At 60.7% G+C, this 57,072-nt stretch carries 51 protein-coding genes (2 of these 51 cut by a window edge); 27 read left to right on the top strand and 24 right to left on the bottom strand.

Annotation, left to right across the window (positions count from 1 at the left end; all coding sequences use genetic code 11):
- The 3 genes in view from ACP7C6_RS26385 to ACP7C6_RS26395 are tightly spaced (each overlapping or abutting the next) and all read right to left on the bottom strand, a layout consistent with a single transcriptional unit that may run on beyond the window.
- On the bottom strand, window positions 1–55 hold the start of the coding sequence (locus ACP7C6_RS26385) for a response regulator transcription factor (protein WP_028619570.1). 614 nt of this gene lie to the left of the window's left edge; 55 of the gene's 669 nt are visible here — the first part of the coding sequence; its start codon is at window positions 53–55; the stop codon falls past the left edge of the window.
- Window positions 55–366 carry a PepSY domain-containing protein gene (locus ACP7C6_RS26390; protein ID WP_028619569.1) on the bottom strand — a complete coding sequence of 104 codons (312 nt, stop codon included), beginning with the start codon at window positions 364–366 and terminating at the stop codon, window positions 55–57. The genes ACP7C6_RS26385 and ACP7C6_RS26390 overlap by 1 nt, the downstream gene beginning before the upstream one ends.
- A complete protein-coding gene (locus ACP7C6_RS26395; protein ID WP_028619568.1) occupies window positions 366–668 on the bottom strand; it encodes a PepSY domain-containing protein in 303 nt (100 codons plus the stop codon). The genes ACP7C6_RS26390 and ACP7C6_RS26395 overlap by 1 nt, the downstream gene beginning before the upstream one ends.
- Before the next feature lie 157 nt (window positions 669–825).
- On the opposite strand from ACP7C6_RS26395, the gene ACP7C6_RS26400 reads away from it, so the two are divergent.
- The 7 genes from ACP7C6_RS26400 to codA all read left to right on the top strand — a co-directional run bounded on the left by ACP7C6_RS26400 (window position 826) and on the right by codA (window position 7,942).
- The gene (locus tag ACP7C6_RS26400; protein WP_426109451.1) at window positions 826–1,905 is read left to right on the top strand and encodes a patatin-like phospholipase family protein; all 1,080 of its coding nucleotides are present in this window, start codon (window positions 826–828) and stop codon (window positions 1,903–1,905) included.
- Window positions 1,906–2,494: 589 nt separating this feature from the next.
- Complete coding sequence (gene queD / locus ACP7C6_RS26405) at window positions 2,495–2,851, top strand: 6-carboxytetrahydropterin synthase QueD (protein WP_003190259.1); 357 nt, start codon at window positions 2,495–2,497, stop codon at window positions 2,849–2,851.
- Between the two features lie 92 nt (window positions 2,852–2,943).
- Complete coding sequence (locus ACP7C6_RS26410; protein ID WP_426109452.1) at window positions 2,944–3,390, top strand: GNAT family N-acetyltransferase; 447 nt, start codon at window positions 2,944–2,946, stop codon at window positions 3,388–3,390.
- Window positions 3,391–3,393: 3 nt separating this feature from the next.
- Window positions 3,394–4,017 (top strand): NUDIX hydrolase, encoded by a 624-nt coding sequence (locus ACP7C6_RS26415; RefSeq protein WP_028619564.1) that lies wholly within the window; start codon window positions 3,394–3,396, stop codon window positions 4,015–4,017.
- A gap of 191 nt (window positions 4,018–4,208) precedes the next feature.
- Entirely contained in the window at window positions 4,209–5,477 is a 1,269-nt protein-coding gene (gene codB, locus ACP7C6_RS26420; RefSeq protein WP_028619563.1) for a cytosine permease, read from the top strand.
- A complete protein-coding gene (locus ACP7C6_RS26425) occupies window positions 5,474–6,679 on the top strand; it encodes a PucR family transcriptional regulator (protein WP_426109453.1) in 1,206 nt (401 codons plus the stop codon). The genes codB and ACP7C6_RS26425 overlap by 4 nt, the downstream gene beginning before the upstream one ends.
- A 27-nt stretch (window positions 6,680–6,706) precedes the next feature.
- The gene (codA, locus tag ACP7C6_RS26430) at window positions 6,707–7,942 is read left to right on the top strand and encodes a cytosine deaminase (RefSeq protein WP_305384539.1); all 1,236 of its coding nucleotides are present in this window, start codon (window positions 6,707–6,709) and stop codon (window positions 7,940–7,942) included.
- A gap of 9 nt (window positions 7,943–7,951) precedes the next feature.
- On the opposite strand, the gene ACP7C6_RS26435 is transcribed toward codA, so the two are convergent.
- From ACP7C6_RS26435 to ACP7C6_RS26455, 5 genes are all read right to left on the bottom strand, one after another.
- Entirely contained in the window at window positions 7,952–10,102 is a 2,151-nt protein-coding gene (locus ACP7C6_RS26435) for a lipase family protein (protein ID WP_426109454.1), read from the bottom strand.
- 14 nt (window positions 10,103–10,116) lie between these two features.
- Window positions 10,117–10,893: a hypothetical protein gene (locus ACP7C6_RS26440; RefSeq protein ID WP_068931747.1), complete on the bottom strand. Its 777-nt coding sequence runs from the start codon at window positions 10,891–10,893 to the stop codon at window positions 10,117–10,119.
- Window positions 10,886–11,722 (bottom strand): DUF4123 domain-containing protein, encoded by an 837-nt coding sequence (locus ACP7C6_RS26445; protein ID WP_426109455.1) that lies wholly within the window; start codon window positions 11,720–11,722, stop codon window positions 10,886–10,888. Before ACP7C6_RS26445 ends, ACP7C6_RS26440 begins: the two co-directional genes overlap by 8 nt.
- Complete coding sequence (tssI, locus tag ACP7C6_RS26450) at window positions 11,722–13,740, bottom strand: type VI secretion system tip protein TssI/VgrG (protein ID WP_426109456.1); 2,019 nt, start codon at window positions 13,738–13,740, stop codon at window positions 11,722–11,724. Before tssI ends, ACP7C6_RS26445 begins: the two co-directional genes overlap by 1 nt.
- 304 nt (window positions 13,741–14,044) lie before the next feature.
- Window positions 14,045–15,019: a diaminopimelate epimerase gene (locus ACP7C6_RS26455; RefSeq protein ID WP_426109457.1), complete on the bottom strand. Its 975-nt coding sequence runs from the start codon at window positions 15,017–15,019 to the stop codon at window positions 14,045–14,047.
- 522 nt (window positions 15,020–15,541) lie between these two features.
- On the opposite strand from ACP7C6_RS26455, the gene ACP7C6_RS26460 reads away from it, so the two are divergent.
- Entirely contained in the window at window positions 15,542–16,693 is a 1,152-nt protein-coding gene (locus ACP7C6_RS26460; protein ID WP_028619555.1) for an MFS transporter, read from the top strand.
- 58 nt (window positions 16,694–16,751) lie between these two features.
- Here the strand turns inward: ACP7C6_RS26460 and ACP7C6_RS26465 are convergent, their stop codons facing one another.
- The 14 genes from ACP7C6_RS26465 to ACP7C6_RS26530 all read right to left on the bottom strand — a co-directional run bounded on the left by ACP7C6_RS26465 (window position 16,752) and on the right by ACP7C6_RS26530 (window position 31,403).
- Entirely contained in the window at window positions 16,752–17,663 is a 912-nt protein-coding gene (locus ACP7C6_RS26465) for a hypothetical protein (RefSeq protein ID WP_323989967.1), read from the bottom strand.
- A 651-nt stretch (window positions 17,664–18,314) separates the two neighbouring features.
- Window positions 18,315–19,214, bottom strand: coding sequence for a hypothetical protein (locus ACP7C6_RS26470; protein WP_426109458.1), 900 nt, complete (start codon window positions 19,212–19,214; stop codon window positions 18,315–18,317).
- Window positions 19,215–19,438: 224 nt separating this feature from the next.
- On the bottom strand, window positions 19,439–21,844 hold the full coding sequence (locus ACP7C6_RS26475) for a TonB-dependent siderophore receptor (RefSeq protein ID WP_323989963.1): 2,406 nt from the start codon (window positions 21,842–21,844) through the stop codon (window positions 19,439–19,441).
- 97 nt (window positions 21,845–21,941) lie between these two features.
- Window positions 21,942–22,895 carry a FecR family protein gene (locus ACP7C6_RS26480; protein WP_323989961.1) on the bottom strand — a complete coding sequence of 318 codons (954 nt, stop codon included), beginning with the start codon at window positions 22,893–22,895 and terminating at the stop codon, window positions 21,942–21,944.
- A gap of 26 nt (window positions 22,896–22,921) precedes the next feature.
- Entirely contained in the window at window positions 22,922–23,422 is a 501-nt protein-coding gene (locus tag ACP7C6_RS26485) for a sigma-70 family RNA polymerase sigma factor (protein ID WP_068931740.1), read from the bottom strand.
- A gap of 83 nt (window positions 23,423–23,505) precedes the next feature.
- Complete coding sequence (locus ACP7C6_RS26490) at window positions 23,506–24,150, bottom strand: CGNR zinc finger domain-containing protein (RefSeq protein ID WP_028619550.1); 645 nt, start codon at window positions 24,148–24,150, stop codon at window positions 23,506–23,508.
- Window positions 24,151–24,246: 96 nt separating this feature from the next.
- Window positions 24,247–24,849 (bottom strand): adenylyl-sulfate kinase, encoded by a 603-nt coding sequence (cysC, locus tag ACP7C6_RS26495; protein WP_068931738.1) that lies wholly within the window; start codon window positions 24,847–24,849, stop codon window positions 24,247–24,249.
- Window positions 24,846–26,075 (bottom strand): MFS transporter, encoded by a 1,230-nt coding sequence (locus ACP7C6_RS26500; RefSeq protein ID WP_323989957.1) that lies wholly within the window; start codon window positions 26,073–26,075, stop codon window positions 24,846–24,848. The genes cysC and ACP7C6_RS26500 overlap by 4 nt, the downstream gene beginning before the upstream one ends.
- Before the next feature lie 10 nt (window positions 26,076–26,085).
- Window positions 26,086–26,856: a class I SAM-dependent methyltransferase gene (locus tag ACP7C6_RS26505; RefSeq protein ID WP_426109459.1), complete on the bottom strand. Its 771-nt coding sequence runs from the start codon at window positions 26,854–26,856 to the stop codon at window positions 26,086–26,088.
- A gap of 7 nt (window positions 26,857–26,863) precedes the next feature.
- On the bottom strand, window positions 26,864–28,000 hold the full coding sequence (locus ACP7C6_RS26510) for a hypothetical protein (protein WP_028619546.1): 1,137 nt from the start codon (window positions 27,998–28,000) through the stop codon (window positions 26,864–26,866).
- Window positions 27,997–28,722, bottom strand: a complete 726-nt coding sequence (locus ACP7C6_RS26515; RefSeq protein WP_028619545.1) for an SDR family oxidoreductase — start codon at window positions 28,720–28,722, stop codon at window positions 27,997–27,999. The genes ACP7C6_RS26510 and ACP7C6_RS26515 overlap by 4 nt, the downstream gene beginning before the upstream one ends.
- A gap of 10 nt (window positions 28,723–28,732) precedes the next feature.
- Window positions 28,733–29,461 (bottom strand): sulfotransferase family protein, encoded by a 729-nt coding sequence (locus ACP7C6_RS26520; protein ID WP_028619544.1) that lies wholly within the window; start codon window positions 29,459–29,461, stop codon window positions 28,733–28,735.
- Entirely contained in the window at window positions 29,458–30,681 is a 1,224-nt protein-coding gene (locus ACP7C6_RS26525; protein WP_028619543.1) for a transaldolase family protein, read from the bottom strand. Before ACP7C6_RS26525 ends, ACP7C6_RS26520 begins: the two co-directional genes overlap by 4 nt.
- 17 nt (window positions 30,682–30,698) lie before the next feature.
- Window positions 30,699–31,403 (bottom strand): HAD family hydrolase, encoded by a 705-nt coding sequence (locus tag ACP7C6_RS26530; protein WP_028619542.1) that lies wholly within the window; start codon window positions 31,401–31,403, stop codon window positions 30,699–30,701.
- 253 nt (window positions 31,404–31,656) lie between these two features.
- Here ACP7C6_RS26530 and ACP7C6_RS26535 point away from each other — a divergent pair, with 253 nt between their 5' ends.
- From ACP7C6_RS26535 to ACP7C6_RS26550, 4 genes are all read left to right on the top strand, one after another.
- On the top strand, window positions 31,657–32,457 hold the full coding sequence (locus ACP7C6_RS26535; protein WP_068931734.1) for a glucose 1-dehydrogenase: 801 nt from the start codon (window positions 31,657–31,659) through the stop codon (window positions 32,455–32,457).
- Window positions 32,450–34,276, top strand: coding sequence for a glycoside hydrolase family 15 protein (locus tag ACP7C6_RS26540; RefSeq protein ID WP_122684176.1), 1,827 nt, complete (start codon window positions 32,450–32,452; stop codon window positions 34,274–34,276). The genes ACP7C6_RS26535 and ACP7C6_RS26540 overlap by 8 nt, the downstream gene beginning before the upstream one ends.
- 48 nt (window positions 34,277–34,324) lie before the next feature.
- Complete coding sequence (locus ACP7C6_RS26545) at window positions 34,325–34,798, top strand: isochorismatase family protein (protein ID WP_426109460.1); 474 nt, start codon at window positions 34,325–34,327, stop codon at window positions 34,796–34,798.
- Window positions 34,799–34,872: 74 nt separating this feature from the next.
- On the top strand, window positions 34,873–35,787 hold the full coding sequence (locus ACP7C6_RS26550) for an alpha/beta fold hydrolase (protein WP_236318494.1): 915 nt from the start codon (window positions 34,873–34,875) through the stop codon (window positions 35,785–35,787).
- On the opposite strand, the gene ACP7C6_RS26555 is transcribed toward ACP7C6_RS26550, so the two are convergent.
- Window positions 35,721–36,725 (bottom strand): GlxA family transcriptional regulator, encoded by a 1,005-nt coding sequence (locus ACP7C6_RS26555; RefSeq protein ID WP_426109461.1) that lies wholly within the window; start codon window positions 36,723–36,725, stop codon window positions 35,721–35,723. The genes ACP7C6_RS26550 and ACP7C6_RS26555 overlap by 67 nt on opposite strands.
- Before the next feature lie 90 nt (window positions 36,726–36,815).
- On the opposite strand from ACP7C6_RS26555, the gene inhA reads away from it, so the two are divergent.
- Entirely contained in the window at window positions 36,816–37,496 is a 681-nt protein-coding gene (inhA, locus tag ACP7C6_RS26560) for an isonitrile hydratase (RefSeq protein WP_068931727.1), read from the top strand.
- A gap of 88 nt (window positions 37,497–37,584) precedes the next feature.
- Here the strand turns inward: inhA and ACP7C6_RS26565 are convergent, their stop codons facing one another.
- Complete coding sequence (locus tag ACP7C6_RS26565; RefSeq protein WP_426109462.1) at window positions 37,585–38,214, bottom strand: LysE family translocator; 630 nt, start codon at window positions 38,212–38,214, stop codon at window positions 37,585–37,587.
- Between the two features lie 159 nt (window positions 38,215–38,373).
- Here ACP7C6_RS26565 and ACP7C6_RS26570 point away from each other — a divergent pair, with 159 nt between their 5' ends.
- From ACP7C6_RS26570 to murJ, 14 genes are all read left to right on the top strand, one after another.
- Window positions 38,374–38,889 carry a sigma-70 family RNA polymerase sigma factor gene (locus ACP7C6_RS26570; protein ID WP_028619534.1) on the top strand — a complete coding sequence of 172 codons (516 nt, stop codon included), beginning with the start codon at window positions 38,374–38,376 and terminating at the stop codon, window positions 38,887–38,889.
- Window positions 38,876–39,826: a FecR domain-containing protein gene (locus ACP7C6_RS26575; protein WP_426109463.1), complete on the top strand. Its 951-nt coding sequence runs from the start codon at window positions 38,876–38,878 to the stop codon at window positions 39,824–39,826. The genes ACP7C6_RS26570 and ACP7C6_RS26575 overlap by 14 nt, the downstream gene beginning before the upstream one ends.
- A 106-nt stretch (window positions 39,827–39,932) precedes the next feature.
- Window positions 39,933–42,416 carry a TonB-dependent siderophore receptor gene (locus ACP7C6_RS26580; RefSeq protein WP_426109464.1) on the top strand — a complete coding sequence of 828 codons (2,484 nt, stop codon included), beginning with the start codon at window positions 39,933–39,935 and terminating at the stop codon, window positions 42,414–42,416.
- 432 nt (window positions 42,417–42,848) lie between these two features.
- The gene (locus ACP7C6_RS26585) at window positions 42,849–44,288 is read left to right on the top strand and encodes an undecaprenyl-phosphate glucose phosphotransferase (RefSeq protein WP_028619531.1); all 1,440 of its coding nucleotides are present in this window, start codon (window positions 42,849–42,851) and stop codon (window positions 44,286–44,288) included.
- The gene (locus tag ACP7C6_RS26590) at window positions 44,288–45,748 is read left to right on the top strand and encodes a mannose-1-phosphate guanylyltransferase/mannose-6-phosphate isomerase (protein ID WP_028619530.1); all 1,461 of its coding nucleotides are present in this window, start codon (window positions 44,288–44,290) and stop codon (window positions 45,746–45,748) included. The genes ACP7C6_RS26585 and ACP7C6_RS26590 overlap by 1 nt, the downstream gene beginning before the upstream one ends.
- A 1-nt stretch (window position 45,749) precedes the next feature.
- Window positions 45,750–46,661 carry a glycosyltransferase family 2 protein gene (locus tag ACP7C6_RS26595; protein WP_311895539.1) on the top strand — a complete coding sequence of 304 codons (912 nt, stop codon included), beginning with the start codon at window positions 45,750–45,752 and terminating at the stop codon, window positions 46,659–46,661.
- 29 nt (window positions 46,662–46,690) lie between these two features.
- A complete protein-coding gene (locus ACP7C6_RS26600) occupies window positions 46,691–47,467 on the top strand; it encodes a polysaccharide biosynthesis/export family protein (RefSeq protein WP_028619528.1) in 777 nt (258 codons plus the stop codon).
- A gap of 14 nt (window positions 47,468–47,481) precedes the next feature.
- Window positions 47,482–49,473, top strand: coding sequence for a GumC family protein (locus tag ACP7C6_RS26605; RefSeq protein ID WP_028619527.1), 1,992 nt, complete (start codon window positions 47,482–47,484; stop codon window positions 49,471–49,473).
- Window positions 49,473–50,663, top strand: coding sequence for a glycosyltransferase (locus tag ACP7C6_RS26610; protein ID WP_426109465.1), 1,191 nt, complete (start codon window positions 49,473–49,475; stop codon window positions 50,661–50,663). The genes ACP7C6_RS26605 and ACP7C6_RS26610 overlap by 1 nt, the downstream gene beginning before the upstream one ends.
- A complete protein-coding gene (locus tag ACP7C6_RS26615; RefSeq protein ID WP_311895536.1) occupies window positions 50,653–51,981 on the top strand; it encodes a GH39 family glycosyl hydrolase in 1,329 nt (442 codons plus the stop codon). The genes ACP7C6_RS26610 and ACP7C6_RS26615 overlap by 11 nt, the downstream gene beginning before the upstream one ends.
- Window positions 51,982–51,989: 8 nt before the next feature.
- Entirely contained in the window at window positions 51,990–53,207 is a 1,218-nt protein-coding gene (locus ACP7C6_RS26620) for a glycosyltransferase family 4 protein (RefSeq protein ID WP_028619524.1), read from the top strand.
- Window positions 53,198–54,301, top strand: coding sequence for a glycosyltransferase family 4 protein (locus ACP7C6_RS26625; protein ID WP_068931717.1), 1,104 nt, complete (start codon window positions 53,198–53,200; stop codon window positions 54,299–54,301). The genes ACP7C6_RS26620 and ACP7C6_RS26625 overlap by 10 nt, the downstream gene beginning before the upstream one ends.
- Window positions 54,302–54,303: 2 nt before the next feature.
- Window positions 54,304–55,731, top strand: a complete 1,428-nt coding sequence (locus ACP7C6_RS26630; protein WP_311895533.1) for an O-antigen ligase family protein — start codon at window positions 54,304–54,306, stop codon at window positions 55,729–55,731.
- Window positions 55,731–57,072: the 5' portion of a murein biosynthesis integral membrane protein MurJ gene (murJ, locus tag ACP7C6_RS26635; RefSeq protein WP_426109466.1), read on the top strand. The gene runs 68 nt beyond the window's last position; the window shows 1,342 of its 1,410 coding nt (coding positions 1–1,342); its start codon is at window positions 55,731–55,733; the stop codon falls past the right edge of the window. The genes ACP7C6_RS26630 and murJ overlap by 1 nt, the downstream gene beginning before the upstream one ends.

Raw genomic sequence — 57,072 nt, forward strand, 5'->3', positions numbered from 1 at the left:
CGGCCAGCAGTTCATCGACCAGAGGCACGTTGTCTTCTACCAACAGCAGGCGCATCAGTCTTCCTCGTCTTTGATCAGCACACCGGTGCTGGCGTCCAGCTTGATCTCGCGCACCACGCCTTCGGTGGTCACCAGCTCCACTTCATAGGCATATTGGCCGTGTTTCTTTTCCAGCTCAGCCTCCAGCAGGCGTGAGCCGGGGTAGCGCGCCATGGCCTGCTGCAACAGTTGCTCCAGCGGCAGGATCACCCCCTGCTGACGCAGCGCCAAGGCCTCATCCTGATTGAGGTCGCGGGCCGCCAGGCTGGAGCAGAATGCCATGAGCACCAGCGCGACACGACTGCTGGCGCATAGATTTACCTTCATTACGTATCCTGATGATTCTTGAGAACCCGCCCGGTGAGCGCGTCCAATTCAACGTCCCATTCGATGCCATGGGCATCTTCCAATTCGACCTCGTAGACGTACTTGCCGTAGGCCTCGTCCAGGTCGGTGTCCAGCAGTGTCGAACCGGGGTGCAGGGCCAGGGCCGTGGCTTCCAGTTGATCGAAGGCGACAATAGTAACAGTGGCCGGCACTTTCAGTGGCTTGTCGGGGTCCACGGCTTGGGCCTGGGTCGCCGTGAGGGCGATGATACCGGCAGCAAACAGCGCGGTGAGGCGCTTCATGATAAGTCTCCGTTACAGGATGTTTTCCTACGCCGGTCACCGTACGCGCTGCAACTTAACTGAAACTGAATTGCCACCATGGCAATTCCCTGCAAGGCCTTTTCACACATTCCGCGAGATTTTCTATAATGCCCCGCTCGCTCGAACAGAGACCGGTATGACAGCCATCCACATCAAGTTTCCCGCGCTGACGCTCAAGGCCGGCAAACGCGCCTTTGCCCGCATTCGCGAGCAAGGCCTCACGCCGGCCGACGTCGGCATCCTGCCCGGCGCAGCCGGCGGCCCCAAGGCACTGGGTATCCAGGGATTGGACCTGGCGCTGTTCGGCGACTGGTTACCCCGCTCGCCACGGGAGCGGGCATTGGTCGGTGCATCCATCGGCTCCTGGCGGTTTGCCAGCGCGTGCCTGCCCGACCCGGTGCAAGGCCTGCTGGACCTCGGTCGCCTGTACAATGAGCAACGCTTTGCCAAAGGCGTGACCATGGCCGAGGTCAGCCAGAGTTGCCAGCGCATGCTCGACGACCTGCTGGCCGGCCGCGATGCACGGGTGCTGGACAACCCGGACTACCGCCTCAATATCATGGTGGTCAAGAGTCATGGCCTGCTTGCCGATGACCACCGTGGACGCCTCGGGCTGGGCCTGTCGTCGGTGATCGCCGACAACCTGCGAGGCCGCGCGCGGCTGTCGCGGCATTTCGAACGCCTGATCATCCACGACCCGCGCCAGGCGCCGCCCGTGCATCCGTTAAAGGACTTCCCTTCACGCTTCCTGCCCCTGGCACTGGGCAACCTGCGCCAGGCACTGCTGGCGTCGGGCTCGATCCCCATGGTCATGCAAGGCGTGCGCGACCTGCCGGGCGCCGGTGCCGGTACCTACCGCGATGGCGGCCTGCTAGACTATCACCTTGATCTGCCCTACCACGGCGACGATATCGTGCTGTACCCGCACTTCACCGATAGGGTCATCCCCGGCTGGTTCGACAAGGGCCTGCCGTGGCGACGCAGCAACCCGCAGGGTTTGCAGGATGTGTTGCTGCTGGCGCCGTCCAAGGATTACCTCGCCCGCCTGCCCCACGGCAAACTGCCGGATCGCAGCGACTTCAAGCGTTTCATGGGCGATGACCCAAGCCGCAACAAGTACTGGCAGACTGCGATGAGCGAGAGTCAGCGGCTGGGAGACGAGTTCCTGGCATTGGCCGATAACGGCCAATTGGGCGAGCGCCTACAGCCCCTGTAGCCGCCACCTCCCCACTAACCACGATGCGAAGCGAGCCGCTCGTGATCTAGCTTTTGATCTTGATCTCGCTTTTGATCTCAGGCGCCCCGTCAAACACGCTGGCCGGAATTCGACAGGGATTTGGGGGGTAAACCGGCAGGGATGCCGGTTTAGCCGCCCCGCGCCATGGATGGCGCGTGGCGGCGGCCCCCCAAATACCTGTCGGATTACGGGCACACCGAGCCTAAGCGAGGTGCCGAGTGTTGGGGCAAGAGCCTTTTGCTTACTTTTGGGCTTTTCAAAAGTGAGCCGCCGTAAGGGCGGAACCCATAGCAGCCGTTACCTGAATAACGGATGTACCCGATCAGATCCAACATCCAGGTCGGCTGTCAGGCCGCTTTCGCAGGCAAGCCAGCTCCCACATTTTTGGACCGCGGAGTGACAGTTAGAGTGTGGTCGGCTGTCAAACCGCCAGCGGCAGCAAGCCCCCTCGCCACCTGCCATCAACATTTCACCCGCAAGCCGCCCCCTACAGAGGGACGGTATGCGCAGCAACGAATCAAGCTGTTAAACTCGCCGCCTGCCAGACATCGACCGAGCTGAAAACACTGTGGAAATCTTCAAAGAATTTACCTTCGAATCCGCCCACCGCCTGCCCCACGTACCGGAAGGCCACAAATGCGGGCGCCTGCATGGGCATTCGTTCAAGGTGGCGATCCACCTGAGCGGCGACCTGGACCCCCATACCGGCTGGATTCGCGACTTCTCGGAGATCAAGGCGATTTTCAAGCCGCTCTATGAACGTCTCGACCACAACTACCTCAATGACATCCCAGGCCTGGAAAACCCCACCAGCGAAGTGCTGGCCAAGTGGATCTGGAATGAATTGAAACCCCTGCTGCCTGAGCTCAGTGCGATTCGTATCCACGAGACCTGCACCAGCGGTTGCATCTATCGCGGCGAATAAGCCGGCGCGATGAAAAAACCACCCTTTCGGTGGTTTTTTTGTGCCTGGCTCCCTTACAGTCATGGCTCCCTACCCACAAGGAGCCCGCTGCAATGATGCGCCCCGCAACGAGTCATGATGTTGCTGCTATCGAGGCTATCGTCCAGGCAGCCTACGCGCCATACATCGAACGGATCGGCCGCAAGCCCGGGCCGATGCTGGAGGATTATCACCAGCAAGTGGAAGCCGGCGGCGTGCATGTGCTGGAGCATGCCGGGCGGGTCCGGGGGTTTATTGTCCTGCGGGACACAGACGGCGCGCTGTTGCTGGATAACCTCGCCGTCTCCCCGGACGCCCAGGGCCTGGGCTTCGGGCGGTTGCTGATGGATTTCGCCGAACAACAGGCGCTCGGCGCTAACTTCGCCGCCATCCGCCTGTACACCAACGAAGCCATGAACGAGAACATCACGCTGTACATCCGTCGGGGCTATGTCGAGACCCACCGGGCCGAAGAACATGGCCTGCGGCGTGTGTACATGACCAAGCAACTCCGGGAGTAACCCATGGAAAACACTTGGCTGGCCCAGGCCAAACGCTTGCAGGCGTTGGCGTCCACCGGGCTGCACTTTTGCACCGATGATTTCGAGCGCGAGCGCCTGGAAGAAATCGCCGAGATTGCCCACAACATGCTCGCGCAATTGGGCAATGTGCCCTTGGAGCGCATCACCGGGTTGGTCACGGATTTTGCCAAACGCTACTCGACGCCGATGATCGACGTGCGCGGGGCGGTCATCCAAGGCGAGCGGATTCTGCTGGTTCGTGAATTGACCGATGGCTGCTGGGCGTTACCGGGCGGTTATGCGGATATCGGTTTGTCGGCGGCGGAAAACATCGTCAAGGAGATTCGCGAGGAAGCCGGGCTGACGGTAACGGCGCGGGCCCTGTACAGCGTGACGCACAAGGCCAAGGGTCTGTATCGACCGGATGTGCGCGACTTCTACAAACTGTACTTCCTGTGTGAACCGGTGGATCAGTCGGCACCGATGGCGGGGTTCGAGACCACCGAAGTGGGCTTTTTCCGTCTGGACGAGCTGCCACCGCTGTCACGGGGGCGCACTATTGAAAGTGATCTGGAGGCCGCATTCGCCTTCCACCGTGGCGAGACCACCCAGACGCTGTTCGACTGATCCAATTTGTATCACTGCTGCACCGCTTTCGCGCCCAATTGGGCACGGCGAACATTCCTGCCTGCGTTGTCCCCCTGTTTAGCTATAAATACTGTGCACGGTGCACAGCACCCGTCGTGCGCTCGTCACTGCTGCCGGTTTGGCACGCGCGGTGCAATAGGCCTGCGTCACTCATTCAGGGAGCAAAGCACATGACGCAGCAAGAACCGGGCAACGATTACCCACTCAGCGAAGTCCCGATGCATGCGCGCAAAGGCCTGGCGTCTACCGCCATGGTGCTGCTGGGCTTTACCTTTTTTACCGCGACCATGTTTGCTGGCGGCAAGCTGGGGGTGGCGTTCAGCTTTACCGAGATGCTCGGCGTCGTGGCCCTGGGTAACCTGCTGCTGGGTATCTACGCCGCAGGCCTGGGTTACATCGCCTTCAAGAGCGGGCTGAATTCGGTGTTGATGGGGCGCTTCTGCTTTGGCGAAGTGGGCAGCAAGCTCAGTGACTTGATCCTCGGCTTCACCCAGATCGGCTGGTATGCCTGGGGCACCGCCACGGCCGCCGTGGTGCTGGGCAAGTATTTCGAACTGAACCAGGGCAGCGTGCTGGCGTTGATGGTGCTGTTCGGCCTGGTGTTCTGCGCCACGGCGTACGTTGGTTATCGCGGGCTGGAGATTCTGTCCTACATCGCAGTACCGGCGATGGGCATCCTGTTGTTTCTGTCGATGTGGGTGGCCACGGCCAAAGTCGGCGGGCTGGATGGGCTATTGGCGGTGGTGCCGACCGGTGAACTGGACTTGTCCACGGCGATCACCCTGGTGTTCGGCACCTTTGTCAGCGGTGCGACCCAGGCCACCAACTGGACACGTTTTTCGCGCTCGGCCAGGGTGGCGGTGCTGGCCAGCCTGATCGGTTTCTTTATCGGTAACGGCTTGATGGTGCTGATCGGCGCCTACGGTGCCATCGTCTATCAACAACCGGATGTGGTCGAAGTGTTGCTGCTGCAAGGTTTTGCCATGGCAGCAATGGCCATGTTGCTGCTCAACATCTGGAGCACCCAAGACAACACCATCTACAACTTCGCGGTGGCCGGCTGCAATCTGCTGCGCACCCAGCGTCGCAAGACCGTGACACTGGCAGGCGCGGTGATCGGCACGCTGCTGGCGTTGCTCGGCATGTACGACATGCTGGTGCCGTACTTGATTCTGCTGGGCACGGTGATCCCGCCAATTGGCGGGGTGATCATGGCGGACTTCTTCTATCGCTATCGCGGCCAGTACCCGCGCTTGGCAGATGCGCGTCTGCCGGCATTCAACTGGCCGGGGCTGGTGGCCTATGGGATGGGTACCGTGCTGGCGTTCAACTCGCCTTGGGTCGCACCGTTGGTGGGTATCGTCGCCGCGTCGTTGACCTACATCGTGCTTACCGCCGTACTACGCGTGCGTGCGCCTTTGGTTGACGTCCAGGCATGAGCCTGACTATTGCCGACGTGCTGGCGTTGCCGGGCCTCGAACCCATGCGCCTGCGCGCCGGCGCGGCCGGCCTGGATAATGCCGTGCGTTGGCCGTATGTGGCGGAAAACAGCGGGATCGCCGAATGGGTATTGGGCGGCGAACTGGTGTTCGTGACCGGGATCAATCACCCACGCGACGAGGCCAACCTGCTGCAACTACTAGAGGAAGCCTGCGAACGTCAGGTGGCCGGACTGGTGGTCCTGACGGGGCCCGCATATATCCAGGCGATTCCCCCGCGTTTGCTCGACGCCGCCGAAGCCGCGGGCATGCCGCTGATCGAACAGCCTTACTCACTGAAAATGGTGTTGGTGACCCAGGCCATTGGTTCAGCACTGATCCAGTCCGAGCAGATGGGGCGCTCGCGGCATGATGTAATGGAGCGATTGCTGACAGGCGATTACCAATCCCTGGATCTTTTGTTGCACCGGGCCTCACAACTGGGCATGGCAGTGGCCGGGCATTGGCAGGTGGTTCAATTGCAACTGGAAGGCAGTGAGTTGCTCTTTGCCCAAGGTGATGCGGCTTCTGTGGAGGCGCAGCTGGCTCGCCAACATGACAGAATCAGCCGTCGATTGCGTCAACTCTCGGCCGGTTTGCCGGTATTGGGCCGTGCCGGGCAATGGACGATGCTGCTCCCTGCTCCGGATGCTGTCGCAGCATTGGCTAACCGCCAGCAATTGGCCAACTGGCTCAAGCCGCTGAACCTGCGCCTGGCACCACTCAAACTGTTTATCGGCCTGAGCGCCGCCGCTCACCCACCGGCACACCTGGCCCAGGCGCAGGATGAAGCCCGCCAGGCGCTGGCCGCTGCGCGACGCTTCAGCGAGCGCGCCGGGTTGTGCGTGTACGACGAACTGGGCGTACTCAAGTTGCTCAGCGGCGTACGTGATCGCGCCCTGCTCGACCAGTTCCTCAATGAGCGCCTGGGCCCGCTACTGCGCCATGACCTGCACCATGGCCCCAGCCTGATGCCCACCCTGGAAGCCTGGTTTCACGAGAATGGTAACCTTGTGGCCGCCGCTCAGCGGCTGGCCGTGCACCGCAACACCCTGACGCACCGCGTCCAGCGCATCGAAGCCCTGTGCGGCCTGACGCTGGATAATGCTTATGATCGCCTGGACATCGGCATCGCGCTGATGATCTGGCGGCTGTCTGCCTGATTGTTTTTAGCCAAGAGGAACTTGCCCATGCACATCATCAACGCCCGCCTGCGCAACCGTGAAGGCCTGCATGATCTGCACCTGGAACATGGCCGGATCGCCAGTATCACGCGGCAATCGGGGACACCGACTGCGGCGGCCGACGACCTGGACGCCGCCGGCAACCTGGTAATTCCCCCCTTTGTCGAACCGCATATCCACCTCGACGCCACCCTGACGGCCGGCGAACCGCGCTGGAACATGAGCGGTACCCTGTTCGAAGGCATCGAGTGCTGGGGTGAGCGTAAAGCTACCATCACCCAGGAAGACACCAAGACCCGCGCCAAAAAGACAATCCAGGCCCTCGCTGCCCACGGGATCCAGCATGTGCGTACCCACGTCGACGTCACCGACCCGGACCTCACGGCGCTAAAGGCCATGTTGGAAGTGCGCCAGGAAAGCACACACCTGATCGACCTGCAGATCGTCGCTTTCCCCCAGGAAGGCATCGAGTCTTATCGCAATGGCCGCGAGTTGATGGAAGAAGCCATCCGCCTGGGCGCCGACGTGATCGGGGGTATCCCGCACTTTGAATACACCCGCGACCAGGGCGTGAGTTCGGTGAAGTTCCTCATGGACCTGGCTGAACGTACCGGCTGCCTGGTGGACGTACACTGCGACGAAACCGACGACCCGCACTCACGCTTTCTCGAAGTGCTGGCCGAAGAAGCCCGCAGCCGCGACATGGGTGCCCGCGTCACTGCCAGCCACACCACGGCCATGGGTTCCTACGACAACGCTTACTGCGCCAAGCTCTTCCGCCTGCTGGGGCACTCGGGAATCAGCTTCGTCTCTTGCCCAACCGAGAGTATCCACCTGCAAGGCCGCTTCGACAGCTTCCCGAAACGTCGCGGCGTCACCCGGGTCAATGAGCTGCTGGAGGCCGGCATGAACGTGTGTTTCGGCCAAGACTCCATCGTCGATCCCTGGTATCCCCTGGGCAACGGCAACATCCTGCGGGTACTGGAAGCGGGTTTGCACATTTGCCACATGCTCGGCTACCGCAACCTGCAAACCGCCCTGGACCTGGTCACTGACAACAGCGCCAAGGCGATGGCCCTCGGTGACCGCTACGGCCTGGAGCCCGGACGGCCAGCCAACGTGTTGATCCTTTCGGCGGACAGCGACTACGAGGTCATCCGCAGCCAAGGCTTGCCGCTTTACTCGATTCGCAACGGCAAGGTGTTGATGAAGCGCCAGCCGGCGCAGGTTGAGTTTGCGTGAACGCCTGGCTCAGACGATCGAATCGATATCCAGTGTTTGCGCCCTCCCCCATTCGTGATGAAGCACAGGAGGAATGCGGGCGACCTGCGACAGCTCATGGTTTTCACGGTGGCTGAACCAGCGCTTGAGGCTGGGTTGCAAGTGGGCGCTATGGGCTTGACTGCCGTAGACATCACGGGCCTCCAGGCGTCGCCAGCGCAGGGTCGCAAGGCGCTCTCGACTGATGTGCAAGCGGTCTATTTCGGTATTCAGAGCTTCGCTGTGTTCATAACTTCGGTCGTTGGCAGGCCTTAGACGCGCCAGTTCCCGGCGCTTGTTGCGCAGTTGCTGGCGCATGGTCTCAAGCGCCAGGTCGAGTAACTCGAACTCTCTTGGTGTGATCAGCGGGCCGTTGTTTTCCTGGGTTTGTTGCCAGCGACGCAGCGTCGCCCAGGCCGCCGGAATGTAGCTGGCGGTCATGAAGTGCTGGTTGGCCTGGAACAGCTGTTTCAGCAAGTTATCCCGCTCGGGCATGTCGCCATGGAGTTGCAAGGCTCGGTTGCAACCGGCCTCCTGGATGGACTCACAACCGGGCTTCCACAACACCGAAGACTGCGTGCCGTCCGGCAACATGATCGGCATGAAATGGTGTTGTTCGCCGTGGTGTCGGTAAGGGTTTCCACCCAAACGCACCAAACCGGCGGCGAACAACAGGCCGCCCGGCGCAGGGGCGCTGAACAGTGTGATGGCGCCAGGGATCCAGAGTTTGGCGGTGGTGTTCATCCACGGTGCCGGCACGCTGGGGACCGGGTCGTTGTGATTGACGATGCGGTGGTGGACCAGGGTTGAAGCGCCCTCAGTGAACTCGGCGTCGGCGGCGCGGGGGGCGCCGTAGGTGTAGAGGAGGATGTTGTAGTTGCCCTCGGGCGCTCGGCGTAAGCCTTCCGCCAGGAGCAGCGCGATTGCGCCGCCCAGGCTGTGGCCGCAGATGATAATTCGTTGGCCGGTGTGGAATTGGTCGAGGTAGCGCAGCACGAAATTGCGCATTGCGCAGTGCGCTTGGTAGAAGCCTTCATGTGCCTTGCCGACACCTTCCACAAAAGCTACCTGATGGGCGTTTGCATCACGCATCCCATCTGCGGCGCTGGCGGTGCCACGCACCGCGATCAGGATTACCTCATCGTGATGGGTGATAAACGCCTGGGTATCCGTACCAAATTTGTCATCATCGAAGAAATGCAGATTCGCCGGATGCTCCTGTTTCTCCCCCAGCTTGGGTTGGTTTTGTGGATACAGTTCAGGATCGAAGGGAAGGATCTCAAAGCGCTGGGAGTAAGGGACCTCTTCGTAAAGGGGGTAAAAACGCTGCACTTGTTCTGCATCGAAACGCCACGCCTCGTGGAAACCCGAAAGCTGTTCGGCGAACAGATGTCCGACGCTGGGATCAAGGGGGAACCGCACTTGGTCCTGGGGTTTTTTAGGTGGCTCTTGGCCGAAGTTGCAATAACTCAAGGTGGCCATCAATGCCAACTGATAAAGGTTCAAGGCGCAGAAACCGTCTTCGATTGAAAGCATCGGACGGAAGGCTCGCAGTGGCCGGACCTCCAAAGCAGTGTGGTTGTTGGGAAACAACACGATTCCTGCCAAGTTTGATTGGGGCGGTCCAAACCCCAAGTCGCCCATCATTTTTAATGCGTGCCGCTGGGGTTGATGACTCCGCTGCGCAATCGGTGGCAAGTGGGCGACATGACGGACCAAATCGCGCACTTCGACCTGATAGAACCGGTTGGCCTTTTGCTGAGCAGGATTACTTTCGAGGCGCCGCCCATCAGAGGCGGCAAACCGCGTCTGTTCAGCCCGAGCCTGAAGCTCGGTGATAGGGAGCTTGTAGGTGGAGCGCACCATCAGCCATTGGTATGTCTGCTCTGCGCCGGAATACAGATCATCAAAAACAAGTACCACGGGCCCACAATATATATCTTGCAGCTTGGCAAACCCTTCTCCATTGAGCCTGCCTTTGTATTGCTGCCCTGCACTATCGTAGACAGTATAAGGCAGGCCACCGTATGCCGTTCCCGCGCCCAGTTCATCGACCAGGCAAAAGCTCACCCAATGCCCGCGCAATGAACAGGCCGGCTTGCTATCACTGAAAAAAGACTGCTTCCTTGCATCCAGCTTCATGGCCTTGCTCCTTGTCATTTACACGACGGATAGACATCACAGACGCGACCATCCGGCATTTTTATAGGTTTAAAGTCGGAGGTGTTGCCGTTACAAAACGCATAAAGGTCTTCAAAGCTTTTACCTCTACAACGCTTCCAGCCGCCCGGAACGACTACCCAGTTATCACCAACAGCCGGTTCTTCCTTATCAGTGACGGTCAGCGTCAACCTGAGCGTTTTTCCCGCTAATTGATCACGGTGAGCAACACCACCCGCCACAGACTTCTGCAACTGTCCCTGTTCATTTATCGAGCGACATTGCAGAAGCTTCCTGATCGCATGAAACGGCCCCACCGTCCTGAACCGCCAATGACATTGCCCAACCATTTCCTGGACACCCGACTCAGGCATTCCAGATTGATCATCCCCGCTATCTCGTATGGCGATGCCTGCACGATCTCCACCTACGTCCGTATCACGCTTTCCCCACTTCGCATAAAACTCAAACTCCAGACTTCGCAGTACCGAAGGGCAGCCCTCGATTTTTTCGTTCAGCGGCAACTCATAACTCACCCGACTTGCCAGAGGTTTGTAGTCCGTAAAAAAGACTTTCCGCTCAGGCCTCTTTCCTCGACGTCGCGGCAAAGTGCAGAATTCACCCGTAGCGGGCAAATAATTTGCGGCCGTTTTAAGCTCAAACTCCGGCGGCAGATCCACCTCCAGCGTAAAGCTATCAACCGGCTTGCCCGCACACCCTGTCAGCCCCAGCATCCCCACCACACCCCACACACCTAGCCTTCGCCTACTCATCTTTTTTCCCCATCAGTCTCCACTGCTCCACTACCCGCTCAAAGTGATCCGCCGGTGCCTCCCCAGCCAGCGGTTGCCACCGAATAACACTCTCCCGTATGGCCTCCTCCAACCGTCGCACCACCAGAAACTCCAATCGCTCGGGCCCCCGCCATTGCCAGACACGCGCCTGCTCCAACACCTGGCTCAGCCAGATTCTCGGGTCTTGGAATTCCACCAATGCAACCAGGTCTTCGCTGTGTTCGGCCAACAGGTAACGCAGGATATTGGCGTGCAGGATGGCTTCGGCGTTTGGGTTGGGTGTGTTCAGCCAAGGGACCGGGTCGGGCAGCGAGTTCTCGCCAGGGGCCGGGTTGTCAGCGATGCGCCAGCGGTCTTGGTGCCAATAACAGACGCTGATCAACGGGCCGAGGAATGCCGGCCAGTGCTCTGCGGACATATAGGCCAGCGCACGCGCCAGGGTGCGGTTGTCGTGAAAGCGGTACAGCGAATGCGCGTCTTCCGGTCCCGTCAGCAAACGATCGCGCCAATGCCGAGTCACGGCCGTCAGGTCATCGCTCGGCAAGCTGCCCAGCCAACCCCAGTTATTCTCGGGCTGTTGCAGGAGGTCTCCTAATGCAGGCTCGTTCATCTGCTTCAGCCGCAGGATCACAGGGCCTTCCATCGCGAGTTCCGCCAGTACCGTCTCACCATAGACGCTGCAATAGTCCGACAAGCTGCGCACCGCCAGCAGCGGCGCGCGCGCGGCGCTCTGCCCGTCGAGAATCAAACACAGGTGCCGCCCGACCTGCTGTTGTTGGGCCATCCAGTGGCCTGGCATGTCCTGCATCAGGCAGCCCTCCCCGGCAAATCACACAGGCCTTCACGGCAGCGCTCGCACACCGGGCAGTAGTCCGCCCCCAATTGCCTGGCCAGGGTCATGATCGCGCCTTGTACCTTGGAGACCTCTGGCGCACCGGCCACACTCAAGGCGCTCGCCAATTGGGTCGCAGACGGTAAACCGCCAAGGGCGATGGGACGACTGCTGAAGATGCCTCCAGCCTGGATGACCAGATGCTCTCCACCTGCCTTGAGGCTCAGTTGCGCCCCGGCATCGATTACCAGGCTGGCACCGGATTTAAGGTGGAGTTGCAGCCCAGCCTCAATGACCAAGGTCTGCGCCACGTGGGTCCGGCTATCGCCCTGCACATCAAGGTAGTCGCTCGCCTTGAGCAGCACTTTGCGATCGCCGGTGACCTGACGATGCTCTTCGCTTTCCAAGTAAACCGTGCTTAGCCCATGGATGACTTCTCGCCGCTCCCCCACGACCTCCAACCGGCTGTCATGACCGACCCGTTGCTCAAGGTCCCGCTGCGCACGCAGGTAGACAAGCTCCTCGCCACGACGGTCTTCCAGGTACACCTCGTTGGCACCTTCACCACCACGGGAACTGCGGCTACGCAAAACGCTGCGGGTCTTGTGCTGCGGCAAGGAATAGGCCGGCCGGTGCAACGCATTCGGCAGGCAGCCGTTGATCAAAGGGCGGTCGGGGTCCCCGTCCAGGAAGGTCACCAGCACTTCCATACCGACCCGCGGGATCATCGTTGCACCAAACCCGTCACCGGCCCACCCGGACGCCACGCGCACCCAACAACTGCTTTTATCATCCGTGTTGTCCAGGCGGTCCCAGTGAAAGCGCACCTTCACCCGGCCATGGGCATCGCAATGCACGTCCTCACCGGCAGGCCCGGTCACGGTTGCGGTCTGGCTGCCATTGATGGTCGACTTGGGATGCCTGAGGGGCGGTCGATGCACAGCCTGCCAAGGCGTTGCGGTAAAACGATTGCGATAGCCCTGGAACAGGTCGGTTGTGGGCGTTGCTTCCTCCAGCACCTGGGGTTGATAACCCTCATGACGCACTGACGTAATCAACCACAGGTCGTTGCAGGATGGGTCGGGGTGGTCTCGTATCTCAAGGAAGTGCCCGCTGCGCAGAATTGGCTGATCACTCTTGCCCAATGCCCGATGCCGGTCGCGCTGGTGACGCTCCAGGCTCCGACATGCCAATTGCTTGCCACGGGTATGACCGGTGAATCCCGCGGGATACTGATAGTCCTCAAGGGGGAGTGTCGACGCTACACTCGCGCTGTCGTGCAGATGCAAGGAGGGATGTTCGAAGTCGTAATCACGACGCACCGTTTTTTGGCTGCGAATGCCCAGGCGTACGTCGAAACGCTGGATAACTGGCGCATCTGCTTGTGGCCCGCCAGGAGCGCTATAGCGTTGCACGGGTAAACGCCGAAACACGGTCTGGTCATCGCCAAACACCAGCAGATGAGTGTCCACGCTGTGACGAAAATGGTAGTGAATTCCCTCCTCTTCACACAACCGCTGGATGAAGTGAAGATCACTCTCTGCGTACTGCACACAGAACTCGCGCGGCGGATAAACCACGGGGCCAAGCTCGAAAACGTATGCGTCCGCCAGGATGCCATGTTGCTCAAGGACCTCTGCGATGATCTGTGGCACGCTGCGCTGCTGGAAAATCCTCTGGTCACGTCGGTGCGCAAGGTAAGCCAGCCGGGGTGCCAGGGTCAGGTGGTAGCGCGTGGTGCGCCGACCGGGGTCATCACGGCCAATGGCGTAGATCAACCCGTGCAGGCCCCCGTTTGTTTCGCCGAAATCCAGGTAGGCGGGTTGGTGGAGCAGCGCCTCCAGATCAAGACAAGGGTTTTCGCTGACCACCTGTATGTGGATGAAATACGGTTGATCGAGGGTTTCACAGCCTTTAAATGCCAGGACTTGCGAATCGATGTTGATGGGTGGAAGAACCAGATTGAAACGTGAAGAAAAAAACGCGTTAACCATCCGTTGTTACCCGTCGTTAATGAATGAAAACCCTGAGATATTCCCTCGTGCCAAATGTGAAATTAGTGGCCGAGAAAAATGCTGGAACGCCCCAAAGCTTAGTCATTTCAGACAGGAATCGGCCGCTTAAAAATAAAAAAGAAGTTTCGTACGGCGAAGTTGGAAGTATCTTTTACAAAATAATAAAACGAGCCAGTGTGCCATCCCTTAATAACAAGAAATGTCCTACACCAACTTACACCAGCATAACTAACTAACATAGAAACGGCCGACACTGATTTACAGCGTCAGCCGTTAAAGAACTTCATGCCTGCAGCTGCGCAGTGCCGAACAGACTGACGCTCAACAACGTCTCGCCCTGAGTGAGCAAGCGAACCGGCGCAATGCCACCTGGCATCACCACCGACACCGCGCCACTCTCGACCCAGCCCGCCCGCCAGGCGGCACACGCCACCGCACTGGCGCTGGTTCCGGAAGACGCGGTGGGCCCCTCTCCCCGCTCGAATACCCGTGCGATGACCCGATTGCCGGGCTGGCGCGCCGCCCATTGCAGGTTCACCCCTGCTGCACAGGGCCGGCCACTACCCGCAGGCGGCGCAAACGCAATGGCCTTCAAGGGTTCGAACAGGGCGGGTTGCTGCATCTGTGTGTTGTCCGGCAACGCCGACACCTGCTCGACCAGCGTCACGCAATGGGGGTTACCCACCCGCACAAATTGGCTGGTTGCCCACTGTGGGTCGATCGCCGCCAACTCGCTCATATGACTCAGTCCAGTTTCATCCACATCCCTCTGCGCGCCCACCGCCTCGGGCCGGAAACCCGGCCTCCCCAACTCAAGCCAGAACCCCGCGACCTGTTCAAGGATTGCCGGTTCAACCCGTGTCGACACGGGTGATGCCGCGTCCGATTTGTCGTGGTGCACCCGCAACTCACAGGCCTCACTCATCAGGGCCTGGTCGGTGAGTGCCTGGGCGAAAATCGTCAAGCCGTTGCCACTGCGTTCGGCCAGGGAGCCGTCGGTGTTGACGATCAGCAGGTCAAACGGCGGCTCGGCTTGGAACGGCCCGACCAGCAAGCCATCACAGCGATGAGCCTTGGCACCGGCCGGACGTGGTAGCGAGCCCCAACTGCATTCGGCGGCGATAGCCGACGATGTCCAGTTGCTGCGGGTACGCGCAGCCCGCGCAGCGCTCTCGGGTACAGCAATGCCCGCGTCTCTCAATGAGGCCGGGCTGACCACGCCGTAGATATTGCCGCGGGCATCGTAGAACAGTGCCATGAGGTCGTCCACCTGGGCATGTGCTGAAGGAGGAGCAGATTGTGTGGGATCTCGACGCTATACACCATCCTGCAAGCACTACACGCTCAGTTCCCCTCGATGGACGTTTCATCAGGCCGATGCCCGCAAACTCCTGCGCCATCCTCGCCGCGTGTCACTGCACGCCACAGCGGCGGATAGGGTAGTGCTCGAGAGTTACAAGGGTAGCGCCGAGGTGGTTGAGGTCAACGTCTATGGGCCAACGTCTGCCTGACCAAGTGCCGAAGGCGACCTGGAAGGTGGTAATCCACCGAGAGAACCCTGGGGTTCAAAAGCCCCCGCAGGGATTACGCACCTTCCAGACCGCCTCCTACACACTCGATACTGCTTGTGTGGCGGCGAGCCGTACTGACGTTCCAGATGTGTAAAAATAAAATTCCCGACCGCCGCAATCCCAAGGGAACCCGGCTCGCGTGCCACGGCCTGATGTGCAAGGATGTCACGCCGGACATCGTTCGTAGAACGCAAAACCAAGGATTTTTCATGACTGCCATCCCCACCTCAGCGCCCGTGGTTCCCGGACGGCTGGAGCAAATGTCGACCCGTATCGCTTTCTTCATTGCCGGATTCGGCATCGCAGCCTGGGCGCCGCTGGTGCCCTATGCCAAGGCCCGTGCGGATTTGAGCGAAGGCACACTGGGCCTGTTGTTGCTGTGCCTGGGTGTCGGCTCGATCATTGCCATGCCGGCCGCCGGTGCGTTGGCATCGCGTTTTGGCTGCCGTCGCGTGCTCAGCGCCGGGACGATCATGATCTGCCTGGCATTGCCGATGCTGGCGACGGTCAGCTCAATTCCGTTATTGATGGCGGGGCTGTTCCTGTTCGGTGCCGGCCTCGGCACCGTGGACTCCACGGTCAACCTGCAGGCGGTGATCGTCGAGAGAGCCAGCGGCAAGACCATGATGTCGGGCTTTCACGGGCTGTTCAGCCTGGGTGGGATTGTCGGTGCGGCGGGCGTTTCGGCGTTACTGGGGCTAGGACTGTCGCCACTGCAGGCGACCCTGGTAGTGATCGTCATCACGCTGGCGGCACTGCTCAAGGCCGCGCCGCACTTGCTGCCCTACGGCAGCGAGAGTTCGGGCCCGGCGTTTGCCGTGCCCCACGGCGTGGTGCTGTTCATCGGTTGCCTGTGTTTTATCGTGTTCCTGGCCGAGGGTGCGGTACTCGACTGGAGCGCAGTGTTCCTCAGTGCCGAACGCGGCGTGGACGAAGCCTATGCAGGTTTGGGTTACGCGGCCTTTGCCTTGACCATGACGGCCGGGCGATTGACCGGCGATGCCATCGTGCGCCGACTGGGCGCTACGCGGGTGATCGTAGCCGGCGGCGCACTGGCGGCGGCAGGTACATTCCTTGCCACATTGTCTCCGGCCTGGGAAATGGCCTTGCTGGGTTATGCACTGATAGGTGCCGGTTGCTCCAATATCGTGCCGGTGCTCTATACCGCTGTTGGCAAGCAGACCGTCATGCCAGAACATATCGCCGTGCCGGCCATCACCACCCTGGGCTATGCAGGGATATTGGCTGGGCCGGCGGTAATCGGATTCATCGCCCATGGCAGCAGCCTGGCCACCGCCTTCCTGTTAATTGGAGGGTTACTTGTGGCGGTGGCTGTCAGTGGAAAAGTCTTGCGGGTCTGAACGTAGGGCGGCATCGTCGGCTTGAGGCTTTCAAGCCGCAGATGCGCGCCTGCATACCTTACTTCCCCTTCTCTGCCTTGTCGTTCTCCAGCCAGCGGTCAATGCTGTAGTTCTTCAACCAACCATCGTCGTTATGACTGCCGAAGATGTTGTAGCCGTTGGCTTTATGACTGTCCAGAGAGGCTATCAATCCTGGTCGTTCCATCAAATTTTTGGCCAGGTAGACCTGTTGTTCGCTGTACATTTTCAAGGGAAACCCGGTGCGCACATCGCGTAAAGGCTCGCCGTTCTTATCAGTCTGGTTCGGATCCTTGCTGATCTCGATGAGTGTGTCTTTTTTGACGTACCGGTGTTTTTCGAAAAAGAATGTGCGGTCTTCGGACTTATCCCTGAAATCATCAAACATACCTCTGAATGCCTGGACGACCTGAGCGTCGGTTTTCGCATGGAACGGGTCCGCGCTTTGTGTATTGGGGTTGGTATTGCCGATCTGTGAGTCGCCAGCCTTGGTCAGGCTGTCATGAGTGATTTCGCCACCCTTGGCAGTAATCGCATCGTTCAATCGGGGCCGGTTAAGTATCTCTCGCGCCAACATAATGGTGCGCTCTGAGACCTTGCTGCTGCTGGGCTCCTCTTTGGCTATCTCTTGTAAGGAGTTCTGGGTCAGCCGGCCATCTTTCTTGAAGGCGTCCAGCAATGGCAGGTTGTTCTTCAAATCAGTCGCCAGCAGATGGTCATCCGAGCTGACGAAGGGGTTGCCAACTTTTGTCATGCCTCCATACATATTCTGGCCGTCGAAGTGCCGGTCGGCGCCGTTCGCGAAACGGGTGTTGAATGGCTGCGCCGCCGGCAGCGGCTTACCCAGCGCACGCGCATCGACCTCAAAGCGAGACTGACCGCTCCCCGTTGGCCCAGGTGTGTTGGACCCAGCCATTTGCGTATAGCTCAGATTATTGACACGACCAATCATGATTCACCTCCACCCTATCTAGATTTCGTAGCCTGGGCCTTGATTGCCTGATCTTCGAAAAGGCCTCGAAATCAAGATGGCACAAGCAGCGATTGAGTGGTCCCCAGAAAACAACGGTTCCGAAGACAGTCATCCAAAACACTGGATATGCCCCAGGGAATGTTAAGCGCTTGTAACCAGATCCCCTGCCGCGCCTCCCCACCCTGGAAATCCCACTGCTCAAAAACAACGACATCTAGCGCCGGGACAACTTGCTCCAAAAACTGGCTAACATGGAAATTACAGAACTGGGCGCCGACTCCTCCGTCAACACCCGAGAACCTTTGTCAAAATCTTCGGCGGTGGGCGCCTTGAAGCTGAACTTCGGCGAGGATGTGAGATTGAGCCCCTTTGGCTCTCTTGGATTTTTTACCTCTTGTGCAAGTGCAGCCAAGTTCGGGGCGTTGTACTGAGAGTATCGGGATTCAAATGTTGTCGAGTTCATGGTCCAGACCTAATCCGGTAGATGAAGGCCCCCATCGGCATTCAATAACCGGTGGATATTTTCTTGGTGGTAGCTCTTTGCAACCAGCTCCACCTGATTGGAGGGTATGGCTGCGCCAAGCGCTTGCCGCCCCCCTGCCGCGTAGTGCACAGCAGGGGGCCCCAGGTCTAACGAAGCAGTGCGTCCAATTCCTGTCGAGAGATCTTTCCATCGCGCTGCCAACTGTGAACGTTGTCCATAGCCGACATCAGGTTCGAACGCGCCATGACCTCCTGCGCCAACTGGATGAGATGATCGCTGCGTGGATTGCCGGTCAACGGTCGCATCGCAAGCGCATGGAGGTCACGAAGCTTGATCGTGCCGCTGCAGAATCCACCTTTCAATTCATTGAAATGATTCAGCATTTCCTGAACGAGTTGCTTGTCGTCTTTCGATTTCAATGGGTTATCTGACTGAATAAAGCTCCTGATATCGCCCTTGGACAAACGCCCGTCCAGTCCACCGGTGCTGCCATTTCGATCGAGCGATTGCAGCAGCCCAGGACGACGCAGCAGTTCGTTCGCCAGCCGAATATTCGCGTCCGTTGAAGGGTTACCGGTCAACGGTCGATTGGCCATTTTTTCCAAACTCTGTTGCGTGACGGAGCGCGAAGGCCAGCGCCCCCTGAACGCGTCATAATTGTTCAAAAGCGCCTGGGCCAATTGCTCGTTGCTCTGCTTTGAATAATGAGGGTCCGGCAACACCGGGGTCGGACGCGGCGGTGGGCCGGGGTTCGGGCGTACATTTTCTGGGAGTGGGCGCGGAGGTGGGCCGGGGTTCGGGCGCACATTTTCTGGAAGTGGGCGCGGCGGTGGGCCGGGGTTCGGGCGCACATTTTCTGGGAGTGGGCGCAGCGGTGGGCCGCCGAATATCGGGCCGCAATGACTGGAATGCGAGGTGAAATGGATGCCTGCCGAGACCTGAGCACGTGTTGCGGTGGCAGACCGTTCGTTACTGGGTTTTTCCGCTCCGGGGGAAGTTTTATCAAAATTAGGAGCGACGCTCTGATTGTATGCTGATACCGACATTCCAGTTCTCCAGTTCGGTGTATTCAAGTGCCTGACCTTGAATCGCCAAGGAAGCCAGCGAAGGCAGGCATTTGCTGAGTGGCAGAACGGTAGGAGCCGGTTCCTGAGAGCGCTGAAATTTTCCAGAATTGAAGTAGGAAGAGCATCTGGACGAGTGAGAGACAACCCACTCTATCGGCAGGACTTGCCGCTCTCCTGGATCAGGAAGAGCGGCACTTTTTCAATCAGAACCCGACGCTGGCCTGTACGAAGAACGTACGCGGCTCGCCCAGGTACAACCCGGCATTGTTGTCGCTGGAACGGGTGTAGTGCTGTTGATCGAAGACATTTTTTACGCCCACACCCAGCTTCAGGTTGGACAACTGCTCGCCAAAGTCATAACCGCTGCGCACGTTGACTGAGACGTAACCGGGGATATCACCGTACTGACCGTCAGCTGTGCCCTGAGTGACGTAGGTGCTTGTCGTGCCTGGTGCGCGCTGGCCGGACTGGGCGTACACATCCAGGTTATGGGTCCAGCGGTTGACGTCGTAGCGCAGGCCCAAGGTGGCCACTTCACGTGAATACAACGGCAGGTCACGGCCCTTGAACGGTACGTCGCCCTCCGAGGTGGCCTTGGTGTAGGTGAAGCCGGCATTCGCAGTCAGGCCATCCAGGCGTGGGTCCAGGTTCGACAAGTCGTAATGGGCCGAGGCTTCGATGCCGGTGTGCTTGGTCGCACCGAGGTTGGTCCAGCCCACGTCGTTACTGACGTATTGCAGCTCATCCGAGAAGTCGATGTAGAAGAACGTCAGTTCGCCGCCCCACACATTGTCGTTGTAACGCGTACCCACTTCGTAGGTCTTGGCCTTTTCCGGATTCAGGCCATTGGCAGTCTGATCGCCTGTGCCGCCCTGGCCCAGTTGGAAGTATTGCAGGCTGCCAAACGAAGTCTCGTAGTTGGCGAACAGTTTCCAGGCGTCGGAGACGTGGTACATCACGCTCAAGGCCGGCAGCGGTTCGTTGTTGTGGACTTCACGGCGTTTTTCCTGGGTACGCGTGCCGTTCAAGGCAACCACCGGGCGGTCGTGCCATTCGGTACGGATGTCCTCGAAGCGGATACCGGGCGTAATGGTCCACTTGCCGATATCGACTTTGTTATCGAGATAGAACGCGTTGGCCTCGGTCCCCCCGGTGCGGTCCTGGTAGACGTGACCATCGCTCTGCCCACCCGGCGTCGGCACATTGTTGACCAGGTTCAGGCTGGTGGCCTGCTCATGCATACCTTCCTTGAGGTAGCGATAGCCCAGGCTGACTTCCTGGGTACTCGGGCCCACGTCGAACACATGGGACACCCGCGGCTCGATGCCAAAGGTGTAGTAGGTGCGCGGGTAGGAGCCGATCGTCTTGAGGTCGCGGTTGGCGATGTTGCTGCCGCGGAAACTGTCGGAATAGTAAGTCAGCACTTCGGCCTGAGTGCGGTCGTCGATCTGGCGGATGTACTTGAAGGACACGTCCTTGCGGCGACCGCTGAAGTTGTCCCAGTCACGCACCGATTGGTACGGGTTGGCATCGAACTGCTTCTGGGTCAGGCCGCCGGGCATGTCGGCGCTGGCGTCGTAGTAGTGGAAGTTCAGCGAGAAGTCGTCTTGATCGGTCGGCGCCCAATGGGTCTTGAAGATCACGTCGTCGATGTCGTTGGAATTGTTGCTATTGCGGTAACCGTTGCCATTGACCCCGGAGTACAGCAAAGCGGCGCCGATACCGTTGTCGGCGGTGCCGCCGATAAAAGCGTTGTCCACGTGCTTCCAGCCGCCGTGGGCGGAGGTTTGCAGGGTGGTGCCGACTTCGCCGGAGAATTTCTCGGGAATGGCACGGGTCACGAAGTTGATCACGCCGCCGACGTTTTGTGGCCCATAACGCACGGAACCGGCACCGCGCACCACGTCGATGCTGTCCAGGTTACCCGCTGAAATCGGCGCCATCGACAATTGCGGCTGGCCATAAGGTGCAAATGCGGCTGGCACGCCGTCGATCAGAACGGTAGAACGTGGCGACAGGCGCGACGTCAGACCACGTACGCCGACGTTGAGGGAAATATCACTGCCGCCGGTGCCGTTGGATTCCTGCACCTGCACGCCTGGCACACGACGCAACACGTCGCCGACGTTCATTGCGCCCTGCTCTGCCATGGCTTCGCGGCGAATCACCGTGCGGGCGCCGGGATGGTTCTGTACGACTTCAGCGTTGGCATCGCCGAGCCAGTCGCCGACCACCTTGATGTCGGTTGCGCCCAGCTCGAGGGGCGAGCCGGCTTCACCGGTGCCGCTGTTCAGCGGGCGCAAGGTGACGGAACCGGCGTCGATCTGGTAGTCCAGGCCGCTGCCTTGCAGCAACTGGCGCAGGGCTTGTTCAGGGGAAAGGTTGCCGTCTACTGCCGGCGCCTGCTTGCCCGCGACCAGCTCGGGGCTGAAGAACACTTGCAAGGAAGTCTGCTGGCCCAACTGGCTCAGCGCCGCGCCGAGGGGCTGGGCCTGGATATGAATGGCGTCGGCCGCATAGGCCGTAGGGAGCGCGGCACTGACCGCGAGCGCCAGGGCCAGCGGCGCCCAGCGGGAGATTTTATTGTTGTTAACGGCGAGTTTTTTCACGTCGAACCCAGTCCTGTGATCGCAAGAGTATGCGGCTGTTAATGCAAACCAGTTGCAGATGCAGGAGAAGACGAAGAACTCGAAAAAAACCTGAATGTCAGCGTGAAATAATTTCCTGGCTGCCGTCCGGCAAGGTACGCAAGGCCACCGGCAGTATATGCGGCAAGGCCTTGAGCAAGGCGTCGGTGTCGTTGGCCTTGAACACGCTGGTCAGGCGCAGGCTACCCACCGCAGGCGTACTGACCCGCAGCGGTTGCTCGCGATAACGCGAAACCTCGCGCGCCACTTCGCCCAGCGAAGCGTTGTTGAAGACCAGCTTGCCCGTGCGCCAGGCGGTCAATTCCTCGGTGTTCACGGCGTAGGCCGCTGCCACCGACCCTTTGTTGTCGACGTGGGTACCCAGGCCTGCCGCCAGCGTCACCACCGTGTCCGCTGAGTGCCCTTGCACCTTTACGGTCCCGGCCTCGACCATCACGCGAGTCTGGTCTTCATCACGACGCACATCAAAGCGCGTGCCGGTCACCGTCACCTGCCCTGCCCCGGCGGCCACCACAAAGGGTCGACTGGTGTCATGCTCGACGCTGAACATCGCCTCGCCCTGCTTGAGTTCCACGCCACGCCGGCCTTTTTCAAAATGCACCGCGACCACGCTGCGGCTGTTGAGGTCCATCACCGAACCGTCGGGCAAGGCCACCTGGCGATGTTCACCCAGGCGCGTGCTGAACTCGGCACTATAGGGTTTGGGATGATCGAGCCCGCTGAACAGGCCCAAACCCACAGCGACGGCGACCACACTGGCGGCGACCGCATAACGCAACACGGCGCGGCGCTTGGGCCGCTCCACCGGGGTCTCACACAACGCCTGCAAACGCGCCTTGGGTAGCAAGTCGGTGGCGCTCCACAGGCCTTGCAACACATCGAATTCATAACGGTGATCGGGATGCTCGTTGCACCATGCATCAAAGCGTTGGCGATCGGCAGCGCTCAATTGGGCGTCTTGCAGGCGCACAAACCATTGCGCGGCTTCGTCTCGGGCACGGTTATCCATCATGGAAGATCCTGTTTCAAAGCGGGCAGTCATGGCGCCATCACGTCCAGGCGGTCGCGCAGATGCCGCAGGGTGCGGATCATATACTTTTCCACCATGTTTTTAGACAGCCCCAGGCGTTCGGCGATTTCCTGCTGCGTCAGGCCTTCGATCTTTTGCCAGATGAAAATCTTGCGGCAGTTGAGCGGCAGCTCAGCCAAGGCCCGCTCGATTGAGTCCGCCAACTGGATCGCGTGCATGAAATGCTCCGGGTCGCCGCTGTGGGGCGAGCGCTGATCAAAGGCTTCCAGCGTGATGGCCTCGCGACGGTCTTCGCGTCGATAGGCATCCACTGCGATATTGCGCGCAGTCTGATGCAGATAGGCGCGCGGTTGCTCAACCTCGGAGGAGGTTGACTCCAGCACCCGCAAAAAGGTGTCATGGGCCAGGTCTTCGGCCTGCTGACGGTTTCTCAGGCGGCGCGTCCAGGTTCCGATCAACTCTTCGTAATGTTCGAAAAAGCCTGTTCTGCGGGGCGGCTGAGGGATCATCGCGGGTGCACTGGAGAGGCGGGGCGTGAATAGTAATGCTTCCTATTAAGTGGGGCAATTGCTACCCGCCGGATGACCTCGAACTAATGGGTGCTGGTCACCTGCTTGAGTCGGCTGAGCTTTTCTCGACTGCCGCACACGCTCATCTGGCACCATTTGCGCTGCTTGTTCTTGGAGATATCGAAGAACACCCAATCGCAGTCAGCTGCGCCGCAAATGCGCAATGCGTGCAGATCACCAGAGACCAGTAACTGCGTGGCCTCGATGGCCAAGCGCCCGAGCACCATGGCCGTCAGCTCCTGCGCCGTGGTGCAGGGTTTCCACGCCCAGGCAGGTTTGCCCTCCACGGAACGGAGCACCCGCCAGGCAACGCCCTGCTGGAACATCTGGTTTACATGCTGCAAAGCGTCATCGGGCGCGGGCTCCTGTAACGACAAGGGATAAAACACCGCGTACAGGCACTCCCTGAATGCAATGATCGCGTCCAGGTCCGGCTGGTAGGCCATGGATGACGCAAACACCATCGGCTTATAGTCGTCAAACTCTCGGGCCGAGATCAACGACGCATGCAATGCCCACTCGAAGAAGAACTGAAAGCTGGTGAGTCGCTCCTCTATGACCTTGAGCGAAGTGCCAGGGCGACGCCCATTGGTGGTATTGATAAAGTCCAACACACAGGCTCCACCAATCAGACGGATCGATTTTGCAGTGCCCGTGAAATGTGTCATGCCTACTCCTGAAAAAACGCGTTCTCCCTGCGATGGCGCAGATTACCTTGTTTTTTCAGCGTGCAAAGCGTGTCATCCCCGCGCAAAGACAGACGGCTAAGTGCGAATGTCGTTATGCGCAAGCCAATCAAGAATCGTCGCAACCGACTGTTCCACTGAAAGCGCCTGGGTGTCCAAGTGCACTTCCGGAAATACCGGTACATCGTAATTGGAGTCGATACCGGTAAAGTTCTTGATCAAGCCCGCTCGGGCTTTTTTATAAAGGCCCTTTGGATCACGTTGCTCGGCGGTTTCCAACGGCGCGTCCACATGCACTTCAACAAAGCACTCATTGCCGATGATCGAGCGCGCGTAGTGCCGGCTCGCCGACGAGGGTGAAATCAGCGCCACGATCACGATCAGCCCCGCCTCCAGCATCAGCCGCGCCACCTCGGCGACACGCCGGATATTCTCGTCGCGGTCGCTGTCGGTAAAACCCAGGTCTCGGCACAGCCCGCCACGTACCGAGTCGCCGTCGATGATCGCAGTGATCCGGCCCTGTTCCTGCAGGGCATTGTCCAACGCATCAGCAATGGTCGACTTGCCGGACGCGGAGAGCCCGGTCATCCAGATGACCACGGGGTTGTGTTTCATGCCAGAGCGGTGACTGAACGCAAACGCGTGCAGGTTCCGATGCGGCGTGTCTGGAAAATAACTCATGGCTGCTCGCTCTCCTTCACCGAAACAGGCTGTTTAGCCAACAGGAACACCATCACGCATTGCACGAACAGCAACAGTGCCACCACCCAGTAGACCGTCGAGAAGGACCCGGTCAAATCCTTGGAGAACCCGCCCAGGAAATTACCGCACACGCCGCCCAAGCCGATCAGCACGTTGGCAATACCGAAGGCCTGGGTCAGGCGGCTGACAGGCACGATTTGCCCGATGTAACTGGGGACGAGCCCGAAGATAGGATAAAACGCCAGCGCAAACAGAAACGCCGCCAGGTAGAACAACGGCAGGCTGTTGAAACTGAACACCAAGGTCGCAGCCAGCCCCGCGCTCAGGAAACACATCGCCAACGACGCACGTACGCCCACCTTGTCGGCAATCCACCCCACCAGGAAGCCCGACGCCATGCCCACCGCACCGATGGTGGTCCAGATAAACCCGGTGTCCTGTACCGACACACCCAACTCATCACGCAGGAACGGCGCCAGGTAAGTCTGGAACGGCAACAACGCCATGCCATTGAGAAAGGCGATGGCCCAGGTCAGGTACAACGAACGACTGAGCCAGGGCTGCCGACTGTCGAAGGCGGTGGCGCGCTCCCCGGAAAACCCGGTGTCCTGGCTCGCTGCGAGGTTGCGTAACAGAAACCAGGCCACCACGCACAGGACCACCGAGATCAGGCCCGCGGTGAGCCAGATCGAGCGCCAGCCACCATTCAATGTCAGGAACGACACCAGCAAACCGTTGATGAATACGCCGTAGCTGGTGCCGCTGGAAATCAGCCCCATGACGCGGGAGCGATTTCCCGGGCTGAAGCCTTTGGTGACGATCTCCGCCAACGGGATGTACACCGAGGCGGAACAGCCACCGAGCAGGATCAACAACGCCCCCGACAACCAGACGCTGTGACTGACGCTCAACCCCAGCAGTGCCAGGGACGTCATCACCGTCGATACCAGGCTGATCTTCCAGCCCTCGAAAAACCGGCTGATATAGCTTGTAACCGATGAAAACAGCAGGAAGCCAATCTGCGCGCCGCCGGTGATCAGGCCCACCGTGGTGTAGTCGAAACCGATGTCGCGGCGCATGTCCACCACCAGGTTGGCGAACAGGTAGACGCCAAAGCCATAAGTGCTGGCCACGAACCCGGTAAGGACCACCGCCAATACGACGCTGTCCAATGGCCGGGCATTGCTCTGTACGAGTGTGCTCATCAAGCCCTCCTTATTCGGCGCGCGCCGTGTGGATGACGAAATCACAATCCATCATGTCGTAGTCATCCTTGAAGTCGCCGTAACTCTTATGGTCAGTGAACCCGGACTTGAGCACTTCTCCCTTCAATTCACCTGGCAACAGGGGATAGACCTGCAACCGGTACTGTTCTGCGTTATCAAAGGAATAGATGAACTCACACAGACGCTCATTGACCTCCCCCAGACTGACCGACGCATTCGTACCGCAGTAATAGTAATTTCCGCTGGCCTTGTACTTGCCGGCACGAATGGCGAAAAAATTACGCTGATCCACAATCAGCAAGCCACCCGGCTTGAGCAAGGAGCGGAATTTCGCCAGCACCCGCAACCGATCGTGGGCGGCAAAGACATGACACAACGAGCTGCCCAGGCACACCACAGCATCGAACAGGCCAAGCTCCTGGGAGTCCAGTGAATGCCAGTCTCGGTAATGGGACTGAATGTCCAGGCCATGCTTGCGAAAGTTCGCCCGCGCCTTGGTCAACATGGTGCTACTGCCGTCCGTGGCCACCACTTCAAAGCCCGCCTGCTTAAGCTGGACGGCATGGAAACCGCTGCCCGTCGACACGTCGATCACCGAGTGCACACCGTGGCTACGCAGCAGGTTTTCGAAGAACCCGTCCTCCCCGGCCTTGCGTTTATTCCAATCGATCAACTCATCCCAACGCTCGACGAAATCCGGTGAGTACTGCGTGGCATAACTGGCAACTTCGCTGTGCTTGTTTCTGGAAACTTGATTCATCACACACCTACCAGGTTGAATTCTTGAAGGACAGGTATTTGCTCGCCAGTTCGCGGGCAAATTCGGCGGACTGCTCGATGGCCATGGTGTTCTTGGAATACCCCAGCATCGATTGCATGACGGCCATGCACTGCGGGTTGTAAGTGACCGAACCATCACAATGGATTTCGTCAATGCCATCCTGGCTTTGGCAGATGCTATTGATGCGCACCGCCTCGTCCTGTGGGCACGCGTTGGAGAACTGCACCTGGATCCGCCCATCGTGCAGCCACACCGGATACCCGCCCGGAAGCCCAAGAGGCCCCGGCGCATGCACCAGGACCGGCACGGGCGAAAACAGCCCTTCGATGACTGTGACCGCAGAGCACGCGGTGAGGAACTGCCCATCCACCCCGCCCAGGCGACGGAACTCGGATTTCACCGTCGAGAAAATCGCCTCGGCCGGCAGGCGCCCCACTTCCGGTCGATCGCGCACTTCATACAACAAGCGGTAATTGGCACGCGGCGGTAAACCACCGCGCGGCACGTAGTGGCTGAAGTAATGCTGGGCATACAGCTGCACGTGCACATCAGCGGGTGCACATTCGAGCAACCGTGCAATGGAAAAACGCACAGCCGGAATCAGGTTGGCCACATTACCAACGCCAATGTCCGGCGCCAGGCCGATGCGCGCCAGGATCGGGTTGACCGCATCGGGGAACGCCGCATTCACGGTTTTGGTGCTGATGCCGGAGGCTTTTACCGCCTGCATCAGGCAATGCATCAACGTCAGGTGCATGGGCAGCCAGGGGCCGAACTGGGCCTGGTCGAGCTTTTCGAACGACAGCTTGGGCAGCCCGGTGATCACCCGCCATGACTGCAGCGACGCACAGTTCACCAGCATATCCGGGGCTTCTTCACGCAGCAGCTGCGTGACCTTGCCGACATCCGTCAGGTCGGCAACGACGGGCTTGATGTCGATAAACTGGCCCAACTGCGCACACGACAACGCCACCAGATTGCACAAGCGGATCGTGGCTTCTTCATTGCGCCCCAGCACCACAAAGTCGAACGCGTTTTTCGGTCCCAGAATCTTGAGTATCTGCAGGCACAGGTTGCCGGCGCCCACCAGCAGCAGCTTTTTCTTACGTACCGGAAGACTCATCGCGGGTAGGCTCCGTTGTCCACCGGGATGACCCTTCCGGTGATGTGACGCATCGCATCGCCCAACAACAGCAAGATAACCTCAGCCACGCCACCAGGCAGGATGGGGTCCTTGAGGACTTCCTGGCGGGCGTACTCGGCACGTCGGTATTCGGGGATGGTGCCGTAGATGGCGGTTTCATGGATCAGCGCCGGGGACACCACATTTACCCGCACGAACGGCGCGAAGTTCCAGGCGTTGGCCTTGCTCAGGCCGATCACTGCCGCCTTCGTGGCGCCGTAGAGCGCGTCGCAACTGCCCACTTCACCGGCCACCGAAGCGATGTTGACGATGCTGCGCTGGGCTTCGTGCGGCATTTCCCGTTCGGCGAAGTCTTTGGAGAGATAGACCAGCGCCTTGAGGTTGACGGTGAGGATCTCGTCTATCTGCTCATCGGAGTAGGCATAGACACTTTTACCGTGATAAATACCGGCGTTATTCACCAAACCATAAATACTTGCATGGCGCTCATAGAGTCGTGGAATGAACCCCTTGATAACGGTCATATCCGAAAAGTCGGCAATGTGCGCCTCGAACACATCAGCGCCATAGAGACCTTGCAGTACTTTCAAGCCCTCGGCATCCTTATCCGCGCCGATAACAAAATAACCCTGTAGAATCGCCAGTTCCACAGTGGCCCGGCCAATCCCGTTGGCCGCTCCGGTAATAATCAACTTCTTCATGCAACAATCCCTATTGGCAAAATTCATTCATGCGCGCGTAAAACGTACGGTGATATTCGTACATCGCCTTTAAATTCGGATATTGATCAAATGCGTTGATATCAACGTGCGGAGTATCTGGAGAAACAATCCGCTCACTGTTTTCCGCGTCGACATGCCAACGTCGCCACGTTTTCCATTGTTGTGGGCACTCACGCTTCCACGTCATCGCGTGTGGCATAAACTCTATATTCAAATGATCACAGAGTTTACGGATCACCCGTTCCGGCTCTGCGGCCAGGTCATCCGCATTGATCACATAAGGCACTTTGCCGGTCAGCTTGGTGACCACGCAAAATATGTCGTATAGCGCTTTATGCCCAATAGCCTGTAATGGCATATCGGGATGCACCCGATGATGGGAAATAATGCTGCTGGCGGGTTCACGAATAAGAAAGATATTGTCCTGTTGCGCGAGAAAGCCAACATCCACTTTCAAGTCATCCAAACAGTGATAACACATGTCTTTATGAAAAACGTTCGCGCGCTCACGGGCATTAAGCAGATGCTCTTTTATGCCTGGGTAAGTGGTGGGCAAACTGTGATCCCACTCATCCGAGGGAATCGCCGAGTCCTCGGAAAACGCCATATGCGCAAACGGCTCATGGAAAACCTCGAAATCGCCCCGCTCGATAAACACACGTTCGAGCACCGTGGAGCGCGAACGTGGGTGTGCCCACAACCCGATCATCCTGTTCATGCGATCACCCCAAATTCAGCGGCGAGCAACGCGTTGAGCGCGCGCTTGAACGGCGTCGTCACTGGGCAGAGCCGAACGCAGTAATCCGCCAGGCGCCGATGCGCGCTGTTGGCTTCATTGCAGGCGTTGATAAAGGCTTCATGGTTACCGAAGTCGTAGGGTTCGATGCTGTCGACAAAGTAGGCTTCGTAGAAATACGGAATGCGGATCAGCTTTGCGAAGGTCGACGCCGGCGGTTTCTGAGGTTCCAGCGCAGGCACGACGGGTTTGCCATGGCTTTCGCGCTCGATCAGGAACTCCACCACCTCCGGTGTCAGCGTGTAGCAGGTCGCCGTATGCCCGGTCTTCTCCAAGTGCCAGCAATGTTTGTTGCCACGCTCGTCCACATCGACCTTTATGCTGGACAGCAGGGTCTTGACCGGCGTCTTCGAGGACGCCACCAGCGCCTGGATCTGCTCGTAGATCATCAACTCAGCCCAGCGCAGCTCCTCGGCACTCAACGCCAGACCACGCTCGGCGGCCTGCAGCGTAAACTCGGGCTGGCAGGCGAAACGCCCGATCATGAACGTAATGACGTACTTGCAGCGGGCAGTGTCGATACCCTTGCTGCGGGCAGTCGCCCTACCGCGCTCGATGGCCTGGATACCGGCCTGGAATTGCGCAACCGTGAAGCAGAACGTGATATTCACCGAGCCGCCCTGGGCCACCAGGTGTTCAACCGTTACCAGCCCTTCCAGGCTACCCGGCACCTTGACCATCACGTTCGGCGCCAGGCGCTGCAGTTCCAATCCCCGGGCGCTCATGCGTTCAGTGCAGCGCACGTCAACCGGGTCGACCTGGGCGGAAATCCACCCTTCGGCCTGCGCCGACTGAATCCAACGCGGCTTGAGCGTGGCGGCCCCTTCGACGATGACTTCGTTGTACAGCTGCTTGCGCAACTCGCTGGGAGACAGCTTGCCCAAGTTGAAACGTGAGGACCAATACTCGCGCTTTTCGAGGATGACGGCCGTCACTAACCGAGGGTTGGTGGTCGCACTGCACAAGCCCCAGGGCTGGGAGAATTCATCCGGCATCAACGCTTCTATATAAGTCACAGCGGCTGGGTATTTTTCCAGCAGGTGTTTTTTATACGGTAGGTATACGGCAGGCGATGAGTCCCACCACACTTCTGAAGATTGATCGTTGCGTTTGAGCCGTTCCAGGTAACCAAGTGTGTTCACGACGCCTCCTCCCTGAGTCAATTAAAAATGGTCAATACTTCACGCATGTCAGCAATCGGCAATGCTCCGGCCGCGGCCAATTGCGCATGCCGATGCGCGGGACCAAAGCCCAACACTTTTATATTGGCCGCTACAGCCGCCTGGATACCCGTCACACTGTCTTCCACCACCAGCGCATCACTCACGTCGATGCGGTAAGTTCGGCAGGCCGTCAGAAATACCAGGGGATCAGGCTTCCAACTACCCAACTCGTAACAACTGAATATTCGCCCTTCAAAATAAGAAAACAGCCCTGCCAGGCGTAAGCAATGCTCTATCTTGCTGCGGGGTGCACTTGAGGCTACGCAATAAGGAACTTCCAACTTTTGTAATACTTCCAGCACCCCATCCGAGGCTTTCAAACTGAGGGTCAGTGCTTGCAGCGCTCGCTCGCGAAAGTGCTGTTCAAACTCCGCATCCAAACTGACATTTAATATCTGCTCAGCTTCGCGCAAACACTCGGCAATCTTCCGCCCACGGAAGCGCTCGATAAAACAGGTGACATCAAGCAGCGGGTCGCCCTGAACAAGGGCATTAAGCATGGAGATCAATACAGACAGGGTTATTTCTTCACTTTGGACGAGAACACCGTCGCAATCGAAGATAACTAACTTAGGCACGCCAACTAAGGCCGCTGCTTTTACCTGAACTGGTAGTTCCCCTATATCGGCCGAAAGGCACATAGAAATCTCTTATAGGTAGCCCCGCGATGACTTCCGAACTACCAACGGAGCGGGTTGATGTGTGCCTATAAGACACGGGGCAAAAAAGCCTGTCAAACGCTTTTGAGCGGTTTTTTAGTATCTTATGGTTATTTTTTATAGTTCTGTTATTCCATTTTTCACCATGGTTGTAGTCGCTAATTTCACACGGGTGAACTTCCCTTGCGCGCGATCAGTCAGCTACTTGAACTCACGAATTTAAGGTCGGTGAGCAATGCATATCTCGTTGGAGCAACAAGTGGCGCTGGTGACCGGTGCCAGTTCCGGAATCGGCGCCGGCGCGGCCAAGGCTCTGGCGCAAGCCGGAGCAGCCGTGGTGCTGAACTACAACAGCCAGGCCGCACCGGCCAAGGCACTGGCAGAGCAGATCAATGCCGAGGGCGGCCGGGCGATTGCCATCGGCGCCAACGTTTCTATAGAAGAAGAGGTGGAAAGGCTTTTTGCCCAGACCCTCGATGCCTTCGGCCACCTGGACATCCTGGTGGCCAACTCCGGGATGCAGAAGGACGCCAACCTGGTGGACATGAGCCTGGATGACTGGAATGCGGTGATCGGCGTCAACCTTACCGGCCAGTTCTTGTGCGCGCGCGCGGCGGTGCGCATCTTCAACCGCCAGGGCGTACGCGAAGGCGTGTCGCGGGCGGCGGGCAAAATCATCCACATGAGTTCGGTGCACCAACTGATCCCGTGGGCCGGGCATGTGAACTACGCAGCGTCCAAGGGTGGCGTGGAGATGTTGATGCGCACCCTCGCCCAGGAAGTCAGTGAACAGCGCATCCGCATCAACGGGATTGCGCCGGGGGCGATCCGTACCGCGATCAATCGAGCCGCCACCGAAGGCGCGGCAGCACAAGAATTGCTCAAGTTGATTCCCTATGGGCGGATCGGCGATGTGGAAGATGTGGCCAACGCCGTTGTGTGGCTGGCCAGTGATGCGTCCGACTATATCGTTGGTAGCACGCTTTTTATTGACGGCGGCATGAGCCTATATCCGGAGTTTCGTGGCAATGGTTGATTTGAAGAACGAACAACAGAGCGCCATCGATGCCCACGGCATCATCGGCGATATGCGCAGTGCCGCATTGGTGAATGATAAAGGCAGCATCGACTTCTTCTGCTGGCCGGAGTTCGACAGCCCGTCGATCTTCTGCTCGCTGCTGGACAGCCCCGATGCCGGCATTTTCCAGCTCACCCCGGACCTGCCCAACGCGCGCCGCGAACAGATCTACCTGCCCGACACCAACGTGCTACAAACCCGCTGGCTCAGCGATGAGGCCGTAGTAGAGATCACCGACCTGCTGGCCATCAGCGAAGAAATCGATGACCTGCCGCTGCTGATCCGCCGCGTACGTGTGGTCAGCGGCAAGGCCGACATTCATCTGCGCTGTGCGGTGCGCCATGACTACGCGCGCACGCTCACCCAAGCCACCCTTGACAACGGCACGGTGTGCTTCAGCGCCGAAGGCCAACCCGGCCTGCGTTTGTCCGGCAGCCACCCGCTGCAGATCAAAGACGGCGCCGCCGTGGCCAGCTTTACCCTGGGCCAGGAAGAAGGTGCCGAATTCGTCCTTGGCGGCCAGGAGGATGAACGGGTGGGCAGCAGCTGCACGGACCTGGCATTGGCCCATACCTTGAAGTTCTGGCGCGGCTGGATCGCGCAATCGAACTACCGTGGGCGCTGGCGCGAAATGGTCAACCGTTCGGCCCTGGCGCTCAAACTGCTGACCTCGCGTAAACACGGCGCGATCATCGCCGCCGCCACCTTCGGCCTGCCGGAAACCCCCGGCGGCGAACGCAACTGGGACTATCGCTACACCTGGATCCGCGACGCATCGTTCACCGTGTATGCTTTCATGCGCCTGGGGTTTGTCGAGGAAGCCAACGCTTATATGCGCTGGCTCAAAGGCCGCGTGAGCGACTGCTGCGACCAGCCGACCAAGATCAACATTTTGTATGGCATCGACGGTCGCCAGGAATTACCCGAGGCCGAGCTTGAGCACTTCCAAGGCCACGGCGGCGCCAAACCGGTGCGTATCGGCAACGAAGCGTTTGACCAGATCCAGCTGGACATTTATGGCGAGCTGATGGACGCGGTGTATCTGGTCAACAAGTACGGCGAAGCCATCTCCCATGAGGGCTGGAAACATACAGTAGAAGTTGCCGACCAGGTCTGTGAAATCTGGAACACCAAAGACGTGGGCATCTGGGAAATGCGCGGCGAGCAGCATCACTTCCTGCACTCACGACTCATGTGCTGGGTAGCGCTGGACCGCGCCATCCGTCTGGCCTCCAAGCGTTCGTTGCCGGCGCCGTTTGCACGCTGGGACCAGACCCGCCAGGCGATCTACGCCGACATCTGGAGCAATTTCTGGAACGAAGAGCGCGGGCATTTCGTGCAGCATACCGACACCACCGCGCTCGACGGTTCGATGTTATTGATGCCGTTGGTGAGGTTTGTCGCGGCCACCGATCCACGCTGGCTCTCGACCCTGGAAGCTATCCAGAAAAGCCTGGTGCGCGACGGCATGGTCTACCGCTATCGTAACGACGACAGCCAGATCGACGGCCTGCAAGGCACCGAAGGCGCGTTTGCGGCCTGCTCGTTCTGGTACGTCGAATGCCTGGCCCGCGCCGGGCAAGTTGAAAAGGCCCACCTGGAATTCGAGCAATTGCTGCGCTACGCCAACCCGCTGGGCCTGTACGCCGAAGAGTTCGACACCCAGGCCCGCCACCTGGGCAATACACCCCAGGCCTTGAGCCACCTGGCGTTGATCAGCGCGGCGACGTTCCTGGATCGCAAGCTCAGCGGGGAGAAAACCACCTGGCAACCCTGAAGTGGCCTGTGCACAAAGGGCGGCCACTCGACCACGGACAGGAACGCCATGCGCCAGGTACTGCTGATCATCGACGTGCAACCTTCCTTCAACCCGCCCACGTGGCTGGTGGACGGCATCAACGCCCTGCTGGGGCGCATGCCGTCAGTCGCCACCGTGGAGCGCCACGACGAGAGCGTCACGCCCTTCGCCCGGCAACTCGGCTGGCAACCGGCGCCGAACGACCAAAGCCTGGTGGCCGCTGATCGCATCTTTATCAAACACGGCTATGCGCCACCCCCCGAGACCGTTTCCTACCTGAAAAGCCTCGCGCCGCAACGTGTACTGGTGTGTGGTATCCAGACCGACACCTGCGTGCTGGCGGCGGGGTTCGCGCTGTTCGACGCGGGGTTGCAGCCGACCTTGATCAGCAACCTCACGGTAGGTTCGTCGCTGGACCGGTCGGGGCAGCTGGGGGTGGATCTGTGGCGGCATCATTTCAAGCATGTGCTGAACAGCACCGAGCTGAGTCTAGACAACTAACACCACTACGTTTATCTGCACGCCATTGCGTCATACCTTTGGACTAGAGTTCCAGCATCTAACAGGAGCCTCCGATGACGATCGCCACCCCGCTGCTGTACGCACGCACGCCCATGCTCGATATCGCCTACGAAGCCCACGGCCCCCTCGACGGTGAGCCGGTGATCCTGCTACACGGTTTTCCCTATGACCCGCGCGGCTATGACGCGATTGCGCCGGTACTGGCCGAGCGTGGCTACCGGGTACTGGTGCCGTACCTGCGCGGTTACGGCCCGACGCGGTTTATCAACGAGCAGGTGATGCGTTCCGGGCAGCAGGCCGCATTGGCCAAGGACCTACTGGACTTCATGGATGCGCTGGCGATCCCGCAAGCCACCCTCGCCGGGTACGACTGGGGTGGGCGAGCCGCGTGTATCGTCGCGGCGTTGTGGCCACAGCGCGTGCGCGGGTTGGTGACCGGCGATGGCTACAACATCCAGGACATCGCCAAGTCACTGAAGCCCAGGGCGCCGGTGACGGAGCATCGCTTGTGGTATCAGTTCTACTTTCACACCCAGCGCGGTGTGGACGGCTTGACCGCCAACCGTGGCGAACTGTGCAAGTTGCTGTGGTCGTTATGGTCGCCGTCCTGGGCCGAGGGGCCGGGGCTGTATGAGCAGACCGCGCCGTCGTTCGATAACCCGGATTTTGTCGAGGTGGTGATTCACTCCTATCGCCACCGCTTCATGTATGCGCCCGGCGACCCGACGTTGGAAACCATCGAGCAGGCGCTGACTTTGCAGCCGCCGATCTCGGTGCCGAGCATTTCGCTGTGCGGCGCCGATGATGGGGTGGGGCCACCGCCTGAAGTGGATGATGATGTCGAGCATTTCAGCGGGTTTTACCGGCGTCAGGTGCTGCCCGGCGTGGGTCACAACATCCCTCAGGAAGCACCGCAAGCCACGCTGGATGCGCTGCTGGAGTTGCTGGGCGAAAAACGTTCGCGGTAAGCCTGGGGCGTCACCGACAAGGCGCGAAGGAAGCTGCGGCGCAGGGTTTCTTCACAGCCAAAACCACACTGCACGGCGATGCGTTTGATCGACGCCGCGCTGTCAGCCAATTGCCGACGTGCGGTTTCGACGCGGATCAATTCGACGGCACGTGCCGGGGTCTGACCGGTTTCGGCGCGGTAGTGGCGTACAAAGCTGCGTTCGCTCATGCCGGCTTGGGCGGCCAGGGTGGCGATGCTCAGGTCCAGGGTGAGGTTTTCGGCGATCCAGGCGTGAAGTTCGGCGAAGCGGCTGTCGTCTTTTTGCAGGGACAGGGTCACGCTGAATTGGGACTGGCCGCCGGGGCGCTTGAGGAACACCACCAGGTGCCGCGCCACCTCCAGGGCCACAGCGCGGCCCAGGTCTTCTTCCACCAGCGCCAGACACAAGTCGATGCCAGCAGTGACGCCGGCGGACGTCCATACGGCGCCTTGCTGGATGAAGATCGGGTTGGACTCCACCGTCAACGCCGGGAATTTGCGCGCCAATTCTTCGCAACGTGTCCAATGGGTGGCCACGCGACAGCCATCGAGCATGCCACTGGCGGCGAGCAGGAACGCGCCGGTACACACTGACGTCATGCGCCGGGTGTGACGGGCTTTCTCGCGCACCCACTCCACCAGCGCCGGGTCTTCGGCGGCGCCGTATACGCCCCAGCCGCCGGCAATCACCAACGTATCGCACGGCGCATCGACGGCGGGCAGCGGCTCGGCCAGCAGTGCCAAGCCAGCCGACGTCATCACCGGCTCCGCTTGGGCAGCAATCACCGACACGGCGTAAGGCAACGGCAGGCCGCGCTGACGCGCCAGGTCATTGGTGGAGGCGAACACCTGCAACGGTCCGGTGACATCAAGCACCTGGGCGTTATCGAAAGCGAGGACGTGGACGATTCTGGACATGATTGGCGTGATTCGTGGGATCAATGGCGTATTCGCCACAGCCTAGGCCTCTAGAGTGAAGCCGTCCACCCCTTTGACGGAGCGCTATTAATGACCCTGCAGATTGGCTTTGTATTGTTCCCCGGTATCCAGCAACTGGACCTCACCGGTCCTTATGACGTACTGGGTTCGCTGCCGGATGTGCAGTTGCACTTGGTGTGGAAAGACCTGGAACCGATCACTTCCAGCACTGGCCTGGTGTTCACACCGACCATGACCTATACCGACTGCCCGCGCCTGGATGTGATTTGCGTGCCTGGCGGCTCCGGTGTTGGCGCGTTGATGGAAGACCTGCAGACCCTGGACTTCCTCAAGGTCCAAGCTCAGACCGCCCGCTATGTGACGTCGGTGTGCACCGGCTCGCTAGTGCTCGGTGCCGCCGGTTTGTTGCGCGGGCGCAAGGCGACCACACACTGGGCCTACCACGACCTGCTCGCCCCGCTCGGTGCAATTGCAGTGCAAGAACGCGTGGTGCGTGACGGCAACCTGCTGACCGGTGGCGGCATCACTGCCGGCATTGACTTCGCGCTGACGTTGGCTGCCGAGTTGTACAGCGAAGCGGCGGCGCAACTGGTGCAATTGCAGATTGAATATGCGCCGGCACCGCCGTTTGATTCCGGGCGTCCGGATACGGCGCCCAAGCATGTGTTGGAGGAAGCCAACAAACGCACGGCTGAATCGCGCAGGGTGCGTGGGGAGATCGTTGCGCGGGCGGCGGCTCGGTTGGGGTGATTCGGCATAGCTCCTGGGGATACTGAAAAAGCGATGTTTGGGTCGGGCGGAACCCATATCAGCCGTTACCCAAACAACGGATATGTACTCAGCCTGGCCGAGACATCACCGCCAAACGCACGGCCAGCACCGTCAGCACCGTCGCCAACCCCCACTTCTGCAGCCAGGCACCCTTCGAGCGCCTGGCAAAAAACCGACTGAGCACTCCACCAAACACCCCCAGCAGCACATGAAACACCGCTGCAATCAAAGTCAGCACGCCCCCCAGCACCATCAACTGCACCGCAATACACCCCGCCTCAGGCCGTACAAACTGCGGCAAGAACACCAGAAAAAACAGCAAAGCCTTGGGATTGAGCAAACTGTTGAGCATGGCTTGCAGGAACACCCGCCCCAAGGGCACACGACTGACATGCACGGCGTCGCCTCCAGCATTTTTCTGCAACGTCTTGAACACCAACCACAACAGGTAAACCACCCCGGCATACCGAATCAGGTCAAAGGACGGCGGCCAACTGGCAACCAGCGCCGTCACCCCAGTGGCGGTCAAGGCGGTCAGCAGCAGGTCCGCCACGCCGATGCCGAGGGCCGACGCCATCCCACCGCGCCAACCATGGGTCACGCCATGGCTGATCACAAAGGCCATGTTCGGCCCCGGCGACAACAGCAACAACAGCACAGCACCGGAAAATACCGCCAGGGTCGCAAGGTCGATCATGCTCAAGCCCTCCACCGGGAAAGCCCGCAGATTAGTCCGTGCACGTTAAGCGAACAAAAAATTGTGCTGGATACATTCTTCTCCAGTAATTGCGAATCGCTACGACCAACGTCTAGAATGCGAAACATTATCAATTAAGACAGCTGCGCCAGGATGCCCATGTCGAGCGATCACCCACTGGACCATGCCGCCATCGGCCAGCTTTACCATGCCCATCATGCCTGGCTGCGCGGCTGGTTGAGCCGCCGCACCGGCTGCCGTGAACACGCCGCCGACCTGGCCCAGGAAACCTTCGTGCGCCTGCTCAATGCGCGCCGCCAGCAAACCTTGCAACAACCGCGCGCGTACTTGAGCAGCATCGCCCGCAGCCTGATGATCGACCAATACCGGCGCCGTGAACTGGAACGCGCCTACCTCGAAAGCCTCGCGCATTTCCCGCAAGTCGAGGTGCCATCGGAAGAAACCCGCCTGTTGATCCTCGATAGCCTGGAGCGCATCGACCGCCTGCTCGACCAGCTCAAGCCGCGCGTGCGCGAGGCCTTTTTGCTGGCGCAACTGGACGGCCTGACCTGTGCGCAGATCGCCCTGCGCCTGGGTGTGTCGAAGGCCACGGTGGAGCGTGACCTGTCCAAGGCCCTGCACGCGTGTTACCGGTTGCGTTATGTCGAAGGCTGACGCGCAACTGGTCGACCAGGCCATCCAGTGGATGATCACCCTGCGCTTCAATGTCGCCGACGACGCCGCCACGGCCGCGTTCGAACGCTGGCTGCACACCAGCGCCGAACACCAGCGGGTGTGGCAGCGGGTGGTGACGATGAATGACGATTTCACCCAACTGCCGGCCCAGGTCGGTCGGCATGCCCTGCGTGGGGCGCGCCAACGCATCAGCCGCCGTGAAGGCTTGAAACTGCTGGGCCTGGTGGCCGGCGCCGCCGGTTTGACCTGGCTCGGTCGCGACTACACGCCCCTGCCCGCCTTGATGGCGGACTACCGTACCGCCACCGGCGAACGGCGCTGGGTGGCATTGAACGACGGCAGCCGGATCCAACTCAACAGCGCCAGCGCGATCGATGCGTCGTTCAACGCAGAGCGGCGCCTGGTGCAGTTGCGCCAAGGGGAAATCGTGGTGAATACCGGGACCGACAACCGCCCGTTCTGGGTCCAGACCCGCGACGGTTACCTGCGCGCCCTCGGCACGCGATTCCTGGTGCGCGAAGAAGCCCACGGCACCCTGCTTGCCGTGCAGCAAGGCACGCTGGCGGTGTTTGCCGACAGCCAGGCGGCCAGCGCACGCCAGGTCCTCACGCCCGGCGCCCCCATGGTGTTCAACCGCAGCGGCATTCGCCCGGCGGTCGCCAACGGACTTGATCCCTGGGCCTGGAGCGACGGGGTAATCAGCGCCCACAATATGCGCCTGGACGACTTTCTCACCGAGCTGGGCCGCTATCGCAACGGCGTGTTGCGCTGCAGTGAGGCAGTGGCCGGGCTGCGGGTGTCGGGGACTTATCAGTTGGACGACACCGACCAGGTGCTGGGCCTGGTGGCGCAATCGCTCAAGCTCGATGTCACTTACCGCAGCCGCTATTGGGTGACCGTTTCACCGCGCGTGTAATTTTTCAGAAAATAAATGAGGTGAATTCTCATTGCCGCTCGACCTGTAAGGAAAGGCCGATCAACAGGCCGGTTCTGTCCACTTCCTTCAGGAGCATCCCGCGGTCATGCAAGCGTTCCCCTCCCCAAGCTCCCCCCTCAAGCGCGCGGTCCAGGCCGCCTTGCTTGGCGTCTGCCTGAGCGGCGCCCTGCCACTGGCCGTGATGGCCGAAACACCGGCCAACGACACCCAGGCCCGCGACTGGAATATCGCCTCCGGCGCCCTGGCCAGTGCGCTGGACCAGTTCGCCCGTCAGGCCGGCATCAGCCTGTCGTACGACGCCACCAGCGTCGCCGGCAAAACCAGCTCGGGCCTCAATGGACGCTTTGATCCTCAGCAAGCGCTCGAACAACTGCTGCGCGGCCAGGGCCTGCAAGCCCAACGCCAAGGCAACAGCACCTGGATGCTGCTGCCGCAAGCAGGCGATGCCAGCACACTGAACCTGGGCGCCACATTGATCAACGGCGAACGTTTGGGCGCCACCACCGACGGCACCGGTTCCTACACTACCGGCGCGGTCACCATCGGCAAGGGCGAACACAGCCTGCGGGAAACCCCGCAATCGGTGAGTGTGATGACCCGCCAATTCATGGACGACCAGAACGTCACTACCATCGATGACGTGATGGAACGCACGCCCGGCATCACCTCCTACGAATCACCCATGGGCGGCAAGTATTTCTACTCCCGAGGCTTCAAAATGCTCGGCCAATACCAATACGACGGCGTGCCCCTGGACATGGGCAAGGACTACGTCCAGGCCGACAGTTTCAGTGCGAACATGGCGATCTACGACCGTGTGGAAGTGCTCAAGGGCGCCGCCGGCATGCTCAAGGGGGCCGGCACCGCCAGCGGTGCGGTGAACTTCGTGCGCAAGCGGCCCCAGGCCAAGCCCACCACCAGCCTGTCGTTGTCCGCCGGCACCTGGGACAACTACCGCGCCGATGTCGACACCGGCGGCCCGCTGAATGACAGCGGCACCCTGCGAGGTCGTGCGGCGGTGAGCCAACAGACTCGCGGCTCCTACATGGACATCGCCAAGCGCCAGGACCAGGCGTTCTACGGCGCGCTGGATTTCGACCTCACGCCAGACACCACCCTGGGTGTCGGCGCGAGCTACGAAGATGTCGACGCCACCCCGTGCTGGGGCGGGCTGCCGCGCTACGCCGACGGCAAAAGCGCCAACCTGAGCCGCTCGACCTGCCTCGGCCAATCCTGGAACGACTGGCAAAGCCGGCGCACCACGTTCTTCGCTGACGTGACCCACCACTTCAACGATGATTGGAAACTCAAGGTCGCGGCGGTACACAGCCGCAACCTGCAAGACACAAAATATGCCGCCAGCGAAGGCACCATCAACTACGGTGACCCGGCGCCCACGGCCAACTCCTATGCGGCGTTGATGGACTACGACCACAAGGACTACGGCCTCGACGCCTATATAGACGGCAAGTTCGAAGCCTTCGGCCTGCAACACGAACTGATCCTCGGCGCCAACGGCAGCCGTGGCACCCAGGACGACGTCTACGCGATCCAGAACCTGCCCAAGCGCCAGAGCATCTACCAGCCTGACCACCACTTCCCGGAACCGGCCGACAACACCTTCTGGCCGAACATGTACCGTGGCGGCACGGTCAAGGAAACCGCCACGCAATACGGCACCTACGCCACCTTGCGCCTGCGCCTGGCCGAGCCCTTGATGTTTATCGTCGGCAGCCGTGTGAGCTGGTACGAAAACCGTCGCCAGTCCAACAACCTGGCCTGGGGCGAATGGGCTGTGCAGGACGCACGAACCAAGGAAACCGGCGAAGTCACGCCGTTTGCCGCACTGATCTACGACCTTGACGAGCACCTGTCGGTGTACGCCAGCTACGCAGATATCTTCCAGCCGCAAAGTTCCTACGCCACCGCCGACGGCGCAGCGCTCAAGCCCAAGATCGGTGACAACTATGAGCTGGGCATCAAAGGCGAATGGTTCGACGGTCGCCTCAACAGCTCCCTGGCCCTGTTCCGCTCCATCGAGAAAAATGGTGCCGAAACCGACTACGCCAGTTTCTGCCCGACCTCCGCCGATGGCTATTGCTACACCGACAAAGGCAAGGTGCGCGCCCAGGGCGTAGAGGCCGAAATCAGCGGTGAAGTGCTCGAGCGCCTGCAGGTATTCGGCGGCTACACCTACACCCAGACCAAGTCCCTGAACAACATCGACACCCGTAAAGAAGGTGGCGTATCCAACACCTACGTGCCTCGGCACATGCTACGGCTGTGGGGTGACTATCAGCTCGACGGTGCGTTGTCGAAATGGAGCGTAGGCACCGGAGTCAATGCGCAAAGCAGCAACTACCGCGTGCAGGGCATCAAGCTCGAACAGGCGGGTTATGCGACCTGGAACGCCCGCGTGGCGTACCGTATCGACGACACTTGGACCGTCGCACTCAACGGAAATAACTTGTTTGATAAAAGCTACTTCAACACCGTCGGCACAGCCTCCTGGGGCAACTTCTACGGTGAACCGCGTAATTTCACCGTGAGTTTGAAAGGCGACTTCTGATCCGGCGAAAGCCCCGCAAGCAGGGTGCTTAGTGCGCCCTGCAACTCCCTCTTTGTCCCCCTTTCCTACGTCGCTTCGAAAAAGGTTTTTCCATTAAGCAGGAAAAATCTCACATTTGTTCCTACACTCAAAATCAGCCCTGATGACCGAGTGTCCAGACAAGGAACGTCAATAAAATGCCGAATAAAAGACTCATTAACCTGTCTAGCATGCCACCTCCGCACCATAGTCAATTCATTGACTGAGCACAGTAAGGGAACACTCCTTTAGTCACTACCCCCGCAAACCCCCTTCAAATGGATAGCTACATTTTGGATGGAAAGTTGCGTATTACCCAGAGTAGCCAGTTTGACCAGCGCTCTAAAGCAGCCTGCTGCTTTATTGAACAAACAATCAAACAGCGAAGCCTGGAGTGCAATGAGGGATGTTTTTATGCGAGAGAAGTCGTCCGTCGACAGTTTGTTTTTAACGCGCGCCGGGTTTGTTGAGTTTTTTGTTGTTTTCGTCAAATTGATCCATGGCCTGACGGCCATTTTGCCCCCACTGGTCCTGGTGCTGTTCCTGGACCCGATGGACCCAGAGATGCGTGCCCACTTCCTGGGCCTGCTGGTGTTTTTCGCGGTACTGACCATCATTCTGTTCCAGGCTCTGGGCATCTATTCCGAAGAATTGTTCAGCAACCGGCTGCGCCTGAAAACCAAGATCAAGGCCTGGTCGGCGGCCTTCTGTTTCCTGTTGTTCATGTACCAGATCCTGCAGATGTTCCCGCAATTGACCCCACGCAATCTGGTGACATGGTACGTGGCCAGCCTGGCGTTGTTCTGCTTAGAGCGCTTGGTGATGCTGCGGCTGTACCGTCGGCTGATGCGTGCCGGAAAATACCTGCAACGCACGGTGATCCTGGGTTTTACCGACACCGCCGTGCATGTCGCCGATCACCTGCAGCGCAACGGAGATATCCGTTCCGGCCTGATCGGTTTCATCGACGACCGCACCGAGCGCATTCCCAAGGAGCTAAGCAACCTGCCCCTGCTGGGCAACACCCGCGACCTGGAAAAACTGATCCGCGCCGAGCAGGTCAACCAAGTGATGATCTGCCTGCCCTGGGCCGCCGAGCAGCGCATCCACGGCTTGGTCAACCGCCTGCGGCAGTTATCGGTGAACGTGATGCTGGTGCCGGACATGGCCGCCCTGCGCTACGGCCACAGCAAGATCACCGATGTGGGCGGCATCCTGATGTTCAACACCTCGCAATTGCCATTGCGCGGCTGGTCGCCGGTGATCAAGCGCTGTGAGGACTTCCTGCTGGCCAGCCTCGCGCTGGTGTGCCTGTCGCCGGTGATGCTGGCAACGGCGATTGCGATCAAGCTCGACTCCAAAGGCCCGGTGCTGTTTCGCCAGAACCGCTACGGCTACAACGACAATGAAATCCGCGTGTTCAAGTTCCGCTCGATGTTCACCGATCAGAGCGACTTCACTGCCGAACGCCAGACCACCCGCGAAGACCCGCGCATCACCCGTGTGGGCCGCATCATCCGCAAGACCAGCATCGACGAGCTGCCGCAACTGTTCAACGTGCTGCTGGGCAACATGTCCATGGTCGGCCCGCGCCCGCATGCCACGGCAACCAAAGCGGCGGGCGTTCCCTTCGAAGTGGCGGTGAGCGAATACAGCTCGCGGCATCGGGTGAAGCCGGGCATCACCGGCTGGGCGCAGATCAACGGTTACCGGGGGGAGACCGACACCCTGTTCAAGATCCAGAAACGGGTCGAGTACGACCTGGAGTACATCTCCAAGTGGTCGGTGTGGTTTGACTTGTACATCGTCTTCATGACGGTCCCGGCCGTCCTTTCCACCAAGGAAGTCTATTGATGAACACACTCAACGGATTAATTCCCTGCATCATTTCCGGTGGTTCGGGCACGCGGCTGTGGCCGGTGTCTCGGCAGAACATGCCCAAGCCGTTCATGCGCATGCGCGACGGCCAGAGCCTGCTGCAAAAAACCTTCCAGCGCGCCGCCAAATTGCCCGGCGTAGAAAGCGTATTGACGGTGACCAACCGCGACCTGCTGTTCCGCACCCTGGATGATTATCGCCCGGTCAACAAAGCCCACCTGCCCCTCGACCTGTTGTTGGAGCCGTTTGGCCGCAACACGGCGGCCGCGATCGCCGTGGCGGCGCTGCATGTGCAGGAACACTACGGCGGCGACGCGCAGTTGCTGGTGATGCCCGCCGACCATTTGATCCTCGATGAAGTGGCGTTCGCCGAAGCCGTGACCCGGGCCCGCGAGCTGGCCGAAGCCGGCTACCTGGTGACCTTCGGCATCCAGCCAGACCACCCGGAAACCGGCTTTGGCTACATCGAACAAGGCGAGCCGTTAAGCACAGGCCATCGGGTCAAACGCTTTGTCGAAAAGCCCGACCAGGCCACCGCCCAAGCCTACCTCGACGGCGGCAAGCACCTGTGGAACGGCGGCATGTTCTGCTTCAAGGCCAGCACCTTGGTGGACGAGCTCGCCACCCATGCCCCTGACGTGCTGGAAGCGGCGCGCGCCGCGCTCGAGCACAGCATGAGCCTGCAAAACAAGACCTCGCACCAGCGCGAACTGGACTCGGACGCCTTCGGCCGTGCGCCGGATATTTCCATCGACGTGGCGCTGCTGGAGAAGTCCAAGCAAGTCGCCGTGGTGCCCTGCGACATCGGCTGGAGCGATATCGGTTCCTGGGAAGCCCTGCGCCAACTCACCCCCAGCGACGCTCATGGCAACCAGGTCAATGGCGAGGCGATTCTGCATGACGTGCACAACTGCTACATCGACTCGCCCAAGCGCATCCTTGGCGCCGTGGGTGTGCGTGACCTGATCATCGTCGACACCCCGGATGCCCTGCTGATCGCCGACGCCCACCGCAGCCAGGATGTGCGCTACATCGTCGCCGAGCTCAAGCGCCAGAACCATCCGGCGTACAGCCTGCACCGCACGGTCACCCGGCCGTGGGGTACCTACACCGTGCTGGAAGAAAGCAGCCGCTTCAAGATCAAGCGCATCGTGGTCAAGCCGCAAGCGTCGCTGTCGTTGCAGATGCACCACCACCGCAGCGAGCACTGGGTAGTGGTTAGCGGTGCGGCGCAGATCACCAACGGCGAGCGCGAGTTCCTGATCAACGCCAACGAGTCCACCTACATCCCCGCCGGGCACAAACACCGCCTGACCAACCCCGGCATCATCGACCTGGTGATGATCGAGGTGCAGAGCGGCGAGTACCTGGGCGAGGACGACATCGTGCGCTTCGACGACATCTACGGGCGCGCCCCGGCTGAAGTGAAAAAATGATATGCGTACGTCACTGATCATCCCGACCCGTAACGCTTCCAGCCACCTGCCGCGCCTGTTGCCGGCACTGAAGATGCAGACCCTGCAACCTGACGAGATGCTGGTGGTGGACAGCGCCTCCAGTGATGACACCGTGGCGCGCTTTCGCGAATTCGGCGCACGGGTCGAAGTGATCGACGCACGCGACTTCAACCACGGCGGCACGCGGCGCTGGGCCAGCGAACAAGTGGCCGGCGACGCGCTGATCGTGATGACCCAGGACGCGATCCCCGCCACCCCGGAGACCTTCGCCAACCTGCTCGCCGAATTGCAGCAGGACCCGCTCTACGGCGTGGCCTACGGCCGCCAGCTGCCGCATCCGGATGCGGGTGTGCTGGGTGCGCAATCGCGGCACTTCAATTACCCCGAGCAGAGCCGCAGCAAGAGCCTGGCCGATGCGCCGGAGCTGGGCATCAAGACCTGCTTCAGTTCCGACTCGTTTTCCGTGTACCGGCGCAGTGTGCTGGAAGCGGTGGGCGGTTTTCCGGCGGATGTGATCGGCAGCGAAGACGCCTATGTCGCGGCGCGCATGCTGCTCGAAGGCTACAAAGTGCGCTACGCCGCCACGGCGCTGGTGCATCATTCCCACGATTACAAACTCTTGGATGAATTTCACCGCTACTTCGATATCGGCGTGTTCTACGGTCGCGAACCGTGGATCAAACAGGCCTTTGGCGACGCGGGTGGCGAAGGCAAGCGCTATGTGCTGGCCGAACTCGCGGCCTTGCGCAAAGCCGGAGCCTTGCACCGCGCCCCCGAAGTGCTGGTGCGCAGTGCGTTCAAACTGCTCGGCTACCGGCTGGGCCATCTGGAGCGTCGCCTCCCCCTCGCCCTCAAGCGGCGCATCAGCATGTTTCCCGGTTATTGGAGGTGAGCATCATGACCCACAGGAAGTCCCCCTTGATGAAACGAACCCTGCTCGTCGTGGCCATGTTGGCCCTGGCCGCCTGCAATACGCCGGCACGCATCGTCCCGCCCGACGGCGATACGGTCGAGGAAGGCAAACGCGCCCTCGACCAGCTTGCCCAACTGCCGCCGGCGGTGGAACGCATCCGCATCGGCGACCAGTTGCGCATCGTGCGCGATGCCGGCGAAATGCCGACACTGTCGGCGTTCAACGTCAGCACCATTTATGAGCTGACGCTGTACACGGTGCAGACCGACGGCAAGATCAACTATCCGTTCCTGGGGCCGGTGCAGGTCGCCGGTCGCCCGCCTTCGGAGCTGGCCACGGAGTTGACTACCAAACTGGCGCCCATTTACCGCGAACCGCGCGTAACGGTAAACATCAACCAGGCGCCGGGCAGCTCGATCATCGTCGGCGGCGCGGTGAACAACCCGACGGCGGTGCAGCTCGGCACGGCCAACACCCTGGAACAAGCCATTATCGGTGCCGGCGGCGTCAGCCCGGCGGGTAATGCGAGCATGGTCGCCCTGCTGCGCGAAGACGCCCAGGGTGCGTATCGCGCGTACTTCCTGGACTTCAGCCAGTTACTCAAGACCGGCCCCAACGGCCGCAAACCCGTGCATCTGCAACGCGGCGATGTGGTGTTCGTGCCCAAATCCAACGTGGGCGAACGCATCCAAGGGGTGGATACCTACATGAACCAACTGATCCCATTCACCAAGTCCATTGGGGTGGGCTACAACTACACCCGAACCAGCGGCGGCAATAACTAAAGGAGCGACATCCCATGATCGAGATCCGTTCTTTTCGTGATCTTCTGCGCTTGTTCTTCATCTTCCGGCACGAGTTCAAACTGGCGGCGATTGCCGCGCTGGTGATCATCCTGCTGGGGGCGTTCCTGCTGCCGGCCAAGTACGAATCCACCGCGCGGCTGTTGGTGAAGCCGGGGCGTGATTCGACCTTGCCCATCGAGATCAGCAACCGCCAGGCGCTGGTGATGCCCAGCACCCAGCGTGACCCGATTGTCGACGAGGAGCGCCTGCTCACCGGCCGGCCCATCGTGCGTGCGGTGGCCGAGCATTACCTGGAAGTGATCGAAAACGCACCACCTCCGGAAGGTTTCTGGAAACGCACCAAGTACTACGTCAAGAGTGGCGTGGGGGCGGTGTTCGACGGCGTGCGCGTGGTCATGGAAACCGTGGGCATCGTCGAAAAAACCACGGCAGTCGAACGCCTGGCCGCCAGCCTGGAGAAGAACTTCGAGGTGAGCCACGCCGCCGGCTCCACGGTGATGGACATCACGTTCAAGTGGAGCGACCCGGAAATCGCCCAGGCGGTGGTCAAGGATTGGGTCGAGACCTACATCAACGAGCGCACCGAGGCCTTGGGCCGCAAGAGCCTGTATGCCTTCTATGAAGGCCAGGTGGCCAACAGCGCGACCGAGATCAAGAGCTATAAGGAGCAGATCCTCACGCACCTGAACCAGATCGGCGCGGCGAGCATCACCGATCGCCTGGAGGATCTGTCCGAGCGCATCAACGTACTGCGCGGCGAGACCTTCAATACCACGCGGCTGATCGCGTCCTCCGATAGTGCCATTGCGAGCACGCGCACCCAGCTCAAGGGCCAGCCCAAGGAAGTCACCACGGTGCGCCAGATCGCACTGAACCCGCAGCAGCAGGATTTGCGTCGCCTGCTCAACCAGAAGCTGCTGGAAAAGGCCGACATGATGCGCACCTACACCGACAACGCGCCGCCGGTCAAAGCCCTGGACGCGTCAATTCGGGCCATGCAGGTGCAGGTCAACAACGAGAGCAACACGGTGCAAGCCTCGGAAAACCGTGCGCCAAACACCTTGGAAATCCACTTGCAGCGCGTGTTGCTGGATGAAACCAGCAACAACCTGGCGCTGCGCACCCAACTGGTTCAACAGCAGAAACAACTGGTGAACCTGGAAGCGCAGCGCAAGGAGGCCCTGGAGATTGAACCGGAGCTGGCCCGCCTCTCCCGGGAGCTGAACACCACCGAGCGCAACTACGCGCTGTACGTGGATAACCTGGAAAAATCGCGCATCGACCGTGAGCTGGACAACAGCCAGATAAGCAACATCGCCGTGATCGAAGAGGCCACCCTGAACCCGGGCCGCATTTTCCCGAAAACCCTGGTGATGCTGGTGTTGGCGATCCCGTTTGCCATCGTGGTCGGCCTGCTGGTGATCTACCTGTGCTACCTGCTCGACCAGCGCATTCACGACGGCGGCCTGGTGGAGCGCAAGTTCGGCCTGCCCCTGTGGACCACCCTGCCGGAGCTGGACACCTCCACCGCGCAAAGTACCAACGCGTTCAATGCGAGCATCTACCGTTTGTACAGCCTGCTGCAGCCCGACCGCATTGCCGAGCAAGGCCTGACCCTGGGCCTGACCTCGGCGCGCCATGGCGAAGGGGTGACCTTCGTGGTGGAGCAACTGCGCCAATTGCTGCATGAGAACGGCATCAACGTGCGGGTCGGTGGGCTGGAAACCGCCGCGCCGGGCGAAGTGGTGCTGCTCGACGCCTCGGCCCTGCTGGACAACCGCGAAGCGTTCGTCAACCTGCGCCGCGCCGACCTGATCGGCCTGGTGGTGGAAGCGCGCAAAAGTACCGTGCCGGTGGTGGAGCACGCGCTGTCGATCCTCAACACCGCGTTTGGCAAGGTGGACGGCATCATCATCAACCGTCGCAAGTTCGAAGTGCCAAGCAAAGTGCTGCACACCATCGGCAAATACCGGGGAGCGTTCTGATGCGCATTGCCTTGCTCGCGCCCTTGCCGCCGGAAAAGAACGGGATCGCCGACTACGCGAACCATTTCCGTACGGCACTGGAACAACTCGGTGTGACGGTGCTGACACCGTTGGCCGGCGTGGCGGGCAATTGCGAGGCGATCAAGCAAGCCATCGGCGGTTTCGACTGGCAAAGCGTCGATCTGGTGCACGCCGAACTGGGCGGCGGGCGGCTCGGGGAATTCCTGGCCTTGCGTGAACTGCGCAAGGCTTATCCGCAGTTGCCGTTGACTGCCACCGTGCATGACCCGGAGCGCATCGTGTGGCGGCGTGAGCACCTGCCCTTCCCCTTGAATCTGTTGGAACGCCTACCCAGCCCATTGCCCCAAGCGGCGGTGGTGCTGGCCGACCCGCTGACCCTGCGCGAAGAACGCCAGGTCGCCAAGGGGCTGACCCGGCTGGTGACCCTCACCCGCCTGGGTGCCGACTGCTTGACCCAGCGCATGCAACTGCCGGCCGGCAAAGTCGCAGTGATCAACCACGCCAACCTGGCGATTGCACCGGCTGCATTGCCGTCGCTGGATACCCTGCGGCTGCTGTATTTCGGCTTTATCTACCGGGGCAAAGGCATCGAAGACCTGGTGCAAGCCTTGGCGGATGTCTTCAAGCAAGCCCCCGAATTGCGCGACCGCGTGCGCTTGACCCTGGCCGGCGGCACCGCCGCCGAAATGGCGTTTGGCGCGGGCGGCAACTACCTGGAACAGCTGAACGCGCAGATCGCGGCATTGGGCCTGACCGACGCCATCGACTGGCAACTGAACCTGCCGGCCGATCAGATCGCCCAGACCATCCAGGCCCACCATGTAATGGTGCTGCCCTACCGTGAATCGAAAAAACTCGGCCTGCTCGGGCGCCAGCGCGGCACCAGTGGCGCGTTATCCTGGGCCGCCGCCTGCGGGCGCGGCGCGATCACTTCCGACGCGCGCGCATTCGCCGAGGAAGTCGCCAGCGGCAACGGCGCGATCTACCCCGAAGGGGATGTCGCCGCGCTGGGCGAACAACTGCTGCGCCTGGCCCGCACGCCATCGCTGGCGCGGGATTGGGCCGAACGCGCCGGGGAAATCGGCCGCGAGCGCCTGTGGCCGTTGACCGCGCAAAAATTCAAACAGCTCTTCGAGCAAGCCATCAGCGGAGCCCCTTATGGCGCGTAAACGCACCTATCTCGCCACCTTTGCGCTGGTTGCCGCTCTGGGCCTGACCGCATTCTTATGGGGGCGTCAGGCGGATGCCGAAAGCCATGTGCTCAAGGGCTCCAAAGAAGTGGTGTGGAAGGATTTTCTGGGGGTGAATGCGCAGTTCCTGTGGTTCAGCCCCGAGCGTTATCAAAAGCAGATCGACCGCCTCAAGGCACTGGGACTGGAGTGGGTGCGCCTGGATTTGCACTGGGACCAGTTGGAAACCGCGCAAAACCAATACAAGCTCGCCACCCTCGATGAACTGGTGGGCAAGCTGCAACAGAACCAGATCAAGTCAGTGTTTTACCTGGTGGGTTCGGCACGCTTTATCACCAGCGCGCCACCGCTGTCGCTGTACCCGGACCAGTACCCACCAAAAGACCCCAACGTGTTCGCCAACCGCATGGCGCTGCTCTCCCAGCGCTACCCCAGCGTCGATGCCTGGCAAGTCTGGAACGAACCGAATCTGATCGGCTTCTGGCGCCCGGTGGCGGACCCGGCCGGCTACGCGAATCTGTTGACCGTCACCACCAACGCCTTGCGTGCCGTGAACCCGAACAAACCAGTGGTCGCCGCCGGCATGGCGTTCTTCAGTGAAATGCCCAACGGCCAGACCATGTTTGACGCCTTGGGCGCACTGGGTTTGGCCAGCCTGAACACGATCATCTCCTACCACCCCTACACCCAACTGCCCGAAGGCAACGACCCGGCCAACCTGGATTTCATCGCCAAGACCACCCAGCTCAACCAGGCCCTGCGCAACGGCGGCGTGCAAACCTTGTGGAGTACCGAGTGGGGCTGGTCGACCTACAAGGGGCCCAAAGACGCCCAGGACATCATCACGCCACAGGCGCAGGCCGACTACGTGGTGCGCCGCCTGGCGCTGATGAGCGCGATGGATTACGACAAGATTTTCCTGTTCACCCTGAGCGACCTCGACCAGCGCGCCAGCGTGCGTGATCGCTCCTATGGCTTGCTGGACATCGACACCAATCCCAAGCCGGTCTACACCGCGCTGAAGAACTTCCTCGATATCAGCGGACCGAAGCTCACACCGGGCGATCCGCCAGCCGCCGACGCGCTGCCCGACGGCTTGTTCAGCATTGGCTGGACCCGCACCGACGGGCGCAAGCTGTGGTTTTTCTGGTCGGCCCTAGGCGGCAACGCGCACTTGCCGGGCTTGGCCAGCGCCACTCTGTACGACCCGCTGCGCGGCACACAAACCCCGGTGAGCGGCACCGATGGCCTGTCCGTTCCGGTCAAGTCGAACCTGCAAATTCTGTTATGGGAGTGAGGCCTGCCATGCGCATTTTATGGATCCTGCCCTACTCGCCCTGGCCCGCCACCAGCGGTGGCAAGACGCGCCAGTTCCACCTGCTGCGCAGCCTGGCCGCGCGTGGGCACCGGATCACCTTGCTGCTGCATGACAAACACCCGGTATCGCTTACCGACCGCCAGGTGCTGGAGGCCTTTCTCGAACAGTTGATCATCCTGCCGCGTCGCCCGTTGCGCAGCGTCACGACGCTGCTCGCCGGGCTGTTCGCGCCTTACCCGTTGCTCGCCAGTGTGAATGGCCTGTCGGGTGGATTGCAGGACACCTTCAACTGGTTACTGGGTGAACATTGGGATGTGGTGCAGATCGAACACAGCTACAGTTTTCAACCCTATGAAGAGGCACTGGCGCGTAAATCCCAGCCGTTCGTGCTGACCGAACACAATGTCGAATCAGCCCTTGGTGCGGCCACTTATGACCGCTTGCCAGGTTGGTCGCTGCCCTTCATTCGCTATGACCAATGGCGCTATACCCGCTGGGAACGCCGGGTGATGCGCCAGGCCACGCACGTGGTGGCGGTCACCGACAGCGATGCCAAGACCCTGGAAAAAATCGCCGGCAAACCCGTGTCGGTGGTGGTCAATGGCGTGGATTGCGATCACTTCGCCGCCGCCCGACCCGACCCGTCGACCCGCCGCGTGCTGTTCCTGGGCAACTATGAATACGCGCCCAACGTCGACGCCATCGAGTGGGCCCTGGATGAAATCCTGCCCAAGGTCTGGGAGCGTTGCCCGGATGCGCGCATGAGTGTGTGCGGCTTCGGCATGCCGGACAGTTGGCGTGAACGCTGGCCGGACCCGCGCATCGAGTGGCAAGGGTTCGTACCCAACCTGCTGAAACTGCAGTCGAGCTGTTCGGTGTTTCTGGCGCCATTGCGTCACGGCGGCGGTTCCAAGCTCAAGGTGCTGGAAGCACTGGCTGCCGGCCTGCCGTTGGCAAGTACCGAGCAAGGCGTGTCGGGGTTGGACCTGGTGGAAGGCCTGGACTACCTCGGCGGGCAGACCGCCGCGAGCCTGGCCGACGCCGTGGTGCGCCTGCTGCAATTTCCCGACGCCGCCGCGCCCATGGGCGAAGCCGGCCGGGCCTATGTGCGGCGCGCCCATGACTGGAGCGTCGCCGCCAGCCAGTTGGAAAAGGTGTACGCCAACCTTTCGCCCGTGAATCAAAAGGAGCCCGCATGCGTGTAGGCCTGGATTACCGCACCGTCGGCACCTCGCCGCAATCGGGCATCAGCCGTCAGGTGTATGCGCTGGAAAGCGCCCTGCACGGTCTGCCGGGCATCGAGCTTGAGCGATTTACCGTGGCGCCCCTGGGCGATGAAACCCGTTTGCAGGCCCATTGTCCGGCCTGGGGCTGCGCCAAGACCGCGATGCACCAGCCGCAGAATCGCCTGCGGTTCGAGGCCGGTTTTCTGCCGCGCGCATTGCGTGAACAGCAGATCGACCTGTACATCAGCACCTTCAATATGGGCCTGCCATTGCCGCCCAAGCCGAAGGGACTGCGCACGGTCGTGCTGTTGCATGATCTGTTTCAAATCACGCTGAACAACTACCACGCCAACCGTCTGAAGGCGCTGATCTACAAGACCAGCGATCGCCTGTCGATTGCCTACGCGGTGCACAGCGCTGACCGGGTGTGGACGCCGTCGCACTACAGCGCCGATGAAACCGCGCGGTTGTTTCCCAAGGCTGCCGGCAAGATTCGCGTACTGCCCAATCAGGTCGATGGCTTTTGCGAACTGGCGGCGGACCTCAGTGCGCGCCAATTGCCAAAGCGCTATTGGCTGCTGGTGGGCACGCGTGAGCTGCGCAAGAACGTGCCGTTCCTGGTCGACGCCTGGCGGCAGGCGCGACAGCAATCCCCCGCCGTGCCGGAGTTGGTGCTGGTGGGCAGCCTTGAGCATTTACCCGAGGTTCAGCGTACCCTGCCAGGGATTCGTGCGCTCAGTGGCGTGTCGGACGCCGAATTGCACGCGCTGTACCGCCAGGCCTCGCGCCTGTGGCAGCCGTCCTATGCCGAAGGTTTCGGCCTGCCGGTGATCGAAGCCTTGAGCGTCGGCACCCCCGTGGCGGTAGCCAGCGGCACCTCGCTGGATGAAATCACCCCGCCATCGGCGCCGCGTTTTTCGCCCACCGACGGCCCGGCATTGACGCAGTTGATGCTCAGCCTCGGCGAGCGCACTGAAGACGAATCACCCGAGCAAAACCGGCAATGGGCACAACGCTTCAACCATCACGCCTACCGCCGACGCCTGGCCGAATTGATCGAGGAATTGAAGTGAGAGTGAACCTGCCCAGCCTCGTCGCCATCCTCCTAGGCCTGTTGTTTGGCGCCGTCGCCCTGTTGTTGTCGCCGGCCAAGGCGTTCCTCGCCGTGGTCGGCGTGGCCGGTGCGGTGACCATCCTGCGCTTTCCATTCTGGGGCCTGTTGCTGTTCGCCCTGGTGGCTACGTTCATGCCGTATTCCACGATCAACCTGGGCATTCGCAGTACCGTCAGCGAAGCGATCCTGGCGCTGACCTGGGGCGCGGTGCTGTGGAACAGCTTCCTGGCACGCTGGCCGGATACACCGAGCCTCACTCGACGCCCGACCGACCAAATGCTGTTGTGGCTGATGGTGTTCAGCGTGTTTCCCTTCATTGTCGGCCAGGTCACCATCCACGCCGACAGCAGCGGCGTGGCCAACTGGCTGCGTTGGTTGCTGAACTTGTCGGGGGTGTTCCTCTGCGCCAAGTTGCTGGTGGACCACAAGCACCGCGAATCCCTGGTGATCGCCCTGCTGCTGGGCAGCCTGGCCATGCTGGTGCTGTCGATTGCGGTGTTCGTGCGCACGCGCTCCGGGGCCGGCATTGCGCCGGTGCTAGCACTGTTCAACTACGGCAACTTCGACATGCTCAAATTCGGCCTGGAAGCCATGTCTTCACGCATGGGCTCGCCGTGGATGCACCCGAATGCCATCGGCGGGATCATGGCGCTGTTGCTGCCCCTGGCCTTCTGTTTCGGTATGACCGAGCAAGGCTGGAAACGCGCGCTGGGCCTGGGCGTGGCATGCCTGGGCGCGGCGGCCTTGCTGTTGGCGAGTAGCCGTGGCGCGATGGTCAGCCTCGCGTTGGTGCTGCTGTGGATGGCCACGCGCCGGGTGCCGTATACCGGCCGCCTGCTGATGATCGGCGCGGCGCTGACCGTCGTGTTGGTGATGGCCTATCCACCGTTGCAGGAACGCCTGGCGACGATCTTTTCTTCGAGCAACGCCAGTACCGAAGTACGTTTCGACGAATACCGCATGTTCCCGCAGGCGGTAGCGTCGTACCCGTTCGGCATCGGCTTCAAGGTCGATCCACCGGTGCCGGACACTCACTTGCTGGGCATCTCCAACCTGTGGCTGAACTACATCTACAAAACCGGCATCGTCGGCATGCTGTTCTTTATCGCGGTGACCGTACGCTGGTGGCGTGAAGCGCGGCCGGAAATCGGTCCGATCCGCCTGACCAAGGACAACGCCATTTGGCTGGGTACCACGGCGGGGATTCTCTCGGCACTGGTCAGTGGCCTGTTCGACCACTACTTCAGCTTTGCGGTGGTGATGGTCGCGCTGTTCTGGCTGATGGTCGGCATCAACGTGTTGGAGGCACGCCGGCTATTTCCGGCACGCCTGCCGCAGGTGAAACCGGTGGTCTTTCGCAAACCCGTGCTTGATGGCGCCAAGCCCTGATGCTGGGCTCCGCCGTCTGGCTGACGCTCGCGACACTGCTGGGCCTGTGCCTGGGTTTTGCCCGCGAATGGCTGCTGGTGGCGGCCTGGGGCGCAGGCGAGCGCAGTGACGCATTCCTGATCGCGCTGTTTTTGCCGGAAGCGCTGCGCATGTCACTGGCCGGCGGCGTGCTGAGTGCCGCGGCGCTGCCGCTGTACCTGGCGCGCAAGGACGACGAACGCCTGAGCTGGCTGGCGGTATTGTTCCCGGCACTGTTGCTGATCGCGCTGGTCACCAGCCTGCTGCTGACGCTGCTGGCGCCGTGGCTGGTGCAACTGCTCGGACCGGGCTTGGCGGCGAGCGCCACGGTGCTCGCCAGCAGCAACTTGCAGATCGTCGCCTGGTGCGTGCCGGGATTGATGCTGCACGCGCTGTTCAGCATCCCGTTGCAGGCCAGCGAACGGTTTGTGCTGGCCGGCATGGGTTCGTTGTTGTTCAACCTGCCACCGGTGACCTACCTCGCCCTCGCTGGCACCGCCACCCAACCGCACTCGCTGGCCCTGGCATGCCTGGCCGGCAGCCTGTTGATGCCGTTGGCGTTGCTGCCATCGATGTGGCGCCAGGGCTGGCGGCCGTGGCGCTGGCAATTGTCGCTCGCGCCCCTGCGGGAATTGGGCCAGCGCATCGGTCCATTGTTACTGAGCAACGGCGCCAGCCAGGGCCTGGCGCTGATTGAGCGGCTGGTGGCATCGCTGCTGGGTGAAGGCGCGGTGACCTGGGTCAACCTGGCACGCAAGCTGATGAACCTGCCGCTGATTGCGCTGATGAGCCTCAACCAGGTGCTGCTGGGCATGATGAGCCGCCGCCAGGGCGATGAACGCCTGGCCCTGCTTAAACGTGGCCTGGAAACCGCCAGCGTATTGACCCTGCCCGCCGGTGTCGGCCTGGTGGCGGCGGCCCCGAGCCTGGTGGCGTTGCTGCTGCCCAAGCAGTCGCTGGACTCGCCGTTGCCGCTGCTGCTGGCCTGGTTTGCCGTGCCGCTGGTATTTGGCGCCTGGAATGCTTTGCTCGCGCGCTATGCCTACGCGGCCGGGGACACGCGCCAGCCACTGCGCTGCGAACTGCTCGGCAGCCTGGTCAATGTGCTGCTGCTCGGTGTGCTGCCGTTTGTGTTCGGCCTGGCGGGGATCCCGTTGGCGGCACTGGCCGGGGTGATCTGCACCGCGCTGCTGCTGATGCAACGCCAGGCCTTGCTCGGCGCCCTGCCCTGGGCGCGGAACTGGCTGCTCAGCGCCCTGCTGATGGGCGTGGCGGCGTTGGCGCTGTTTCGGATTGAAGACGTGTGGCTGCAACTGGGGCTAA

This window comes from Pseudomonas sp. TWR1-1-4 (genome assembly GCF_049897165.1).
In the GTDB taxonomy this organism is placed as follows: Bacteria; Pseudomonadota; Gammaproteobacteria; order Pseudomonadales; family Pseudomonadaceae; genus Aquipseudomonas; species Aquipseudomonas canadensis.

What these genes read in the sequence shown, in the direction of transcription:
- ACP7C6_RS26490 (WP_028619550.1), bottom strand. Translation starts at nt 24,150, where the DNA reads ATGACACATTTCACGGGCACTGCAAAATCGATCCGTCTGATTGGTGGA.
- ACP7C6_RS26425 (WP_426109453.1), top strand. Translation starts at nt 5,474, where the DNA reads ATGAGCCTGACTATTGCCGACGTGCTGGCGTTGCCGGGCCTCGAACCC.
- ACP7C6_RS26510 (WP_028619546.1), bottom strand. Translation starts at nt 28,000, where the DNA reads ATGAGTCTTCCGGTACGTAAGAAAAAGCTGCTGCTGGTGGGCGCCGGC.
- ACP7C6_RS26565 (WP_426109462.1), bottom strand. Translation starts at nt 38,214, where the DNA reads ATGATCGACCTTGCGACCCTGGCGGTATTTTCCGGTGCTGTGCTGTTG.
- ACP7C6_RS26605 (WP_028619527.1), top strand. Translation starts at nt 47,482, where the DNA reads ATGATCGAGATCCGTTCTTTTCGTGATCTTCTGCGCTTGTTCTTCATC.
- ACP7C6_RS26580 (WP_426109464.1), top strand. Translation starts at nt 39,933, where the DNA reads ATGCAAGCGTTCCCCTCCCCAAGCTCCCCCCTCAAGCGCGCGGTCCAG.
- ACP7C6_RS26515 (WP_028619545.1), bottom strand. Translation starts at nt 28,722, where the DNA reads ATGAAGAAGTTGATTATTACCGGAGCGGCCAACGGGATTGGCCGGGCC.
- ACP7C6_RS26390 (WP_028619569.1), bottom strand. Translation starts at nt 366, where the DNA reads ATGAAGGTAAATCTATGCGCCAGCAGTCGTGTCGCGCTGGTGCTCATG.
- ACP7C6_RS26545 (WP_426109460.1), top strand. Translation starts at nt 34,325, where the DNA reads ATGCGCCAGGTACTGCTGATCATCGACGTGCAACCTTCCTTCAACCCG.
- ACP7C6_RS26615 (WP_311895536.1), top strand. Translation starts at nt 50,653, where the DNA reads ATGGCGCGTAAACGCACCTATCTCGCCACCTTTGCGCTGGTTGCCGCT.
- ACP7C6_RS26455 (WP_426109457.1), bottom strand. Translation starts at nt 15,019, where the DNA reads ATGGCACTGTTCTACGATGCCCGCGGCAATATCTACGGCGTGGTCAGC.
- ACP7C6_RS26400 (WP_426109451.1), top strand. Translation starts at nt 826, where the DNA reads ATGACAGCCATCCACATCAAGTTTCCCGCGCTGACGCTCAAGGCCGGC.
- ACP7C6_RS26590 (WP_028619530.1), top strand. Translation starts at nt 44,288, where the DNA reads ATGAACACACTCAACGGATTAATTCCCTGCATCATTTCCGGTGGTTCG.
- ACP7C6_RS26460 (WP_028619555.1), top strand. Translation starts at nt 15,542, where the DNA reads ATGACTGCCATCCCCACCTCAGCGCCCGTGGTTCCCGGACGGCTGGAG.
- ACP7C6_RS26570 (WP_028619534.1), top strand. Translation starts at nt 38,374, where the DNA reads ATGTCGAGCGATCACCCACTGGACCATGCCGCCATCGGCCAGCTTTAC.
- ACP7C6_RS26410 (WP_426109452.1), top strand. Translation starts at nt 2,944, where the DNA reads ATGATGCGCCCCGCAACGAGTCATGATGTTGCTGCTATCGAGGCTATC.
- ACP7C6_RS26620 (WP_028619524.1), top strand. Translation starts at nt 51,990, where the DNA reads ATGCGCATTTTATGGATCCTGCCCTACTCGCCCTGGCCCGCCACCAGC.
- ACP7C6_RS26465 (WP_323989967.1), bottom strand. Translation starts at nt 17,663, where the DNA reads ATGATTGGTCGTGTCAATAATCTGAGCTATACGCAAATGGCTGGGTCC.
- ACP7C6_RS26520 (WP_028619544.1), bottom strand. Translation starts at nt 29,461, where the DNA reads ATGAACAGGATGATCGGGTTGTGGGCACACCCACGTTCGCGCTCCACG.
- cysC (WP_068931738.1), bottom strand. Translation starts at nt 24,849, where the DNA reads ATGAGTTATTTTCCAGACACGCCGCATCGGAACCTGCACGCGTTTGCG.
- ACP7C6_RS26625 (WP_068931717.1), top strand. Translation starts at nt 53,198, where the DNA reads ATGCGTGTAGGCCTGGATTACCGCACCGTCGGCACCTCGCCGCAATCG.
- ACP7C6_RS26550 (WP_236318494.1), top strand. Translation starts at nt 34,873, where the DNA reads ATGACGATCGCCACCCCGCTGCTGTACGCACGCACGCCCATGCTCGAT.
- ACP7C6_RS26415 (WP_028619564.1), top strand. Translation starts at nt 3,394, where the DNA reads ATGGAAAACACTTGGCTGGCCCAGGCCAAACGCTTGCAGGCGTTGGCG.
- ACP7C6_RS26555 (WP_426109461.1), bottom strand. Translation starts at nt 36,725, where the DNA reads ATGTCCAGAATCGTCCACGTCCTCGCTTTCGATAACGCCCAGGTGCTT.
- ACP7C6_RS26595 (WP_311895539.1), top strand. Translation starts at nt 45,750, where the DNA reads ATGCGTACGTCACTGATCATCCCGACCCGTAACGCTTCCAGCCACCTG.
- ACP7C6_RS26435 (WP_426109454.1), bottom strand. Translation starts at nt 10,102, where the DNA reads ATGAAGCTGGATGCAAGGAAGCAGTCTTTTTTCAGTGATAGCAAGCCG.
- codA (WP_305384539.1), top strand. Translation starts at nt 6,707, where the DNA reads ATGCACATCATCAACGCCCGCCTGCGCAACCGTGAAGGCCTGCATGAT.
- ACP7C6_RS26470 (WP_426109458.1), bottom strand. Translation starts at nt 19,214, where the DNA reads ATGTCGGTATCAGCATACAATCAGAGCGTCGCTCCTAATTTTGATAAA.
- ACP7C6_RS26540 (WP_122684176.1), top strand. Translation starts at nt 32,450, where the DNA reads ATGGTTGATTTGAAGAACGAACAACAGAGCGCCATCGATGCCCACGGC.
- ACP7C6_RS26600 (WP_028619528.1), top strand. Translation starts at nt 46,691, where the DNA reads ATGAAACGAACCCTGCTCGTCGTGGCCATGTTGGCCCTGGCCGCCTGC.
- ACP7C6_RS26500 (WP_323989957.1), bottom strand. Translation starts at nt 26,075, where the DNA reads ATGAGCACACTCGTACAGAGCAATGCCCGGCCATTGGACAGCGTCGTA.
- ACP7C6_RS26535 (WP_068931734.1), top strand. Translation starts at nt 31,657, where the DNA reads ATGCATATCTCGTTGGAGCAACAAGTGGCGCTGGTGACCGGTGCCAGT.
- tssI (WP_426109456.1), bottom strand. Translation starts at nt 13,740, where the DNA reads ATGGTTAACGCGTTTTTTTCTTCACGTTTCAATCTGGTTCTTCCACCC.
- ACP7C6_RS26445 (WP_426109455.1), bottom strand. Translation starts at nt 11,722, where the DNA reads ATGCAGGACATGCCAGGCCACTGGATGGCCCAACAACAGCAGGTCGGG.
- ACP7C6_RS26395 (WP_028619568.1), bottom strand. Translation starts at nt 668, where the DNA reads ATGAAGCGCCTCACCGCGCTGTTTGCTGCCGGTATCATCGCCCTCACG.
- codB (WP_028619563.1), top strand. Translation starts at nt 4,209, where the DNA reads ATGACGCAGCAAGAACCGGGCAACGATTACCCACTCAGCGAAGTCCCG.
- ACP7C6_RS26530 (WP_028619542.1), bottom strand. Translation starts at nt 31,403, where the DNA reads ATGTGCCTTTCGGCCGATATAGGGGAACTACCAGTTCAGGTAAAAGCA.
- ACP7C6_RS26610 (WP_426109465.1), top strand. Translation starts at nt 49,473, where the DNA reads ATGCGCATTGCCTTGCTCGCGCCCTTGCCGCCGGAAAAGAACGGGATC.
- ACP7C6_RS26505 (WP_426109459.1), bottom strand. Translation starts at nt 26,856, where the DNA reads ATGAATCAAGTTTCCAGAAACAAGCACAGCGAAGTTGCCAGTTATGCC.
- ACP7C6_RS26480 (WP_323989961.1), bottom strand. Translation starts at nt 22,895, where the DNA reads ATGATGGATAACCGTGCCCGAGACGAAGCCGCGCAATGGTTTGTGCGC.
- ACP7C6_RS26575 (WP_426109463.1), top strand. Translation starts at nt 38,876, where the DNA reads ATGTCGAAGGCTGACGCGCAACTGGTCGACCAGGCCATCCAGTGGATG.
- ACP7C6_RS26485 (WP_068931740.1), bottom strand. Translation starts at nt 23,422, where the DNA reads ATGATCCCTCAGCCGCCCCGCAGAACAGGCTTTTTCGAACATTACGAA.
- ACP7C6_RS26585 (WP_028619531.1), top strand. Translation starts at nt 42,849, where the DNA reads ATGCGAGAGAAGTCGTCCGTCGACAGTTTGTTTTTAACGCGCGCCGGG.
- ACP7C6_RS26440 (WP_068931747.1), bottom strand. Translation starts at nt 10,893, where the DNA reads ATGAGTAGGCGAAGGCTAGGTGTGTGGGGTGTGGTGGGGATGCTGGGG.
- inhA (WP_068931727.1), top strand. Translation starts at nt 36,816, where the DNA reads ATGACCCTGCAGATTGGCTTTGTATTGTTCCCCGGTATCCAGCAACTG.